The following is a 48,175-nucleotide window of genomic DNA, read 5'->3' on the forward strand; positions in this document are numbered from 1 at the left end:
ACGTCTGGATCAACCAACCCCCAACCCAACTGTCCCAAACAGCTTGATTCATTCCGTGCGACGGCAGGGTGGTGCGTTTCGAACAGGGCAGCGGTGCCACCGACAGGGGGGCGGCCGCAACGACAGGGAGTCGCAGTCTCAGCCAGGGTCGCGGCCGTCCGGGGCAGAGGAGCTCACGGCCCGAGCCGCCGTCGGCGCGCGATGCCGGCCCTCTGCCGACAGGCCATGCACAAGCCCGGCTTCTCGACGCCCCCGCACCCATCTCCGTCGACCACCCAGGCACAAGCACGCCTTCTCGACGCCCCCGCGCCGATCCGCGTCGACAACCCATGCACAAGCCCCCCCTTCTCGAGCCCAGGCCCATCCGCGTCGACAACCCATGCACAAGCCCGCCTTCTCGACGCGGTGGACCCCCGCAACGCCAACGACGCCCCGCTCCTGTGCGGAGCGAGGCGCCGTGGTGCGCGATCAGATCAGACGAACCACCCGATTCGGGCGGCGTCCGTCAGAGGGCACCGATCAGGCGTGCGTGCCGACCGAACCGAGGTTCTGGCAGGCCTCGACGATGCGCTGGGCCATGCCGGCCTCAGCCTGCTTGCCCCAGGCGCGCGGGTCGTACTGCTTCTTGTTGCCGACCTCGCCGTCGATCTTCAGCAGACCGTCGTAGTTGCGGAACATCCAGTCGACCACCGGGCGGCTGAATGCGTACTGGGTGTCGGTGTCGATGTTCATCTTGATGACGCCGTACTTCACCGCGTCCGCGATCTCCTCCGGCGTGGAGCCGGAGCCGCCGTGGAACACCAGGTCGAACGGGCGCTCCTTGCCGTACTCGGCGCCGACGGCGTCCTGGATCTCCTTCAGCACGGCCGGGCGCAGCTTCACGGCGCCGGGCTTGTACACGCCGTGCACGTTGCCGAAGGTCAGGGCCGTGATGTAGCGGCCGTTCTCACCGAGGCCGAGGGCCTTGGCGGTGGCCATGCCGTCCTCGATCGTGGAGTACAGCTTGTCGTTGATCTCGTTGGCGACGCCGTCCTCCTCGCCACCGACGACGCCGACCTCGATCTCGAGGATCTGCTTGTTCGCGGAGGTCTTCGCCAGGAGCTCCTCGGCGATCTGCAGGTTCTCCTCCAGCGGCACGGCCGAGCCGTCCCACATGTGGGACTGGAACAGCGGGTCCTTGCCGGCCTTCACGCGCTCGGCGGACACCTCTAGCAGCGGACGCACGTAGCCGTCCAGCTTGTCCTTCGGGCAGTGGTCGGTGTGCACCGCAATGTTGACGGAGTACTTCGCGGCCACGATGTGGGCGAACTCGGCGAGGGCCACCGCGCCGGTCACCATGTCCTTGACCTTCTGGCCGGACGCGTACTCGGCGCCACCGGTCGACACCTGAATGATGCCGTCGGACTCGGCCTCCGCGAAGCCCTGGATGGCCGCGTTGAGGGTCTGGGACGAGGTGATGTTGATCGCCGGGTAGGCGAAGCCCTTCGACTTCGCGCGGTCGATCATCTCCGCGTAGACGTCGGGAGTTGCAATGGGCATGGTTGTGGTCTCCTGCCTGGAACGTTGATTCTGGCTCCTCCATTCAACCGCATTTCCCCCGGCTCGGCAGCCCGCCCGTCCAAACCGCCCAGGAGCGGTCGCTCAGTCGTCCAGACGGGTCAGGTCGAGCCAGGCCCGTCCTCCCGAGAGGGCGCGGATGGCCCCGTCGATGGACGCCGGCGTGGCGGCCAGGTGGTCCAACGGCAGCGTGTGATTCGCCCCGGACGCCGTGCGCACCACGAGGCGCGCGCTGCCGCCAAGACGGCCGGGGTGGACGTCCAGCCCCGCGAGATCGGGCCAACGGACGAGGGTGTCGTCGAGGTACAGGCCGCCCCGGCCGATGCCGAGCGCGAGCCCCTCGTGCAGGGCGGCGACGGCGCGTTTCGCGCGGCGGAACTGCACCGCGGCCCACACGATCATCAGCACCGACACCCCGACGCTGATCCCCGCGATCCACCACGACAGCGGCCCCCACTGCCAGCCGAGCGCATTGTCCGGCTCGCGGGTGAACCACCACAGGGCCGCCCAGATGACGAGGCTGAGCACCAGCGACACGATGCGGCCACGCAGTGCACCGCGCTGCTTGTGCCACCAGGCGACGGCGGGGGCGGGGTCGAAGAACACCGGGTGGTCCAACGCCTCGCTGGGGATCGGCTCGGGTCGCTCCAAGGTCGCGACGGCTGTGACGGACGCCGCCGGCTCCGGCGCCGCGGCGGCCGGCTCCGGGCCGGGCACCGGCTGGGTGGTCGGCGGCGGCCAGTCACCGACCGGGCCCGACCGCGTGGGCGGGCCAAACTCCAAGGGGGGCCAGGCCTGCTGAACCTGCCCGGGCGGCAGCCAGGCGTGCATGCCCTGCTGCGGCGCCTGGCCGGGCGGCCAGGCCTGCATGCCCTGCTGCGGCGCCGGCCACCCCTGTTGGCCCTGGTGGGGCGGCGGCCATGCGTGCGTCTGCTGGGGCGGGGGCCACCCTTGCTGGGGCGGGGGCCACGCCTGCTGAGCCTGCTGCGGCGGCGGCCAGCCCTGCTGACTTTGCTGAGGCGGCGGCCACCCCTGCTGACTCTGCTGAGGCGCCGGCCACCCCTGCTGCCCCGGGGCGGGCGGCGGCCATCCACCCGGCGGCGGGGCGGGGGGCGGCTGACTCATGGCCGTCATGCTACCCAGCCGCTCCGACGATCCGGACCCGCGAGCCGCTCACCAGCCCGGGCCAGCCGCCACCAGCGCACGACGCCCCCTCCACGCGTCGGACGCCTCAGCGCCGCCAGTCGCCCAGCGCACCCTCCAGGGCACCCAGGGCGGCGTCGACCAGCGGCCAGCGGTGATTCTCCGGACAGCCCTCGTCGCGCCACTGGGCGCAGGCGGCGTCCAGGAACCCTAGGAATCCGACCAAGGCGTAGCCGTCGCGCGCGTCGTCGTTCGGCAGCAGGACGCCGCCCAGCCACACCAACCATTCGGCGCGCGCATCGCGGCGGGCGGCCGCGACGAGGGGCGGGTCGTCGGGGTGGGGGCTGAAGCCGGCGTGTCCCCCGTCCGCGGCCAGCGCGTCGAGCAGCACGACCAGCGCGCCGCGGACGCGATCGCGCGCGCCGGCGTGGTGGGCGGCGGCGTCCGCGGCGTCACGACGCACGGCCAACCCCGCCGCCACGCGGCCCAGGGCGGCGGCGTACAGGGCGGGTTTGGTCGCGAAGTGCTTGAACACCAGGGCCTCCGACACCCCGGCAGCCTCGGCGACCGCAGCGACCGACATCTCCGGGTACGGACGCCGCGCGAGCACCTCTGCGGCGGCCGCGAGGATCGCTTCGCGCCGCTCCGCGCCGGCCAGGCGGGCTCGCGGCACCTCGGGCACAGTCACACCATCACCCTAGCCCACCAGGTGAGCTGGACTCACCACACCCGATGCGCTAGCCTCGACCCGTAGGTGAGTCCGACTCACCTCACCCCTCAGCAGCCCCGCGCACGTTCACCCGAGGAGGATCCCCCATGACCTGGACCGACCACGTGATCTGGTGGCACGTCTACCCGCTGGGATTCACCGGCGCGCCCATCCGGCCGGCCTCCGACGACGAGCGCGCCCTGACCCATCGCCTCGGCCACCTCACCGGCTGGCTCGACCACCTCGTCGGCCTCGGCTGCAACGGGCTGCTCCTCGGGCCGATCTTCACCTCGACGAGCCACGGCTACGACACCCTCGACCACCTGGAGATCGACCCCCGGCTCGGCGACGACGCCGACCTCGACGGACTCATCGCGGCGGCCCACGCCCGCGGCGTCCGGATCGTGCTCGACGGGGTGTTCAACCACGTGGGCGAGCACCACCCCCTCTTCCGCGCGGCGTTGGCCAGCCCGGACGCCCCCGAGAACGCCCTGTTCCGCATCGACTGGAGCTCCGGGGAGCCCCGCCCGGCCGACTTCGAGGGCCACGGCCAGCTCGTCGCGTTCAACCACGACTCCGACGCCGTGGTCGATCTCGTGGCCGACGTGATGCTCCACTGGCTGCGCCGCGGCATCGACGGCTGGCGCCTCGACGCGGCCTACGCGGTGCCCGCGGAGTTCTGGGCCAAGGTGCTGCCCCGCGTCCGGGCGGAATTCCCCGAGGCCTGGATCCTCGGCGAGATGATCCACGGCGACTACGCGGGGTACGCGCGGGCGTCCGGGCTCGATTCGGTGACGCAGTACGAGCTCTGGAAGGCGCTGTGGAGCTCGCTGCTGGACGCCAACTTCTTCGAGCTCGACCATGCACTGGGCCGCCACAACGCCCTGCTCGCCACGTTCGCGCCCAACACGTTCGTGGGCAACCACGACGTGACGCGCATCGCCACGCGCGTGGGCCAGGCGAAGGCCGTCCTCGCGGCCACCGTGCTGTTCACCGTCGGCGGCGTGCCGAGCGTCTACTACGGCGACGAGGAGGGCTTCACGGGCACCAAGCGCGAGGACTGGGGCGGTGACGACGACGTGCGCCCCTACCTGCCGGTGCACCCCGAGGAGCTGTCCGCGCTCGGAGCGCCCGTGCGTCACGCGTACGAGGGCCTCATCGCGCTGCGGCGCCAGCACCCATGGCTCATCCGCGCCCGCGTCGAGCCGGTGGAGCTGAGCAACACCCGATACGTGTACGACGCCGTCGGCGAGGGCGGCGAGCGGCTGCGCGTCGAGCTGGACGCCGACGCGGCGTCCGCGCGGATCACCCGCGACGGCACCGAGCTGTGGCGCACGGCGTCCGACCTGCCCGCCTGACGCGAGACCGCGGCCCCCGGTGCTAGCCGGAGGCGTGCCGCAGGTTCCAGTGGTACATCGCGATGGCCGCGGCGGCACCCGCGTTCAACGAGCGCGTCGAGCCACGCTGGGTGATCGCCACCACCTGCGCGCACACCGCGACGACCTCGGCGGTCAGCCCGGGGCCCTCCGAGCCGAACACCAGGCAGCAGTCGCGGGGCAGGGCGGCGGTCTCGAGGGGCACCGAGCCCGGCAGGTTGTCGACCCCCACCGGCGTGACGCCCCGCGCCGCCAGCCAGCGGGCGAACTCTCCCACGTCGGCGTGGTGGTGCACGTGGAGATAGCGGTCGGTCACCATGGCGCCGCGGCGGTTCCAGCGCCGGCGTCCGAGCAGGTGGACGCCGGCCACGTTGAAGGCGTTCGCGGTGCGCACCACCGAGCCGATGTTGAAGTCGTGCTCGAAGTTCTGGATGGCGACGTGCAGGGGGCTGCGGCGGGTGTCGAGGTCGGCGACGATCGCGTCCGGGCGCCAGTAGCGGTAGGCGTCCACCACGTTGCGGGCGTCGCCGGAGGCCAACAGTTCCGGGTCGAGCCGCGGGTCGGCCGGCCACGGCTCGGGGTGGGGGCCGACGCCGACCGCGGGAGCCGTGGGGTCGTCGGTTGCCATGGGCCCAAGGTAGCGGTTGCCACGCGGCGGCCGCGCGAGGCGGGATTCGTCGGACCCCGGACCTACCATGGTGGGGCTCCACCCCCGTGACGCGAGAGAGAAACCATGAGTACGACGCAGCCGGCGCAGACCCCGTCCGCCCGCCCGGACGCCACCGACCGCCACCTCGACGCCCCCGAGTCCGTCGGCGCCTGGCTCGTCCGGCTGCTCAAGGGCATCGCCGTCGGCATCGGGTTCATCCTGCCCGGGCTCTCCGGGGGGGTGCTGGCCGTGATCTTCAAGATCTACGACCCGATGATCCGCTTCCTCGGCAACATCCGGCACCGGTTCCTCGCGAACGTGCGCTACTTCATCCCCGTCGGCATCGGCGCGGTGATCGGCATCATCTTGTTCTCCATCCTCGTCGCGGCCGCGTTCGGCCGCTACGAGGCGGCGTTCGTGTGCCTGTTCATCGGGTTCGTGATCGGCACGTTCCCGTCGCTGTGGCGTCAGGCCGGCAAGAACGGACGCGCCCCGAAGCACCTCGTGATCCTCGGCGTCTCCGCGGTGCTGATCTTCGCCCTGATGCTGTTCGGCGGCCAGATGGACCTGAACGTGCCCCCGTCGATCCCTGTGTGGTTCGGCTCCGGCGCGCTGATCGGCCTCGGCGTCATCGTGCCCGGCATGAGCCCGTCAAACTTCCTCATCTACTTCGGGCTCTACGACAAGATGGCCGAGGGCATCCGGGATCTCGACCCGACCGTCTTCATTCCGCTGTTCGTGGGCCTCGTCGCCTGCGTCCTGCTGTTCGCGAAAGCCGCAAGCTGGGCCTTCGACACCCACTACGCCGGCATGTACCACTTCATCCTCGGCATGGTCATCGGCTCATCGGTGGCCATCTTCCCGACGGTCGTGTTCACCGCCGAAGCAGTCGAGAAGGCTGGCCTGGGCCTGCCGCTGTTCCTCGTCTTCTGCGCCGCCATGCTGCTGGCGGGCATCGTGGCCTCGTGGTTGTTCAGCAAGGTCGAGGACCGCTACGCCGGCGAGCGGGACGCCATCGACGCGGGCTGACCTGCGCCCGCCGACACGGCGTGACGCCCGCTTCACAGGCGGCACTCAGCTGCGCGGCGTAGCGTCCACCCCATGACGTTGCCCGGCCTGGCGCCCCTGCTCCTGCCCGCGTGGTTGGACCCCGCCACCCTCATCCACGCGCTGGGCAACGGCGCCCTGTGGGGCGTGGCCGCGATCCTCATCATCGAGTGCGCGATCTTCCCCTTCCTGCCGGGGGACTCGCTGCTGTTCACCGTGGGCATGCTGATCGCCATGACGCCGCCCTCCATCACGTTCGGCACCCTGCCCCCGTGGGCCGTCCTGGTGATCTGCCTGCCGGTGCTCAGCGTCGCCGCCGTGCTCGGCAACGTCATCGGCTACAGCGTCGGCGCCCGCGTGGGGCCCCTGCTGTTTCGTCCGCGCCCCGGGTTCTGGGGCCGGGTGTTCGACCCGAAGCACGTGCTCACCACCCGCGCCTTCTTCGACAGCCACGGCCCGCGGGCCCTGCTGCTCGCGCGGTTCGTGCCCGTGCTGCGCACCTTCGTGACCCTCGTCGCCGGGGCGTCCGGCATGGCCCGCGGCACCTTCCTGCGCTGGACGGCGGTCGGTGGCGTCGCGTGGGCGGTGCTGCTGACCCTGGCCGGCTACTTCCTGGGCCAGGTGCCGTTCGTCGGCGACAACATCGAGGTGGTGTTGGTCGCCATCGTGGCCGTCTCGCTGCTGCCCATGGTCATCGAGTGGGCGCTCGGACGCCGCCGCTCGCCCGACCCGCGCGGCTGAGACGGCCCCACACGTCCCGGACGCCCGTGCGGGCCCCGTCCGAATCGGACGAGGCCCGCACGGGCTGGGCGGCTCAGGCGATCAGCGCTGGGCCGGCGGCTCGGTGCCGTCGGGATACTGCGCCGGGCGGTCTGCCTGCTGCGGCTGCTGATCGAACTGGCTCTGCTGATCGAACTGGATCGGCCCACGCTCCTGGCCCTGCGGGTTGGGCAGCTCGTTCGGCGCGCTGGTGCCCAGCTGGCCGGACGCCGGCGTCGCACCACCGCCGGCGGGGGCGTCCCCGCGGTAGCTGATCTCGCCGAAGCTGACGTTGGGGGTGCTGCGGACCTCGGGGTCGTTGACCTCGAAGTACGTCGCCTTCTGGAAGTTGAACTGGTTGGCGATCATGTTGCTGGGCACCGACTCGATGCGCGTGTTGTAGTTGCGCACGTTGGCGTTGTAGTAGCGGCGGCCGGCGGCGATGCGATCCTCCGTCTCGGCCAGCTGGCGCTGGAGCTCGAGGAAGTTCTGGTTGCTCTTGAGCTCCGGGTACGCCTCGACGCTCACCATCAGGCCGCGCACGGCACCGGTCAGCTGCTCCTCCACCTGGGCGCGCTCGGCCGAGGGCACCTCGCCGTGCTCGGACGAGCTCAGCTGCTGCGCCTGCGAGCGCAGCCGGACGATGCCCTCGAGGGTGTTGCGCTCGTGCCCCGCGAACGCGCGGACCGTCTCGACCAGGTTCGGGATGAGTTCGTAGCGGCGGTTCAGCTCCACGTCGACCTGTCGCCAGGACTCCTGGATCAGGTTGCGCTGCCGGATGAAGCCGTTGTAGGCGCTGAGGCCCCAGCCGACGACGCCGACGACGACGAGCAGCAGGACGATCAGGATGATCTCGATCGGACCCATGGTTCTCCTTCGGGTGTGCTGCGACCACCCTAGCCGGTGACCCCCGCGTGGTCGGGGATCAGCCCAGACCGAGGTCGGCGAGCCCCACCGCGAAGCGGTACGGCAGCCCGGCGGCCTCGATGAGCTCCCGGACGCCGGTGTTGCGGTCGACGATCGTCGCGACGCCGACGACGGTGCCGCCCGCCTCCTGCACCGCCTCCACGGCCTGCATCACGGACCCCCCAGTGGTCGAGGTGTCCTCCACCACCAGGACGGGACGGCCCGCCACCTCGGTGCCCTCGATGCGCCGCTGGAGCCCGTGCGCCTTGGACTCCTTGCGCACGACGAACGCGTCCAGCCGTTGGCCGGACGCCGCCGCGGCGTGCAGCATGGCGGTGGCCACCGGGTCGGCGCCGAGGGTCAGCCCACCGGCGGCGTCGAAACTCCAGTCGGCGACCAGCTCGCGCATGACGCGTCCGACCAGCGGGGACGCCACCCCGTCGAGGGTGACACGGCGCAGGTCGACGTAGTAGTCGGCCTCCTTGCCGGACGCCAGCGTCACCTTCCCCCACACCACCGCGGTGTTCTTGATGTGGCCGATGAGTTCGTCGCGATCGCTCATGGCCGTGAGCCTACCGAGGGCGCGGACCGTCGGGTCAGCGACGGAGGTGTCCATGTCGCCACCAGGTGCTGCGCGCGCTGGACGTCTGCTTGGGCGCGGGGGTGGCCGACCACCTCACCGGCTTCACCACCCCCGTCGACTTCACCGCCGGCGTGGGCATCCTGGCCGTGCTCGCTGCTGCGCTCGCCGCGATGCCACCGGCCACGTACGCGGCCCGGTTGGATCTGGTGGCCGCGATGCGCACCCCGTGAGCCATGGGCGGTGGATCCCCGCGACGAAAACGTGACACTCGATGAGAGACCGGGTCGCCCGTTGAGCGTAAACGTCGAATGAGTGCGCACTCACTGTCGCCTTTTCGTCGCATCCGGCCGCGCACGGCGCGGGTCAGGCACTCAACAAGTCGAGCGAGGCGCACAGCGGACAAGCGCAAACCGGGCAGGCGCAGATCGGGGACCGGCCCCTGGCCGGACGCACGGCGGTTGAGGCCGAACCTGCTGCCTACTTCTGCTGCGTCGACACCAGGGTGGCGAACGCGATCGCCCGGTTGTCGGAGCGGAACAGATCGTGGCAGGTGGTGAGCGTCAGGAGCGCTTCGGTGGGGCGCACCTCCGGATGGCCGGGCACCGGCTGCAGCACCCAGGTGTCGGTGTCCTTGACGGTCATCTCGGCCGGGTTGTTGGTGAGCGCATAGGTGAAGATGGCGTCGGCCGTCTCGACGACGACCTCGTCACCGGCCCGGAGATCCAGCAGCGGGGCGAGCGGTCCCCGAGTCCCGCGGTGGCCGGCGACGGCGAAGTTGCCCAGCTGGCCGGGCTCGGCGGTGCCCTCGTACCAGCCCAGCCCGCGCTTGAGGGTGGGCAGGTCGGCACCGACGAGGACGGGCTGTTCGAAGTCGTCGCCGAACGCGGGGATCCGCAGCAGCGCGACGGCGTCCCCCGGCAGCGGACGCCCGGGCTCGGCGTTCGCCTCCCATTGCTCGCGCAGCTCGGCGCGCTCTTGGGCGGCGACCTGTGGGTCGACGAGCGGGTTCCAGAACAGGTCGTAGCTCGACCATCCCAGAACGCCCAGGCCCAGCACGAGGCAGATGACTCCGACCGCGGTGACGACGCGGCCACCACGGCGCGGCTTGGCCGCTCGCTGGGGACGGGTCGTCGTGCTCACCGCCTCAGTATGCCTCGTGCGGATGCCGTGTCCGGCCGGTGTCGAGCTGGTGGGGTGTCCTTCCGGGCGGGCCCCTAGGAGAACCAGGTGCCCCGCTTGGGCACCGGTGATGCCTGGGCATCGGCGTCGGTGAACGGCGAGGCGTCGGAGATCCAGTCGACCACCTCGCGCCCGGCCAGCACCCGGTACGGGAACGCGGCCCGCGCGGCGAGCCGCGAGAGCTCGGTGGCGGGCAGCACGGCGTCGGACGCCACCACCACCAGGTTGCCGAAGCGCCGCCCCTTCCACACCGGCGACTCCGCGCTCACCATCACCTGCCGGAAGCTCCCCCGCACCCCGGCGACGAAGCGGCGGGCCCAGCCGAAGGGGGCGCGGTCGGTGATGTTGGCGCACAGCACCGCGCCGCGACGCCGGCGCAGCGCCAGGTCGTCGAAGAACTCCGCGGTGGTCAGCGAGGCCGGCACCCGAGGGCCGTCGAAGGCGTCCAGCACGAGGGCGTCCAGGAAGTCCGGCGGCATGGCGGCCAGCCCCGAGCGGCCGTCCACCACCCGCACCTTGATGCCCGACTGCTTCGGCAACGGGAGGAGCCGGCGGACGTCGTCGACCAGGTCGGCGTCCGGCTCACACACGATCTGCGCGGTGCCCGGACGCCGCGCCGCCACCCACCGCGGGATCGACAGCCCGCCGCCGCCGAGGTGCACCACACGGACGCGCTCGTCAGCGGGGCGGGCCAGCACCGTCGCGCCGAGCGCCTCGGTGATGCGCTGGACGTACTCGAACTCCAAGTGCAGCGGGTCGTCGGGGTTGACGTAGGACTGGGACGTCTCCCCCGCCACCACGCGGAACGCGCCGGGGTGGAAGGGATCGGCCTCCAGGTGTGCACGCATGGCGTCCGGGTGAGGCTCAGAGGGAGGCGATGAAATCGAGCAGCACCCGATTGAACTCGTCGGCATGGCTGACGTTGATGCCGTGCGGGCCGCCGGCGACCACGTGCAGCCGCGAGCCCTGGATGAGCGCGTGGGCCCGCTGGCCGGACGCCTCGAACGGCACATTGTTGTCGGAGTCGCCGTGGATGACCAGCGTGGGCACGGTGAGCTTCGCCAGGTCGGCGCGGAAGTCGGTGGCCCAGGCGATGATGCTGTCCTGCAGCGCCTGGTCGGAGCCCTGGCCGGCGATCCGCAGGGCCTCGTCGAGCTGGGACTGACTGACGGCGAGGGCGTCCGGATTGCTGAAAAAGTTGGTCATGAACTGGGCCAGGAAGCCCTGACGGTCTCCCCGGCACTGGTTGCGGAGCTCGGCGAACCCCTCGAACGGCATGCCGCCGTCGGGGTTGTCTCCGGTGATGCAGAGGGCGGGCGTGACGGACGCGGCGAGCACGGCCCCGGCGACGCGCCGCTCGCCGTACGTGCCGAGGTAACGAGCCACCTCGCCGCCGCCCATCGAGAAACCGACGAGGACGGCGCCGTCAAGGTCGAGCTGGGTGATGATCTCATCCAGGTCGCGCGCGAAGGTGTCGTAGTCGTAGCCGTTGGGGGCCTTGTCGGAGCGGCCGAACCCGCGGCGGTCGTAGGCGATGACGCGGTGCCCGGCGGCAACGAGGGCATCGGTCTGCGCGCTCCACGCCTCGGCGGACAGCGGCCAGCCGTGAATCAGCACCACGGGGCGTCCCGGGCCCCCGGAATCCTCGACATAGAGCTGGATCGGGGTCATCTCGGTGACCGGTGACTCCTTGGGCACGGTGAGGTACGGCATGAGGGCCTCCTGTGTGTGGCGTTACCCCGACCCTAGCCAGCCCACCCCCTGTTCGGGACCCCCGCCGGGCCGGTGCGGGCGCCCAGAGGCGCGCCGACACGCTCACTTGGGGCTCAAACTCCGGGATTGGTGGCGGAGTTTGAGACAGAAGATGGAGTTTGAGGGCGTCGAGGGAGCTGCGGGGCGTCCGTGCGGCCGCCAGAGGGCATTCAGCATCCGGCATCTCGACGAGGCCGACTTGTGCATGGGTTTCTCGACGCACTCCGGGTGGCTGGCGTCGACGAGGCCGACTTGTGCATGGACTCTCGACGCAATCCGGGCGGCTGGCGTCGACAACGCCGACTTGTGCATGGACTCTCGACGCAATACGGGCGGCTGGCGTCGACAAGGCTGGCTTGTGCATGGGTTCTCGACGCGAGCGGCGCCTGCAGCAGCAGCCCTTACGCGGTGACGCCTCGGCATGGAAGCAGCCGGGCCCGCAAGCCCTGCCCGCACCGCCCGGGGGGCAGCGTGCGAGAGAGTCCCCCTGCCGATGCCCTCGCCGCCCTGCCCAAGGGCTCGCCTCCCTGCCCATCCCTCCGCCGCCCTGTTCGAAGCCAACCTCCCCAGCGTTGCGACGGCAGGGTCGTGCGCGTCGGACAGGGAGGCGGCGGTTGGGGCAGGGACGCGGCAGTACCGGCAGGGAAGACGCGGCAGTACCGGCAGGGGGGAGGCAGTACCGACAGGGGGGCGGCAGTCAGGACAGGAGGCGGCAGTACCGGCAGGGACGCGGCGGTTACCGCAGAGCGCCGGCCACCCCAAAAGAACCCGGCAGGGACCCCCTGGCTGCTGTAGGGATCCGACTGCCCCACGGGGTTCCAGACGGACGCGACCCCTTGGGCAGGGACGCGATCAGGCGTCTGCGGGGGCGGCGTCCGGGGCGATCAGATTCGGGTAGGCGGCATCGAAGGCGTATCGGAACTCCGCGAACGTCAGGACGCGCCCGGCCGGACGTGCGGCGTCCGACACCGTGGCCGCCCACTGCGCGGCACGCGCTCGCTGGTTCGGCGTGCCGTGGTGGCCGCCGCTGTCGAAGGCGCAGTCGCCGACGGTGCGGGCCACGGCCACGAACTGCTCCACCCGCTGCTCGCGCAGGTCCAGCCCGGCGGGGTGTGCGGAGTAGTAGGCGGCGGTCGCATCGGCCATGAGCTCCAGATAGCGGGTCTCCTCCGGCTCGCCGGTGTAGGCGTCGTAGAGCCCCGCCGCCAGCTGGACGGTGTGCCCCACCTCGTGCGCCGTGATGAACGGGCCCGCCACGTCGGCGTACCCGAGGTCGTCATACCCCACCAGCAGGCCGTGCCCAATGATGATGCGGTTGGCCGAGTCGTCACCGGGGTCACCCGACGCGAACGCCCCGAAGCTCAGGATGGGGTGGCGCCCCTGCTGCAGGCCCGGGCTGAGCCGCACGTACGCGGTGACCAGGCGCCCGTAGAGCTGGGCCGTGGCGGCGTCGAACCCGAACACCAGGCCACCGATGCGGGCCACCTTCGCCGCGTCGCGCACCATCTCCGAGCGCATGCCGAGCAACTGCGTCGCGGGAAGGGCGGGCGTCCAGAACGCCCGCGCACCGGTGAAAGCGCCGGCGACGGCAGCGTCCGGGGCGGCGTAGAAGGGGTCGGCCGCATCGCCGAACATCATGGCGTCATACGTCGGGTAGGCGTCCAACGCCGTGAATTGGATCACGAGTCGATCCACGGTCGAGAACGACGCGACCTGCTCCTGAACCCAGGCGTCCAGCTCGGTGGGGCCGCACTCGTAGAGCGTCGGATCGATGACATCGGTCTCCTGCCGCAATGCCGCCACCCGGCGCGCGGCGTCAGCCGGCAGCAACGCCTTGATACGCGCGAGGGCCGCTTTCTGCAGAGCGGCGCGCTGCACGGACGCCGACGGAGCGGCTTGGGCGGTGGGCGCGAAACCCACCGTTCCCAGCGCAAGAACCAAGGCGAGCAGGAGGGCACTCAGGGTGTGACGGAGCGGGCGAGGAATTATGGGGGGCGTCCTTCTTCGAGTCCCCTGGCGCGGGCCTCTGGGGGCTGGGGGTTGGGTGCTGCACAGCGTGCACCCACGTCGGGCAGTCCCGCAGCGAATTCACTCGATCGTCTCGCCCCCCAAGACGCCACCCGGCACTCCCCACCGGACGCCGCTCCGGTTGCTCCCCGAGGCCCGCTCGCCTAGCGTCATCCGGGGCGGCTCCGACCGAGCGCCGGCCCGCAGCCGGCGTCTCAGCGCCTCCCTGCCCGCCCGAACCTCAGGAGATGAGCAGCATGACGCCCCGCCAGACCGCCTGGGCCCGCTTCGCCGGACGCCTGCTCATGGTGGCCCTCGTCGCCGTGCTGGCCACGGTGCTGCTCGCCCTCACCCCCGGCCAAGGCGTGCTGCTGTTCTGTTCCGTCGTGCCGCTGCTCCTGGTGAGCGCCGTCCTGGACGCCCGCGAGGTGCAGACGTGGTGGGTCCGCTTCGTCGCCGTCGCCGTGGCGGGCGCTGCATTCTTCGTTCCGGTCGCGGTGACCACCGGTCTGAACGTCGTCGCCGGCATCGGCATCACGCTCACGGTGGCCGCGGCGTTCGCCTTCAACCAGCTGTTCGACCGCCTCGGACGCCGCCCGCGCCCCGGTGATCTGCAGCCGCCCGCCACGCCGGGGCCGACCACGCGGCGCCCCAGCACCTCCGGAACAACCGCCGCGACAGCCCGGCCCCGCACACAGAAGCGCAAGCGCCCCCGCCGCTGAGCCGGGCCCGGCCGGCGCCCCGCCGGCACCGCGATCAGCCCACCACCGCGTCAGTTGACGACGGTCAGTCCCGCGTCGTCGGCACCCACGTCGAACGTGATCGCGTCCCCCTCGTGCAACTCGCCGGCCAGCAGTCGGCGGGCGAGGGCGTCCTCGACCGAGGTCTGGATCAGCCGCTTGAGCGGACGCGCGCCGTACACCGGGTCAAACCCCGTCGCGGCCAGCCAGGCCTTGGCGGCGTCGGTCAGCTCCAGCGTGATCCGCCGATCGGCCAGCCGCGCGGCCACCCGGGCGAGCTGGATCTCGACGATGTGCGTCAGGTCGTCCTGGGACAGCGGATCGAACATCACGATGTCGTCCAGCCGGTTGAGGAATTCCGGCTTGAACGCCTGCCGCACCACGCCCATCACGGCGTCGCGCTTCGTGGACGCCTGCAGGGCCGGATCGGCGAGGTACTGCGAGCCCAGGTTGCTCGTCATGATGAGGATGACGTTGCGGAAGTCCACCGTGCGGCCCTGGCCGTCGGTGAGGCGTCCGTCGTCGAACACCTGCAGCAGGATGTTGAACACGTCGGGGTGCGCCTTCTCCACCTCGTCGAGCAGCACGACCGAGTACGGACGCCGCCGCACCGCCTCGGTGAGCTGGCCGCCCTCCTCGTACCCGACGTAGCCCGGAGGGGCACCGACGAGCCGCGACACGGAGTGCTTCTCGCCGTACTCGCTCATGTCGATGCGCACCATGGCGCGCTCGTCGTCGAACAGGAACGCCGCCAGCGACTTCGCCAGTTCGGTCTTGCCGACGCCGGTGGGCCCCAGGAACAGGAACGAACCCGTCGGCCGGTTCGGGTCGCTGATGCCCGCCCGGCTGCGGCGCACGGCGTCCGACACCGCGGCCACCGCCTCGCGCTGGCCGATGAGGCGGCGTCCGAGCTGGTCCTCCATCGTGAGGAGCTTCTCGCTCTCGCCCTGCAACATCTTGCCGACCGGGATGCCCGTCCAGCTGCTGACCACCTCGGCGATGTCGGCAGCCGACACCTCCTCGGCCACCATCGGGACGCGGCTGGCCTCCTCCTCGGCGGCCGAATCGAGCTCGGACTCCAGCTGGGGGATGCGGCCGTAGAGAATTTCGGACGCGTGCGTCAGGTCGCCCTCGCGCTGCGACCGCTCGGCCTCGGCGCGCAGGGCGTCGACCTCCGCCTTGATCTCGCCGACCCGGTTGAGGCCCTGCTTCTCGGCCTCCCACCGCGCCTCGAGTCCGCGGAGCTCCTCCTGGGCGTCGGCCAGCTCGGCGCCGAGCCGGTCGCGGCGCTCGGTGCTGGCGGCATCCTCCTCCTTCTCGAGGGCGAACTGCTCCATGGTCATGCGGTCGATCTGGCGGCGGAGCTGGTCGATCTCCTCCGGGCTGGAGTCGATCTCCATGCGCAGCCGCGACGCCGACTCGTCGATCAGGTCGATGGCCTTGTCAGGCAGCTGGCGGCTGGTGATGTAGCGGCTCGAGAGCTGCGCGGCGGCCACGAGCGCGCTGTCGGTGATGCGCACCTTGTGGTGCGCTTCGTAGCGCTCACGCAGCCCGCGCAGGATGGCGATCGTGTCCTCCACGCTCGGCTCGCCGACGAACACCTGCTGGAAGCGGCGCTCCAGCGCCGGATCCTTCTCGATGCGCTCGCGGTACTCGTCCAGCGTGGTGGCGCCGATCATGCGCAGCTCGCCGCGGGCGAGCATCGGCTTGAGCATGTTGCCGGCGTCCATGGCGCCCTCGCCGGACGCCCCCGCGCCGACAACCGTGTGCAGCTCGTCGATGAACGTGACGACCTGGCCCTGCGATTCGGTGATTTCGCTGAGGACGGCCTTGAGCCGCTCCTCGAATTCACCGCGGTACTTGGCGCCGGCCACCATGCTCGCCAGGTCGAGGCTGACGACGCGCCGGCCCTTGAGACTGTCGGGCACGTCGCCGGCCACGACGCGCTGGGCCAGCCCCTCGACGACGGCCGTCTTGCCGACGCCGGGCTCGCCGATGAGGACGGGGTTGTTCTTCGTGCGGCGGCTCAGCACCTGCACGACGCGGCGGATCTCGGCGTCACGGCCGATCACCGGGTCGAGCGACCCGGAGCGGGCGCGCTCGGTGAGGTCGACCGAGTACTTCTCCAGCGCCGACTCGCCCCCCTCGGCCTCGGCGCTGGTGACGCGCTTGCCACCGCGGGCGGCGTTGAAGGCCTCGGTGAGCTTCTCGGGCGTGGTGATGCGCGTGAGGGCGGCCTGCACGTCGGACGCCACCGCCGTCAGTGCGATGAGCAGGTGCTCGGTGGCGACGAAGTCGTCGCCCAGCTGCTGGGCGCGGGTCTCGGCGTCCGCGAGCACACGGGCGAAGCTGCCCGACAGGCTCGGTTGGCTCACCGACGAGCCGGTCGAGCTGGGCAGCTTGGCGATGGCGGCCTGGGCGGCGGCATCAACGGCTGCCGGGTCGCCGCCGACGGCGCTGATCAGGGCGCCGACGGTGTTGTCGGGCACCATCAGCAGCCCGTGCAGCAGGTGGCTCGGCTCGGCCTGCGGGTTGCCGGCGGTCAGGGCGTTGCGGAGCGCGGCGGAGACGGCGTCGCGGCTCTTGGTGGTGAGCTTGGCAGTGTCCATGGGTGCAATCCTCCACGAAGGTGTGATGACGAAGTTGAGTCCACCAGACTCAACCATGGTACCGCCGCTGCTATTCCAGCGTCAGCCGCCCCCACCCCCAGCAGCAATTGGACCCGAGGAAGTGGCGCCATGGCGCCATTTCCTCGGGTCCAAATGCCAAGGCACAACCCAAGGCACTACCCGTTGCACAACCCCAGCACGAGCCACTCACTCCCAACCCGCAGGGCGGGCGGGGTGGGGGTCAGCGGGAGCGGCGGCGTCCGGTGCGGCCGGCCGAGGCCGAGAAGGCCGCCGCTCCGCCGGAGCGGGACGGCGCCCCACCGGACGCCCCCGCGCCTGAGCCGGCTCGCGCGGGCTGGCCGGACGCCTTCGCGCCGCTCCGCGACCCGCCGCGGCGCCCGCCACCGGAACCGCGCCCCGAGGACGCCTGCCCGCCACGGCCACCCGAGCCGCTCGAGCGCCCAACCGAGCGACCCGAGGGCTGCGCAGCCGGGGCCTGCGGCGTCCGCTCCGCCACCTCAGCGGCCGGCAGGAGCTGCCGCTCCCCGGGCGCGAGCTCGCGCAGCACCTCGGGCGTGGCGTCGGTGATGCGCGGGTGGATCTTCGCCGCCCGCATCAGCACCTGGACGTCGCGGCGCTGGTCGGGCGTCGCGATCGTGACGACGGTGCCCGCCGAACCGGCGCGCGCCGTCCGACCCGAGCGGTGCAGGTAGGCCTTGTGTTCGGCCGGCGGATCGGCGTGCACGACAAGCGCGACGTCGTCCACGTGGATGCCCCGGGCCGCAATGTCGGTCGACACCAAGGTCTCGACGCGGCCCGAGCCGAAGGCGTCCAGGTTGCGCGTGCGCGCGTTCTGGCTGAGGTTGCCGTGCAGGTCAACGGCCGGGATGCCCCGCGCCACGAGCTGCTTGGCAAGCTTCTTCGCGCCGTGCTTGGTGCGGGTGAACAGGATCGTCCGGCCGGGCGCGGCGGCGAGGTCGGCGATGACGTCGGAGCGCTCGGCCGCCGACACCGTCAGCACGTGGTGCTCCATGGCCGCCACGGGCGACGCGGCGGAATCCGCCTCGTGCACCACCGGGTCGTGCAGGAACTGGCGCACCAGCACGTCCACCGCATTGTCGAGCGTCGCGGAGAACAGCAGCCGCTGCGAGCGCGCCGGCGTGGCGGCGAGGATGCGCTTCACGGCGGGCAGGAACCCCATGTCGCTCATGTGATCGGCCTCGTCGATGACCGTGACGGTCACGTCGGTCAGGTGCAGGTGGCCCTGATCCCGCAGATCGAGCAGCCGGCCGGGCGTGGCGACGAGCACGTCGACGCCGCCTGCCAGCGAGCGCACCTGCGGGTTCTGGTTGACGCCGCCGAAGATGGTCAGCACCGACAGCCGGGAGGCGTCGGCCAGCGGCTTCAGCGACGCCGCGATCTGGGCGGCGAGCTCCCGGGTGGGGGCCAACACGAGGGCGCGCGGACGCCCCGGCTTGCGCCGACGGTCGTCCGCGGCCAGCCGCGCGACGAGCGGCAGGCAGAACGCGTAGGTCTTGCCCGAGCCGGTGCGCCCGCGGCCGAGCACGTCGCGGCCGGCCAGCGAATCGGGCAGCGTCGCGGCCTGGATCGGGGTGGGAACGGTGATGTCACGCTCGGCGAGGACGTCGGCGAGCTGGGTGGGCACGCCGAGGCGTGCAAAATCTGAAGTCATGAAGTGAGTCCTGGTTCGGTGGGCGTCTCGCCCGGCGCGCCCGGCCGAAGTCTGATCCGGATGATCAGGGCGGCGCGACCAGCGACCCGTACGGGGCCGCATCATCAGGCGGCCCGAGGCAAGACTGGTGCGGACCGCTGGGAGCAGCCTACTCCATCAGCGCAACGGACGCCGTCGGCCCGAGCCCGGCCGGCCGCTAGGGTGACGAGCGCGAACCGCCTCGCCGAGGCGGCCCCCCTCCCCGAACGCAAGGGATCGAGCCCATGAAGCCACGCCTGGGGCTGCTGCCCCGCATCCTCATCGCCATCGCCCTCGGCATCGTCTGCGGGCTGTTCTTCCCCGACTGGCTGGCCCGCGCCTTCGTGACGTTCAACGGCCTGTTCGGCAACTTCTTGTCGTTCATCATCCCGCTGATCATCGTCGCGCTCATCACCCCGGCGATCGCCGAGCTCGGCCGCGGGGCCGGCAAATGGCTCGGCATCACCGCAGCCATCGCGTACGGCTCGACCATTTTCGCGGGTCTGCTGGCCCTGGCGGTCGGCCTCACGGTGTTCCCGATGATCCTGACGCCGGGCTCCCTGCCGATGTCGGTCGACAACCCCGAGGACGCCCTCCTCGGCCCCTACTTCACCGTCGAGATGCCGCCGGTCTTCGGCGTCATGACCGCACTGCTGCTCTCGTTCGTCATCGGCGTAGGGCTGACGCTGCTGCCGACCAACGCCCTGCAGCGCGGCTTCGTCGAGCTCCGCCAAATCGTGGAATGGGTGATCTCCACGATCCTCATCCCGCTGCTGCCGCTCTACATCTTCGGCATCTTCCTCAACATGACCGTCGCCGGGCAGGTGTTCAGCATCATCGTGACGTTCATCGGCGTCATCGCGCTGGTGTTCGCGCTGACGGTCGTCCTGCTGCTCATCCAGTACGGCGTGGCCGGGCTGATCGCGCGCGTCAACCCCCTGCGCGCCCTGGCCACCATGCTGCCGGCGTACGCGACGGCGCTCGGCACCTCGTCCTCGGCCGCCACCATCCCCGTCACGCTGCGCCAGGCGATCAAGGCGGGTGTCTCCGAGCCGGTGGCCGCGTTCACCGTGCCCCTGTGCGCGACGATCCACCTCGCCGGGTCGACGGTGAAGATCACGTCGTTCGCCCTCGCCATCATGGTGCTCGCCGGCGTCCCGATCGATCTGGGGCTGATGGTCGGCTTCGTCATGATGCTCGGCATCACGATGGTCGCGGCCCCCGGCGTCCCCGGTGGCGCGATCATGACGGCGGCCGCCCTGCTGTCGTCCATGCTCGGCTTCACCGAGCCGCAGGTGGGCCTGATGATCGCCACCTACATCGCCATCGACAGCTTCGGCACCGCCACCAACGTCACCGGCGACGGCGCGATCGCGCTCGTCGTCGACCGCCTCAGCCGCGGCCGCGTCGGCATGCCCGCCACCGACGCGGCAATTTCGCAATCTGGACGTGTTGCAAATGAAGGTTAGGGCAACCTAACCTGAACCCATGACCGCGTTGCCCACGACCGCCCTGACCGCCTCCGGGCTCACGTTGGGCTACGGTCCGCTGACCGTGGTGCACGACGCCGACCTGAGCGTCGGCGCCGGCCGCGTCCGGGCGTTGGTGGGGCCGAACGGCTCCGGCAAGTCGACGCTGCTGCGCGCCATGGCCCGCCTCCACGCCACGACGGCCGGCTCCCTGCGCCTCGTCGGTGCGGACGCCGACGGTGGCAGTGACATCGACTGCGCGGCCCTCTCCGCCCGCGAGTTCGCCACCCGGCTGGCCATGCTCACCCAGCAGCGCCCCACCCCGGCCGGCATGAGCGTGCGCGAGGTGGTGGCGCTGGGACGCCACCCCCACCGCTCCCGTTTCCTCGGCACGGACGCCCACGGCCCGGCCGCCATTGAACGCGCCCTGCACCTCACCGGCATCGCCGACCTGGCGGACCGCAAGGTCGACGAGCTGTCCGGCGGCCAGACCCAGCGGGTGTGGCTGGCGTCCTGCCTCGCGCAGGAGACCGGCGTCCTGCTGCTCGACGAGCCGACCAACCACCTCGACCTGCGCTACCAGTCCGAGCTGCTCGACCTGATCCGCGACCTCGCCGACGACCACGGCGTCGCGGTGGGCGTCGTGCTGCACGACCTCAACCAGGCCGCCGCCGTGGCCGACGACGTCACGCTGTTGGTCGACGGCCGCGTCGTCGCCTCCGGCACCCCCGCGGCCGTCCTCACCGAGGCCCGCCTCAGCGCGGCGTACGGCGTCGGCATCGAGGTCCGGCCGCAGGACGGCGTCCTCCAGATCCGCCCCCTGCCCAAGTGCCTCACGCGCCACCGTCTTGAAGCGAGCGCGCTCTCCGCCTGACCCGATCCCGCCTGACCCGATCCCGCCCCACCCGATCCCGCCCGACCAGAACCGATCCGAACCCGAAACCGAACCGAGGAATCACCATGCCCTTCTCCCGTCGCGCCCTCGTGGGCCTCGCCCTGACCGCGCCCGTGCTCGCCGCCTGCGGGGCCAGCGAGGCCCCCACCGTCTCCGGCGGATCGCCGAGCGCCGCGGCCGGCTCACCCACCGCCACCAGTGACGCCGCCGGCATGATCCGGGTGATCGACAGCCGCGGTGTCACCGTCACGCTCGAGCGGCCCGCCACCCGCGTCGTCACGCTCGAGTGGGGGCCCACGGAGGACGTCCTGGCCCTCGGGGTCGAGCCGGTTGCCGTCGCCGACCCGGCCGGCTTCGCGAGCTACGTCAGCTCGGTCACGCTCCCCGAGGGGACGCCGGACGTCGGCCTGCGCACCGAGCCGAGCCTGGAATCCATCGCGGCCGCGGAGCCCGACCTCATTCTCGGCGTCAACGGCTCCATCCCGGAGAACGCCATCGCCCAGGCTGAGCAGATCGCCCCCGTCGTGCTGCTCACGGGCGCCGACGCCACCCGCCAGCTCGAGAACCTGCGCGACAACTTCAACACCGTCGCGCTGCTGCTCGGCCGCGAGGCGGCCGCCCAGGAGGTGCTGAGCCAACTGGACGCCAAGCTGGAGGAGTCCGCGGCGGCCCTCTCCGGCGTCACGGCGCCCTACATCTTCGCGTGGATCAACGTGACCGGCTCGACAGCCGACCTCCGGATGCACAGCTCCCGCTCCGTGCCGGGCGCGATCGCCGAGGAGCTGGGCCTGACCAACGCCTACACCGAGCCGGGCGACGACGCGTGGGGCATCGGCTCGTGGGATCTCGAGGCGCTCACGACACTGCCTGCGGACACGCAGATCCTCTCCTGGGCCAACGACGACGCCGACCCGCTCGCCGCGCTGGCGGGCAACCCGCTGTGGGACGGGTTGGCGCCGGTGCAGGCGGGCAACGTCCACCCGGCCGCGCTGCACATCTGGGTCTACGGCGGCCCGATGTCCATGATGCAGTGGGCCGACGATCTCGTCGCCCAGCTCGCCTGACGCCCGGCTCTCCGACGCCCGACACACCGAAGCCCAGCGCACCCCGATGACCCTGCCCACCCCCACCCGGCCCGCCCCCTCCCGGCACCGCACTCGGCCCGGCACAGCCGCCCGCGCGCACGTGCCGGCGGGGGCGGGGCGGCTGCTGGCCTGGCTCTTCGGCGCCGGGCTGGTGCTGATGGTCGGGCTGTCGGTGGTGCACCTCACCCAGGGGACGGCCAGCGTGGGCCTGGATGACCTGCTCGCCTGGCTGCGCGGGGACGCCTCCGCGACCACCGGCGGCATCGTCGTGGCCTCGCGGCTGCCCCGGCTGGGGGCCGCGCTGGCGGTCGGGGCCGCGCTGGGGGCGTCCGGCGCGGCGTTGCAGGCCGTGGCGAGCAACCCCCTCGCCTCGCCGGACACCCTCGCGGTGAACGCCGGCGCGTACCTCGCGCTGGCGCTCGTGTCGGCGTTCGGGTTGTCGACCGGGGTGATCGGCGGCTCGGTGGTCGCGCTCGTCGGTGGACTGGCGGCGGCCGGTCTCGCGTTCGTGCTCACCGGCGGCGGTGGCTCGACGGTACGGCTCATCCTCGGCGGCTCGGTGCTCACCCTCGCACTCTCGAGCCTCACCTCGGCGCTGCTGATCGTCTTCAGCCAGCAGACCCAGGGTCTGTTCGCCTGGGGTGCGGGCTCGCTCAGCCAGTCCGACCCCGGCTCGGTCGTCCGCGCCGCCGCCCTCATCGCGGTGGGCGTCGTGGCCATGGTGGCACTCGGCGGACGCCTCGACCTCCTCCAGCTCGGCGACGACCAGGCCCGCACCCTCGGCGTCAACGTGGTCGCGAACCGGCTGGTGGTGGTGCTCGTGGCCGTGTTCCTCGCGGCCGTCTCGGTCGCCCTGGCCGGGCCGATCGGGTTCGTCGGCCTGTGTGCCCCCGCGCTCGTGCGGCTGGCGGCCACCCGCGTCCCCGGGTTGCACCGCCACCGGCCGCTCGTCCTTGCCGCCGCGCTCACCGGGGCGCTGCTGGTGCTCGGCTCCGACGTCGTGCTGCGCGCCGCGATCGGCGCCGCCGAGGCCGCCGCGATCCCCACCGGCGTCCTCACCACCCTGCTCGGAGCGGTGTTCCTCGTCATCCTCTCCCAGGGCATGCGGACCGGCCGGGCGGACGCCAACGCCACCCTCGCCGGCGGGGCGCGCCTCGCCCGCTGGGCGGGGTGGCTGACCGGCGGCCTCGCGGCCCTGCTGGTCGTGGGCGCCACCCTCGCCCTGCTCGCCGGCGACGGCTGGCTGCTGCTCGGCGACATCGGTTACTGGCTGCAGGGGCGCGCCTCGCCCCGCATCACCTTCATGCTGGACGCCCGCTGGCCGCGCGTCGCCGCCGCCGTGCTGGCCGGCGCCGCCCTGGCCCTCGCCGGCACCCTCACCCAGGCGGTCACGCGCAACGCGCTGGCCGAACCGGGCCTGCTCGGCGTGTCCGCCGGGGCCGGCGTCGGCGCGCTGGCGGTCATCATTGGGGGCTCCCGGGTCGGCGTCGGCATCCCGACCTGGGCGGTCACGGCGGTGGCGCTCGCCGGGGCCCTGGCCGCCGGGGCACTGCTGTTCGCCCTCGCGGCGCGCGGCGGCTTCAACCCCACCCGGCTGGTGCTCGTCGGTCTGGGCGTCGCGGCCGGCGGCCAGGCGCTGGGCACCCTGCTCGTGGTGAGCACCGACCCCTGGAACCAGTCGCGCGCCATCACGTGGCTGGGCGGCTCGACCTACGGCACCATGGCCGCCAGCCTGCCGCCCGTCGCGGCGCTGGTCGTGCTGCTGGGCGTCGCCGCGCTCGCGCTGCGCCGCGACCTCGACCTCGTGCAGCTCGACGACGACACCCCGCGGCTGCTCGGCGTCCGCCAGGCCCGGGTGCGGGCGTCCGCGCTGCTCGCCGCCGTGCTGCTCACCGGCGCCGCCACCGCCGCCGTCGGCGTCATCGGGTTCGTCGGCCTGATCGCGCCCCACCTGGCCCGGCTGCTCGTCGGGCCGCAACACCGCCGCATGACCGGCCTGGCCGTCGTCCTCGGCGCCCTGCTCGTGCTGGCCGCCGACACCCTCGGCCGCTCTGTGCTCGCCCCCGCCCAACTGCCCGTCGGGCTCGTGTGCGCCCTCGTCGGCGCACCCGTGTTCTGGTGGCTGATGTATGCCCAACGAGGAGATCGATGAACCCCTACCGCACCTTCGCCACCACGCTGGCCGGACGCGAGCGCGTCTCCCCCAGCTTCGTCCGGATCACCCTCGCCGGGGCCGACCTCGGCGACTGCAGCCCCGTGCTGCTCGACCAGCGGGTCAAGCTGCTGTTCGGCGCCCCGGATGTGCTGGCCGGGCTGGCCGGCACCGACGACTGGTACCCGACCTGGCTCGCCGCCCCGGACGCCGACCGCCCCGCCCTGCGCACCTACACGCTGAGCGCGGTGCGCCCCACCGACGACGGCGCGGGCGAGGTGGACATCGACGTCGCGATCCACCCCCTGCACGGCGACGAGCCGGCGCCGGGGCTGCGGTTCGCCCTCGAGGCCGAGCCCGGCACCCCCTGCCTGCTGGTCGCCGGCGACGTCACCCGGCCCGGGCACGACACCGTCGGGGTCGCGTGGCAGCCGGGCGCGGCCCGGGAGGTGCTGCTCGTCGGGGACGAGACGGCCCTGCCCGCCGTGGTCAACATCGCCGCGGCGCTGGCGTCCGACACCACGGGCCGCATCGTCCTGGAGGTGCCCGAGGCCGACGACGTCCGGGCGTTCCCCGCGCCGGGCGGCGTCCGCGTCGAGTGGCGCGTCCGGGCCCGCGGCGAGCAGGCGGTGGGGCTGTTCGGCGCCCCGCGAACCCCGTCCGGGGCGGCGGTCGCGGCCCTCGCCGATGCCGCCGCCACCGACCCCGCCGCCGACGACCCCGCCGCCGACGAGCTGCTGTGGGACGAGGCCGCCGCGGACGGCGTCCGCTACGGCTGGGTCGCCGGTGAGGCCAGCTGGGTGCGTGCCCTGCGCGCCGAGGCGCGCGCCGCCGACGTGCCCAAGGGGCAGGTGGCGTTCATGGGCTACTGGAAGCGCGGGGTCGCCGGCTCCTGACCGGCGACGCGCGGCCGGGTGGCCCGCGGCTAGGGTGGAGCGGTGACTGCACCGACTCCGCTCGACCTGCCCGCGCCCGACGCCGAGGCCTACCTCGCTTGGCTGAAGGACTCCTCCGACGAGGCCCTCGCCGCCGCACGCGCCGGTGTCGCCGCCCTCAAGGAACAGCCGCCCGCCACGGCGCTGGCCACGCTGCAGGCCTGGAACGACGTCGACATCGCGCTCGGCTCCACGATGGCCCGCAGCTCCCTGTTCAGCGAGGTGCACCCCGACGCGGGCGTGCGGGACGCCGCCGACGAGGCCTCGCGCGAAGCCCGGCAGCTCTCCACGGAGTTCGGCCTCGACCCCGACCTCTACGCCGTCTTCGCCCGCTTCGACGACGCTGTTCTGGGCGGTGCGGAGCAGGACGAGGCGGGCCTGGACGAGCAGGGCCGCCGGCTGCTGGAGCGCACGCTGCGCTCGTTCCGCCGCTCCGGGGTGGCCGCCGACCCGGAGACCCGGGCGCGCATCAAGGAGATCCGCGAGCGCCTGACGGTGCTCGGCCAGACGTTCGCCAAGACGATCCGCGAGGGCACGAAGTCGATCCGGGTCACGCCCGAGCAGCTCGCCGGCCTGCCGCAGGACTGGATCGACGCGCACCCCGCGGACGCCGACGGCCTCGTCACGGTGACCACCGACTACCCGGACGCCGTGCCGTTCCGCACGTTCGCCCACGACGCCGACGCCCGCCGGGCGCTCTCGATCGCGTCGCTCACCATCGGCTTCCCGGCCAACGTGCCGGTGCTGCACGAGCTGTTCGGGCTGCGCGCCGAGCTCGCCGGCCTGCTCGGCTACGACTCGTGGCCCGACTTCGACGCCGAAGTCAAGATGATCGGCACCGGCGCGGCCATCGAGGAGTTCATCGACAAGATCGCCGACGCCGCCCTCGCCCCCGCCGAGCGCGACCTCGGCATTCTGCTGGAGCGCCTGCGCCAGGATCGGCCGGACGCCGAGCGCGTCGAGTCCTCCGACGCCGCCTACTACGCCGAGGCGGTGCGCCGCGAGCAGCACGACGTCGACGCCCAACTCGTCCGCACCTATTTCGACTTCGCGCGCGTGCGCGCCGGGCTGCTCGACGTGACCGGACGCCTGTTCGGCCTCACCTACACCCCGCGGCCCGACCTGCCGGTGTGGCACGAGGCCGTGACGGCCCACGACGTCACCCGCACCGCCGACGGCGCGCCGCTGGGTCGCATCTACCTCGACCTGCACCCGCGCGAGGGCAAGTTCAAGCACGCCGCCCAGTTCAACCTGGTCAACGGCGTCGAGGGGCGGTACCTGCCCGAGGGCACGCTGGTCTGCAACTTCCCGATCGGCCTCATGGAGCACTCCGACGTCGTCACCCTGTTCCACGAGTTCGGGCACCTCGTGCACCACCTCGTGGGCGGACACCAGCCCTGGGTCGAGTTCTCCGGCGTCGCCACCGAGTGGGACTTCGTGGAGGCGCCCAGCCAGATGCTCGAGGAGTGGGCGTGGGACGCCGAGGTGCTCGCCACCTTCGCCACGAACACCGACGGCGCGGCCATCCCGGCCGACCTGGTGGCCCGCATGCGCCGCGCCGATGACTTCGGCAAGGGCTACTTCGCGCGCACCCAGATGTTCTACGCGGCCCTGTCGTACCACCTCCACCGCGAGAACCCGGCCGACCTCGTGGGCCGCACCCGGGAGCTGCAGGAGCGCTACTCGATGTTCCCCTACGTGGAGGGCACCTGCATGCCGGCCAGCTTCGGCCACCTCGACGGCTACGGCTCGGGCTACTACACCTACATGTGGAGCCTCGTGATCGCCAAGGACATGTTCAGCGCCTTCGACCCCGACCACCTCTTCGACGCCGAGGTCGCGACCCGCTACCGCGACCGCGTCCTCGCCCCCGGAGGCACGAAGGACGCCGCCGACCTGGTCGCCGAATTCCTGGGCCGCCCCTACAGCTTCGACGCGTACGCCGCCTGGCTGGACGAGTGACGACGGCCTGAGCCCCCCGCGCCACCGGTCACGGACCCGACCGTGGGGCACCAGCCGGGGGGTGGACACCCGGCCGTCCGCCGGGGTGCTCGCCCTAGCCTCGTGCCGTGAGGACGAGGCGGAGCGTGCACCGGGCGTGGTGGGTGGCGGTGGTGACGCTGCTCGCGCTGGTGTCGGCGGCGGCGTTCCGGTCGTCCACCGGAGTGCTGTTCATCCCCATCGAGACCGAGTTCGGCTGGGACCGCACGACCACGTCCGGGGCTGTCTCCCTCAACCTGGTGCTCTACGGCCTCACCGCCCCGTTCGCGGCCGCGATCATGGAGCGCTGGGGCGTCCGGGCCACGGTCGCCGCAGCGCTGACGATCGTGGGGGTCTCCTCTGCGCTCACCACTGTCATGTCCCAGCCCTGGCACCTGTGGGTGCTGTGGGGCGCCTTCATCGGCGTCGGCACCGGTGCGATGGCGCTCGTGCTCGGCGCGATCGTCGCCAACCGGTGGTTCAGCGCGCACCGCGGCCTGGTGACGGGGGTGTTCTCCGCCGCGAACGCGACCGGCCAGCTCAGCTTTCTGCCCGTCATCGCCGCGCTCGCGGACGGCCCCGGGTGGCGGTGGGCGGCCGGATCCGTCGCGCTCGTGTCGCTGGCCCTCGTGCCGCTGGTGCTGGGGCTCATGGCCGACCGGCCGGCCGACCTGGGGTTGCGCCCCTACGGCGAGCCGACCGTCGCGCTCGACACGCCCCTGCCCTCGGCCGCTGCCCAGCACCCGACCCAGCACCCGCGCTCGACCCAGCAGGCGTCCTCGGCGGCGGGCCGCGGGGCCGTCGGCTCCGCCTTCGCCGCGCTGGCCCTCGGCGCGCGTCACTGGTCGTTCTGGGCGCTGGCTGGGTCGTTCTTCGTGTGCGGGTGGTCGACCAACGGCCTCATCCAGACCCACTTCATCTCTGCCGCGGCCGATCACGGCATGTCGTCCATGCTCGCCGCCATGCTGCTCGCGATGATCGGCGCCTTCGACATCATCGGCACGATCGGCTCGGGCTGGCTCACCGACCGCGTCGACTCCCGCATCCTGCTGGCCCTCTACTACGGCGGACGCGGCATCGCGCTGCTGGCCCTGCCGCAGTTCATCGGCCCCGACCTCACCGCCGGCATGTGGTTCTTCATCATCTTCTACGGCCTCGACTGGGTGGCGACCGTGCCGCCCACCGTCGCCCTGTGCCGCCAGCACTTCGGGCTGCAGGCCTCCGGCATCGTCTTCGGTTGGGTGTTCGCGAGCCACATGATCGGCGCCGGCGCGGGCGCCACGCTGGCCGGGGTGCTGCGCCAGGACGCCGGCACCTACGACGCCGCCTGGTTCATCGCGGCCGTGCTGTGCGGCCTGGCCGCGGTCGTCGTACTCACCATTCGCCGGCCCCGCGCGTCCGCCCCCCTGCCGGACGCCGTCGGCGTCAGCTGAGCGTGACGCCGCGACCGTCGGGCCCAGCCGCCCCGGCGGTCAGGGCGGCGGCGTAGTCGGCCGCCAGCTGATGGGGGTCGGCGCGGTACGCGCGCAGCCGGCAGCCACGCCCCGACGCGTCCACCGTGATGCCCTCGGCGTCCCAGAACGGACGCGCCGCGTCCAGCACCGGTGACGTGCCCGACGCCGACAACACCCGCCACCACGGCACCGACGCGCCCTGCTCGCGCTCGTCGTGGTCGCGCAGCACCGCCCCCACCTGACGCGGCCCGACCCCGGCCACACGCCCGATGTCGCCGTAGGTCGCCACCCGTCCCGCCGGGATCACGCTGACGGCCAGCAGCACCCGGGCGATGGCGTCGGCGTGCTCAGGAGGCACCGCTCTACCCCGGATGGGCCGGCTCGTCGGCGTCCGAGGCGGCGGACGCCGGCGTCCGCAGCGCCTGCACCTCGGCCGCTGCGGCCGCAGCCTCCTGCGAGGCGCGGGCGCGGCGCTCAGCCTGCAGCCGGTGCGCCATGCGGGCCTCCTGGGCCTTCTTCGCCGCCTTGGCGACCGCCTTGCGGGCGGCCTCCTTGGCCTTCTCGGCCTCGCGGGCCACCTTGATGGCGTGCGCCTCGGCCTCCTCCGCCTTCTTCTTGGCGCGCTTCTCGGCGGCGATGCGCTTCTTCTCGATCTCGCGGCGTCGTTCCTCGGCCTGCTGGGCCATCTTCGCCCGCTTCTTGCGCAGCTTGGCCTCCTTGCGGACGGCCACGTCCGCGGGGGTCTCCGGCCGCTCACCCTCGGCAACAACTCCCGCCGGACCCTCGGGTACCCCATGCTCCTCGTCCGGCACCGCCTCCTCGGCGGCCCCGGGCATCTCCTCATCGGCCAGGGCGGCGGCGTCCGCCTCGGGCTCGACGACGCTGCCCTCACCGGTGATCGCGTCGGCGTCCAACTCGTCGAACCACCAGTCCCGGTCGCTGCGGTAGCGGAACACCACGGGCTCGGCCGCCGCCACCGTGACGGACGCCTCCAGCCAGCCGTCGGCGGCGTGCTCCATCACCAGCACCCCGGGCGTCCAGTCGTTGAACGTGCCGCACACCGAGATCCGGCCGTGGTCGCCCGGCAGGCGGAAGGTGAGCGTGCGGCGTCCGGCCGTCACCGGTGAGCGCTGAAGCATGGCGTCCTCTCTCGCGGGGGCACCCATTCTCCCACGGCGCACGACGCCGGCCGAAGAAGTGTCGGGGCCGCGGGCTAGGATCGTCGTTCGTGGCGTTCCTCGACCCCGTGACCCTGAGCGGCCGGCTCGTTCGGCTGGAACCGCTCACCCCCGACCATGCGGACGCCGTGCGCGACGCCGTGCGCGACGGCAACGTCGGGGAGCTCTGGTACACCAACGCCCCCACGCCGGACGGCGTCGCGTCCGACATCGCCGCCAAGCTCGAGCAGGCCGGACGCGGCGCGCTGCTGCCCTTCGCCACGCGCCGGCTGGCCGATGACCGGATCATCGGTGTGACCACGTACCTCAACCCGCTCCCCGCGGTCCCCGCCGTGGAGATCGGATCCACCTGGAACGCGGCATCGGCCCGCCGCACCGGTACCAACACGGAGAGCAAGCTGCTCCTGCTGCGGCACGCGTTCGAGGCGTGGGGCTGCCGCCGCGTCGCGTTCCGGGCCACGTGGTTCAACCATGAGTCGCGCCGGGCCATCGAGCGCCTCGGCGCCGTCTTCGAGGGCCGCATCCGCAACGACCGCGTCACCCGCGACGGCACGGTGACCGACACGGCACAGTATGCGATCACCGACGACGCCTGGCCCGCCGTCGAGCGGCATCTCACCCACCTGCTCCGCACCCACGCCTGACGGGAACACCATGGATAGCATCCTGCGCGCGCTCCGCGAGGCCCACCAGCTGACGCCGCGCTACGTCGGCATCGTCATCACGTCCGTCCTCATCGCCGCGACCGCTCTGTTGACGCCCTACCTCACCAAGCTGGCCACCGACGAGGTGGTCGCCCAGGTGGGTGGGGGCGGACGCGGCGTGTCCGCGCTGGTCTGGATCGCCGCCGGATTGTTGGCCGTCGAGCTGGCCAACACGTTGCTCAGCAACATCGGCGGGTATCTCGGCGACACGATGTCGATGCGGCTGCGCGCCATCTTGAGCTCGCGCTACTACAACAAGCTGCTCGGGCTGCCGCAGCGCTACTTCGACACCCAACTCACGGGCACGATCATCAACCGGCTCAACCGGTCCATCATCGAGCTCACCCAGTTTCTCGCGTCGTTCTCGAACAACTTCTTCCCCACGCTCATCACCGTGGTGGCCGTCCTCGTCATCGCCGGCTTCTACTATTGGCCGCTGGCGCTGCTGCTGTTCATCGTCTATCCCCTCTTCACGTGGCTCACGATGCTGACCTCGAAGCGCTGGCAGACCCTCGAGGGCCGCAAGAACCTGCAGCTCGACCTGGCAGGCGGCCGGTTCGCCGAGGCCGTCGGCCAGATCCGCGTCGTGAAGAGCTTCGTCCGCGAGCGCGACGAACTCGACCGGTTCGACGACCACTACCGCAGCACCGTCGCGACGACGCACGAGCAGTCCCGCTGGTGGCACCTGATGGACGTCGCCCGCCGCGGTTCGATCAACGTCATCTTCTTCGGTATCTACGTGATCATCTTCGTCCGCACGGCCGGCGGGGAGTTCACCCTGGGCGACATGGTGATGCTGCTGCAGCTCATGGGCATGGCGCGCACGCCGGTGATGATGATGAGCTATCTCGTGGACGCCTCTCAGCACGCCATCGCCGGCACCCGCAGCTACTTCGAGGTGATGGACGAGCTGCCCGAGCCGCGCGCCGCCATCGGCGACGTGCGCTCCCCCGACCTGGACGCCGCGCCGGGCTCCCCCGCGGCTGTGCTGGCGCCGCCGGCCCCGCAGGTGATGGCCGATCCGGACGCCGCAGCGTTCGCCTTCGAGCACGTGCGGTTCGGCTACGACGACACGGAGGTGCTGCGCGACATCACCTTCGCGGCGGCACCCGGGGAGCGCATCGCGCTGGTGAGCGAGTCCGGCGGCGGCAAGACCACGCTGGTGAACCTGCTGCTCGGGCTGTACGCGCCGGACGCCGGCACGGTGCGTCTGGGCGGGGTGGACGCCAGCACGATGCCCTTGGCCGAGGTGCGCGCCCGGACCGGCGTGGTGTTCCAGGACGCCTCGCTGTTCTCCGGCACGATCGCGGAGAACATCACCTACGGACGCCCCGGTGCGAGCCGCGACGCGATCGTCGAGGCGGCCCGTCGCGCCCACGCGCACGACTTCATCGCTCGACTGGCGAACGGCTACGACGCCGAGATCGGCGAACGCGGCATCAAGCTCTCCGGTGGCCAGAAGCAACGGATCGCCGTGGCCCGCGCCATGCTCAAGGACGCCCCCCTGCTGGTGCTGGACGAGGCGACGAGCTCGCTGGATTCCCGCGCCGAGCGGCTCGTCCAGGCCGGCCTGGAGGAGCTCATGGCCGAGCGCACGAGCCTCATCATCGCGCATCGGCTCTCGACGATCTCGACGGTCGACCGCATCATCACGCTCCGCGACGGTCGCATCGACGAGGTCGGCTCGCCCGAGGAGCTGGCCGACAGCGGCGGCATCTACGCCGAGTTGCTGGCGCTGCAGGCGTCCAACACCAAGCGCGACCGCAAGCGACTCCAGCGCTACGACATCACGGGCTGAACCCGGCCGCCGTCCGGCGCCGCGGTCAGTCGGCGCCGGAGCCCTCGGGCGCGACGGCCAGGAGGGCGTCCACGCTGATGCCGGAGACCAGGCAGCGGTCCTTGCGGTTGCGCGTGAGCGCCTGCGTCCACGGGACGAGGCCACCGTCGCCGAGCTCGAGGCCGTCCGGCCCGAGGATGCGGAACGCGGCGGCGGTGTAGGGGTTCCGGTAGGCGCCCGGGGCGTCCACGGTCACCACAATCAGGCCGTCCGCGCTGCCGCGGTCCGCGACGCGCTCGGCGATGGCCGCCTCGGGCGTGTGCAGCTCGATGCGCCCGCCGGGCACCAGCGTGCCGACGATCTCGCGCCAGTAGTCGAGGTGCAGGTCGAGCAGGTCGGCCTCGGTGAGGAAGGCTCCGCTGTCAGGTGCGCTCGAGACGAGGCCGAAGCGGGTCTCGTGCTGCGCCTGGGGGCCGTTGTCCCACGCATGGGCGGCGCGGATGGCGGCGGCCAGGTGGACGCGGCTGTGACCGCTGCGACGAAGACGGGACGCCTCGAGGGCCAGCGGGTGCACCGGGTCGAGCACACTCTCGTTGCCCCGCACGGTGGTGATGACCCGGTTCTGGCTGACGCCGCTCAGGTGCGACACCGAGCCCAAGGTGGTCAGCGGCGAGAGCTCCAGCCCACTGAATTCCTCGGGCAGGGCGCGCCACAGGGCGCCCTGCAGCGCCAGCAGCGCGCGCGGATCGACGGGCGCGGGGGTGAGGTAGCGATCCTCACGCCACCGCTTCATCAGGTCGACGTCGGTCAGCGCGCCGGCGCGGACGCGCGCCACATCGGCCAGGATCGAACGCAGCTCCGCCGGGGGCAGGCCGCGCAGCAGGGCGTCGCGCGCCAGAACGCCAAGGCGTCGCCACACGCGGGAGGACGCGGCAGTGGGGCCGCTCATCATTGGTCTCCGTCACACTCGGAAGCTGTCACCAAACGATTCAATCACACCCACCCAAGGGGCCCCGCACGAGCCGGCCACACCCCCGACATGCGAGACGACCCCCGACCCGCCAGACGACGCCGACGGCCGTGCCCGCTGGCGTCCTCCACGTATTCCCCCGTGCCCAGCGACGCGCAGGTCGGGCCGGAAAACGTCGGACGCCGCTCCTACGCTGGCGTCATGGCGAAGCGGACCAGTCCCGGCATTCCCGGCATCGGCCTTCCGGTGCGGCGCGTCGAGGCCCGCAGCGGCATCGAGGGGGAGCGGCGGGGCTGGCCCTACGACATCGCGGCGGTCCGGACGCTGCTCACCGACGGCATCGACCTTGGGCGGGCGACGATCGTGGTCGGGGAGAACGGCACCGGCAAGTCCACCCTCGTGGAGGCGATCGCCGAGCAGTTCGGCCTCAGCCCGGAGGGCGGCTCGACGGGCGCGATGCACCACACCCGGCGCACGGAATCCTCCCTCGCGGCCGATCTGCAGCTCGTCCGCGGTGTCGGCGGGGGGCGGGGCGGCTACTTCCTCCGCGCCGAGACGATGCATGGGTTCTTCACCTACCTGGAGGAGTCCGGCATGGGGTCCTTCCATGAACGCAGCCACGGCGAGTCGTTCCTGGATCTGATCGGGGACCGCTTCTTCGACCACCGCGGCATCGCCCACCCGGGGCTCTACGTGCTCGACGAACCCGAGTCGGCCCTGTCGTTCAGCTCCAGCCTGAAGGTGCTCGCCCTGCTGCTGGAGGTGCTGGACGCCCCCGGCACGCAGATCCTCATGGCCACCCACTCCCCCGTGCTGGCGGCGCTGCCGGGTGCGACGATCTGGGAGGTGTCGGACGCCGGCCTGACCCCCACGGCGTGGGAGGACCTTGCCCTCGTCGTCGACCTGAAGCGGTTTGTCGCGGGGCCCGAACGCGTCCTCCACCACCTGCTGTCGGGCTGACCCAGTGTCACAGGGTCAGCGGCCCGAGGTCAGCGCGCGCGGCGTCCGGGAGCGATACGTCCGCCCCAGGTGCACCTGGCCGGTGGAGGCGGCGGTGAACAACCGGGCACCCGGCGTCGTGGCACGCTCGGCCACGAGCCCCAGCAGGTGCGTGACCTGCTGCTGGGCGTCGTCCAACTGGGCCTCCAGGTCGAGGATTCGCCGGATGCCCTCCAGGTTGATCCCCTCGTCCTGCGAGAGGTGCTGGATGTGGCGCAGCTTGGCGATGTCCCGCAGCGAGTAGCGGCGGCCCCGCCCACGCGAGCGCTGGGGCACGACCAGCCCGAGCCGGTCGTAGCCGCGCAGCGTCTGCGGGTGCATGTCGGCGAGCCGGGCGGCGACGGTCACGGTGAACACCGGAGCGTCCACGTCCATCGTCGCGGGCAGGTGCTCGGTCATCGTCGCCCCCGAACCCTCAGCCGGCGAACAGGGACGCCCGCGGGTCGCCGGCACCCGCGGCGTCCGCGTACGCCTTGAGCGCGTCGCTGGCCTCGGAACTCAGCTGCGTGGGCACCTGGACGGCGACGGACACCAGCAGGTCGCCGTGCTGCCCGTTGCTCTTGCGGATGCCCTTGCCCCGGACGCGGAACGTGCGGCCATTCGGCGTCCCCGCGGGGATGCGCAGGCGCACCCGCGGGCCTCCGAGGGTGGGCACCTCGATCTGCGCGCCAAGCGCGGCCTCGGCGAACGTGACCGGCGCATCGAGGGTCAGGTTGTCGCCCTTGCGGCCGAACACCGGGTGGGCCCGGACGTTGACGAGCACGTAGAGATCGCCCGCCGCGCCGCCGTTCTCGCCGGCGCCGCCCTTGCCCTTGATGCGGATCCGCTGCCCGTCGTTGACGCCGGCGGGGACGCGGACCTGCATGGTGTTCGTCGAGCGCCCACGGCCGGAGCCACCGCATTCGGGGCAGGGATCCTCGACCACCAGGCCACGGCCGCGGCAGTCGGGGCAGGGCTCCGCGATGCTGAACCCGCCGGCCGACTGGGCCGACTTCATGCCGGAGCCCTGGCAGGTCGGGCACACCTTCGGCATCGTGCCCGAGCGGGCGCCGGTGCCCCGGCAGGCCGCGCAGGGGGCGTCCGAGACGGTCTGCATCTGCACCGTGGTGCCCTCGACCGCCTGGTTGAAGTCGATCGTGACCTCACCCTCGATGTCGGTGCCGCGGCGCGGGTTGCGGACGCCGCCGGTGCGCCGGGTCGTGGTGCCGCCGAACAGGTTGCCGAACAGGTCGGAGATGTTGGCGTCCCCGCCCGAGGCGTTGCGGAACAGGTCCTCCATGTTGACGCCGCCGGCGCCGCCGAAGTTGCCGGGACGTCCGGCCGCTCCTCCCCCGCCGGGGAAGCGGAAGCCGCCTGCGCCACCGAACAGGCTGCGCTGCTCGTCGTACTCCTTGCGCTTCGTGGCGTCCGACAACACGGAGTTCGCCTCGGAGATCTCCTTGAACCGCTTCTCGGCGGAGGCGTTGCCGGGGTTGGCGTCCGGGTGGTTCTCCCGCGCCAACTTCCGGAACGCCTTCTTGATCTCCTCGGGCTTGGCGTCCTTGGAGACGCCCAGGATCTTGTAGTAGTCCTTCTCGAGCCAGTCCTTGGTACTCATGGCGCCTCCTCTCGTTGGGTCAGGACGGGTCGGCCACGCCGACGCGGGCCGGGCGGATCACACGGTCGTTCAGCCTGGCGCCCTTCTGCATGACCGCCGACACCACGGTGACGTCGGTCTCCTCGGGGTAGGGCACGTGCATGAGCGCCTCGTGCAGGTTCGGGTCGAACGGCTCGCCGACCTCGCCGAACGTGGTCAGGCCGTACTTGTTGGTGACCTTCTCCAGCTCGTCGACGATCATCTTGAACCCGCCCCCGACCTCGTCGTGCTGCTTGGCCGCGGCGATGCCGTCCAACACGGGCAGCAGATCGGTGACGACCGCCTCAATGCCGCGCTGCTTGGCCACGTCACGGTCGCGGTCGACGCGTCGCTTGTAGTTGACATACTCGGCGTGCAGGCGCTGGAGGTCCGCGGTGCGCTCGGACGCCACCCGCTCCCAGTCGCTGGCACCCTCGGCCGGTGCGTCGGACGCCGCGGCGCGCTCCTGAGCACTGCCCTCGGTGGGGGCATCGGCGGACGCCTCGGCGTCCAGCGCCGACGCGTCGTCGGGCACCTCGTAGGACGGGGTCTCCGCTCCGTCGCCGACGGCCTCGCCGTCGGGCACCAGGTCGGGGTTCTCGTCGTGGTTGTCGCTCACGTCTCTCCTCATCGTCGCAGCCGTCGTCGCGCAGGGCTGCTGCCAGCGTAGGCCAGCGAGTGTGCCGGGGCCGGAGCCCCGACACACTCACCGGCGGGTGTCACACGGCCGGTGGCCGCGTCACTTGTTGTCGGTGTCCTCGTCGACGATCTCGGCGTCCACCACGTCGTCGTCGCCGGACGCCGGGGCGTCCTGGCCGTCCTCGGTGGTGTAGGCCTGGTCGTCGCCGGACGCCTGCTGGGACGCCTGGGCGGCCGCGTACATGGCCTGGCCCATCGCCGACGCCTTCTCGTTCAGGTCGGTCATCGCGGCCTTCACGTCGTCGTCGTTGTCGGTGCCCTTCAGCGCCTCCTGCAGCTTCTCGAGCGACTCCTGCACCGGGGCCTTGATGTCGTCGGTCAGCGTCTCCTCGTTGTCCTTCAGGAGCTTCTCGGTGCGGAACGCCAGGGCGTCCGCCTCGTTGCGCATCTCGACGGCCTCGCGGCGCTGACGGTCCTCGTCCGCGTGCGCCTCAGCGTCCTTCATCATGCGGTCGATGTCGTCCTTGCCGAGGGCCGAGCCGCCGGTGACGGTCATGGACTGCGCCTTGCCGGTCGCCATGTCCTTCGCGTTCACGTGGACGATGCCGTTGGCGTCGATGTCGAAGCCGACCTCGATCTGCGGCACGCCGCGCGGGGCGGGCATCAGGCCGGTCAGCTCGAAGTTGCCGAGCGACTTGTTGTCGCGGGCGAAGTCACGCTCGCCCTGGTAGACCTGGATCATCACGGAGGGCTGGTTGTCCTCCGCCGTGGTGAAGATCTCGGACCGCTTGGTCGGGATCGTCGTGTTGCGCTCGATGATCTTGGTCATGACGCCGCCCTTGGTCTCGATGCCGAGGCTCAGGGGGGTGACATCGAGCAGGAGCACGTCCTTGACCTCACCCTTCAGGACGCCTGCCTGCAGGCTCGCGCCCAGGGCCACGACCTCGTCGGGGTTCACGCCCTTGTTGGGCTCCTTGCCGCCGGTCAGCTCCTTCACCAGGTCGGCGACGGCCGGCATGCGGGTCGAGCCGCCGACGAGCAGCACGTGGTCGATCTTGTCGACGCTTGTGTTGGCGTCCTTGATGACGTTGTTGAACGGCGCGCGGCAGCGGTCGAGCAGATCCTGCGTCAGGCGCTGGAACTCGGCGCGCGTCAGCTTGAGGTCGAGGTGCAGCGGGCCCTCGGCGCCGGCCGTGATGTACGGCAGGTTGATGGAGGTCTCCTGCGCGGAGCTCAGCTCAATCTTGGCGCGCTCGGCGGCCTCCTGGAGGCGCTGGCGGGCCATCTTGTCCTTGGACAGGTCGACGCCGTTGGCGTTCTTGAACTGCGTGACCATCCAGTCGACGACCCGCTGGTCCCAGTCGTCGCCACCGAGGCGGTTGTCGCCCTTGGTGGCCTTGACCTCGAAGACGCCGTCGGCGATGTCGAGCAGCGACACGTCGAACGTGCCACCACCGAGGTCGAACACGAGCACGGTCTGTTCGATGTCACCCTTGTCGAGGCCGTAGGCCAGGGCGGCGGCGGTGGGCTCGTTGATGATGCGATCGACCTTCAGGCCCGCGATCTCGCCGGCCTCCTTGGTGGCCTGACGCTCGGCGTCGCCGAAGTACGCCGGCACGGTGATGACCGCGTTGGTGACAGACTCACCGAGGTAGGCCTCGGCGTCCCGCTTGAGCTTCATGAGCACGCGCGCGCTGATCTCCTGCGGCGTGTACTTCTTGCCGTCGATGTCGACGGACCAGTTGGTGCCCATGTGGCGCTTGACCGAACGGATCGTGCGGTCGACGTTGGTGACGGCCTGCCGCTTGGCGACCTCACCGACGAGGACCTCGCCGTTCTTGCTGAACGCGACGACGGACGGCGTCGTGCGGGCGCCCTCGGCGTTCGGGATGACGGTGGGCTCGCCGCCCTCGAGAACGGCGACGACAGAGTTGGTGGTGCCGAGGTCGATACCGACTGCACGGGCCATGGTGTGTTACCTCCGGTGTTCGTGGGAACTTCGTGGTTGAGCCTAGCAGACTCACCTGCGAAGTTGAGTTCACCAGACTCAACCTCGGGGCGGGTCAGGGTATTCCCGCCCCGGGCACTCCCGCAGCGTGGGTCACCCGGCGGTGCCGGCGACGTCCGGGTAGAACAGGGCTCGGCGCACCTCCGGGCGTACCCGGGCACCGACGACCGGACGCCCGTCGCTCTCGGCGCGCAGCCGAAGGCCGTGCCAGTCCACGATCACGTCGGAGGCGGTGCGTCCGTACAGGGAGCTGACGACCTCGGCCCTGCCCTCCTCCCCGCCGGGGGCGCCTTCGTGCAGCACGACGTCCCCGGGCAGCACGGCCAGGGTGCCGCTCCCCCGGCCTGGCCCCACCACGACGTCCCGCGCGAGGCGCAGCGGGTGCTCGTCGGCGACGAACCCGCTGTCGGTCAGCTCACCGGGCAGCAGCGTCGCGTCGGAGAGGAAGCCCGCGACGAACGGAGTGGCGGGTTCGTGCAGGAGCCGCTCGGGCGTGTCGACCTGGACGATCGCGCCGGCGTCCAGCACCGCGATGCGGTCGGCCAGGGCGAGCGCCTCGTCCCGGTCGTGGGTGACGTGGATCACCGTGAGGCCCAATTGCCGCGTGAGCGAGCGCAGCTCCACCCGCAGCTGGTCGCGCAGCGGTTCGTCGAGGGCGGAGAGCGCCTCGTCGAGCAGGAGCACCCGGGGCGTCGGCGCGAGGGCGCGGGCGAGCGCGACCCGTTGCCGTTGCCCGCCCGACAGCGTCGCCGGGTTGCGGTCGGCGTAGCCGTCGAGCCCCACCAGGGCCAGCACCTCGGTCACCCGCTCGCCGATCTCGGCGCGCGGACGGCGGGCCCGCCGGAGCGGGTAGGCGACGTTGGCGCCGACGCTCATGTGGGGCCAGATGGCGTGCTGCTGGAAGACCATGCCGAGCCGGCGCCCCTCGGGCGGGACTCCCGCGCCCGGCGAGGCGACGGGCTCGCCCCCGATGGCCACGGTGCCCCGGCTGGGCGCCAGGAACCCCGCGACGGTGCGCAGCAGCGTCGTCTTGCCCGACCCCGACGGGCCGACGAGGGCGACGAACTCGCCGTCGGCCACCTCGAGATCCACCCCCGTCAGGGCCGTGTGGCCGTCCGGGTAGGTGAGCCCCACTTCCGCGAGCGTGACGCCTGCCATGTCAGTTCCTCTCCCTCCCGGCCAGCAGGGCGATGCCCAGCAGCCCGACGATGGTGACCAGCAGCGAGAGCGCCGAGCTGGCGTTGTAGTTGCCCGCCTGCTGCAGGTCGAAGATGGCGACGCCCAGCGTCTGGGTGCCCGGGCTGCGCAGCAGGGCCGAGATCGTGAGCTCGCGCACGGCCGTGAGGAACACCATCGCACCGCCCGTGACGGCCGCGGGGATGGCCAGCCGCAACGCGATGTCGAACAGGGCCCGGGTCTGCGTCGCGCCCGAGGCCCGGGCCGCCTCCTCGAGCGTGACGGGGATGCCGCGCAGCGGCGCGGACACGGCCTGGACGACCAGGGCGAGGAACGCCATGACGTAGGCGACCAGGATCAGCCAGGGGGTGTTGAACAGCCCCAGCGTCGGGGCGACGATCAGCCAGCCGACCGCGATCACGGTGCCCGGGATCGCCTGGGGCAGGATGGCCAGGCCGTTGAGCAGGGCGTTGCCCCGTGCCCGCGTGCGCGTCGTGACGAGCCCCACCAGCAGGCCCAGGACGGCACAGATGGCCGCGGCGAGCCCGGCCAGCATCAGCGAGTTGCGCACCCCCACCTGCGTCGAGCGCAGCCCCAGGGCGCGGCCGAAGTTGTCCAACGTGAGGTGCTCCCAGGCCAGCGGCACCCCAGGGGCGGGCAGAACGGCCTGGGTGGCGAGCGCCACGATGGGCAGCACGGTGATCGCCAGGGCTGCGAGCCACGTGAGGGCCGACAGCGGAAGCCTAGCGCCCGCCAGATCCAGCCGGTGGCGCACCACGGCGGTGGAGTCCAGCTCCGTGTGCTGGCGGTTGACGCGGGCGTCCAGCAGCGCGGCCACGACGGCCATGGCCAGCAGGGCGACGCCGATGGTGGAGACCACGCTGAGCGGCGCGGCCACGGTGCCGGACTGGATGGAGCGGTAGATGAGGGTGGCGAGCGTGTAGTAGCGCTCGGGCAGGCCGATGATGGCCGGGATGCCGAAGTCGGCGAGGTTCGAGACGAACGTCAGGGTGAAGGACGCCACGAGGGCCGGGCGCAGCAGCGGGATCGTCACGTCACGCAGCGCCCCGACGCCGCTGGCGCCGGCGATCCTGGCCGCCTGCTCAAGATCGGACGGGATCCGCCGCAGAGCCGCACCGATGATCAGGTACGCCAGCGGGTAGGAGTGGACGGTGAGGAGGAAGATGATGCCGTCGGCGCCGTAGATGTTCCACAGCGGCGCCCCGAACCCATCGCTCCAGACGCGGTTGACCCCCATGGTCGGGCCGAAGACCCCCAGCCAGGCGATGGCGCCCACGAACGGGGGGATGAACATCGGGGAGAGGGCGAACAGGCGCAGCGCCGCGCGGCCGCGTAGGTCGGTGTGGTCCAGCACGATCGCGAGGTACGTGCCGACCGCGACGGCGCCGATCGCGGAGGCCAGCGACGTGACCACCGAGTTGCGGGCCGCAACGACGACGTCCTCGCTGCCGAGCAGGGCGAACTGGTCACCCTGGACCGCCAGGGCAACCATGGCCGCCAGCGGCGTCAGGACCACCCCTGCCGTCACCAACCACACGATCACGCGCACCCCGGTGAAGGAGTCGGCCCGCCACCCCCGTCGCGGGGCGGGCCGCACCGTCACGGCCGAACTCATGGGCGCGTCCTACTGGAACAGGCGGTTGAAGAGCTCGACGGCCTCCGTCCGCCGCTGCTGCACCTCGGCCAGGTCGAACTCCATCAGTTCCAGGTCGGCCATCGCCGGCGCGCCCTCGGGCGAGTCGACGTCGGTGCGGACCGGCAGGTAGTTCTGCTCGACGGCCAGCTGCTGCCCCTCCGAGGAGACCAGCCAGTCGGCGAAGGCCATGGCCGCGGCCTCGGCGTCCGTGTTCGCGAACACGCCCACCGGCTGGTAGACGTACGGGACGCCCTCGCTCGGGTAGGAGACGGCGATGGGGGAACCCGCGTCTGCGAGGTCGCGCACGAGATAGTCGACGACGATGCCCACCGGCTGCGCCCCCGACGCCACGGCCTGCGACACCGGCCCGTTGGAGTCGGCGATGACGGGCTGGTTCGCCGCCAGAGCCGTGAGCCAGGGCTCGCCCAGGTCGTCGTTGAGCAGCCACACGGCGGCGTTGAACGCGGCGGCACCGGAGACGTCCGGGTTCGGCATGACGATCTGGTCGCGGTACTGCGGGTCGGTGAGATCCTGCCACGACGCGGGTGCGGTGGTGATGGCCGTGGTGTTGTGGGCGATGACCGTCGGGATCACCCGGGTGCCGACGTAGAAACCCTCGGGGTCGACGACCTCCTCCAACAGCCCAGCGGTGTCGACATCCAGTTCCATGAGGAGGTCCTGGTCCTTGTAGTTCTCGAACGTGGGGGCGTCGGCGGCCAGCAGCACGTCGGCCTGCACCTCGCCCGTGGCCAGCTCCGACTCGATGCGCGCCGTGAGGTCGCCGGTTCCGGCCCGGAAGACGTCCACCGTCACGTCGGGATGGGTCTCGTTGAACGCGGCGATGAGTTCCTCGACCTTCGCCTGGGGCTCCGAGGTGTACAGGGTGATCGTGCCGGAGACGGCGTCCCCCGCCCCGTCGGTTGCCGCCGGGGACGCGGCGGGGGCGTCCCCACCCGCACAGGCGGACAGGCCGACCAGGGCCAGCCCGGCGAGGGAAACTGCGAACCTGCGCGACATGGAAGTCCTTTCGACACGGTGGGCGAGCCGCCCGGAGCGGATGCGTCTTGTTGACCGTAGGCACCCTGTGTGAACAGAAGATAACGCATCCCCGACGCCGACTAGGCTCCAGGGACCACCCCGGGCCGGGCGCCCCTGCCCCCAGACGGTCGGCCCCGGTGACCACCCGTGAGGAGAAGAGCATGGCTGAGCACGACCAGTTCCGGATCAGCACCGTCGAGGGCACCAACATCATCGATGTCGCCTACGCCGGCGGTCTGACCCGCGAGGACGAGGAGCAGCTCCACACCGTCCTCGACGCCCTCATCGCCGAGCACGGCTCGGTGCGCGTCCTGGCGCGCATCGGTCACATCGCGTGGTCGCGCATCGAGCCGGCCGCGGCCTGGCTGGACGCCAAGGGAGCCAAGTTCCTGCCCGACGTCGAGAAGGCCGCGCTGGTCAGCGAACCCGGGGCGCTCCAGGCACTGACGGGCCTCTCGGCCCAGGCGGCACCGGGCATCGCGTGGCGCTCCTTCGGCCCCGACGACGAAGAAGCCGCGCTCGCGTGGCTCCGTTCGTGAACCCGGCCATGACCGACACCTATGACGTCATCGTCATCGGCGGCGGGTCCGCCGGTGAGAACGCCGCCCAGTACGCCGTCGAGAAGACCGGCCTCACGTGCGCGCTCATCGAGGCCGAGCGGGTGGGCGGCGAGTGCTCCTTCTGGGCCTGCATGCCGAGCAAGGCGCTGCTGCGCCCGCTCGACGTGGCCGGCGCGGCCAACCACCTGGACGGCATCTCGTCGGTCACGGTGCAGCGTGACGCCCTCCTCGCGCGACGCGACACCTGGCGCAGCGATCTCGACGACTCCGGCCAGGTCGAGTGGGCCGAATCCCTCGGCATCGAGGTCGTCCGCGGCCGCGGTCGCTTGGCGGGCCAGCTTCGCGTCGACGTGGAGTCCGACGCCGGCGTCCGCCACCTGCGCGCGCGGCACGCGGTGGTGCTCGCCACCGGCAGCGAGCCGGTGATCCCGGACGACTGGGCAGCCGTCGACCCCTGGACGTCTCGGGACGCCACCGGCGTCACCGAGGTGCCGGGCAGCATCGCGATCATCGGCGGCGGCGTCGTGGCGTGCGAGGCTGCGACGTGGCTGAACGCCCTGGGCGCCGACGTCACGCTGCTCGTCCGCGGCGACCGGCTGCTCCAGCGCTTCGAGGAGTGTGCGTCGGACGCCGTCGCAGCCAGCCTCACCGAGGCCGGCGTCCGCCTCCGCTTCGGGGTGACCGCGTCGGAGCCCGAGCGCGACGCGCCGGACGCCGACCGCGCGGTGGGGCGTCCGCACGGTGGCCCGGTGAGCGTCACGATCGAGGGCGAGCGGGTGTCGTTCGACGAGGTGCTGGTGGCCACCGGACGCCGCCCCGCCGCCGGCGACCTGGGCCTGGCCGGCGTGGGCCTGGATCCCGACGACCTGGACGGCCGCACCCGGCTCGCCGACGGGCTGTACGCCGTGGGGGACGTGACCGGCGGCCCGCCGCTCACGCACTGGGGCAAGTACCAGGCGCGCCGCGTGGGCGAGGCGATCGCGGCGCGGGCGTCCGGCAAAGATCCGGGGCCGGTCGAGCCCGACGACGCCGTTCCGGTGCCGCAGGTCGTGTTCACCGACCCGCAGGTGGCCCAGGTGGGTGCGACCGCGGCGGAGGCTGCGGACGCGGGCCGGGAGGTGCGCGTCGTCGATGAGGAGATGAGCGCCGCGGCCGGCTTCGGCCTGCTGCGCGACGACGCGTCCGGCCACGCCCGGTTGGTGATCGAGGGCGACCGGATCATCGGGGCCACGTTCGTCGGCGCCGAGGTCGGGGAGCTGCTGCACGCCGCGACGATCGCGATCGTGGGCCGGGTGCCGCTGGCGACGCTGCGCGATGCCGTGCCCGCCTACCCCACCGCGAGCGAGATCTGGCTGCGCCTGGTCGAATCCGCCGTGCGGAGCTGATGCTGCGCCCCTCCCCCCGGGAGACTCACGCCGAATGGGCGTACAGGTCACGGAGCAGGGCGATCTCGGCGCCGTGGTGGATCAGCTCGCGGTTGATGTGGAGCACCAGCGTGATCCGGGGGGACTCGGCGTACTGGGGCGGCTCGGCGTCGCCGACCGGAACGGCCAGGTCGGCGTCGGACCAGGAGGCGATGCCGTCGCGCCAGCGGGCGTAGAGGTCGTCGAGCCGGGCGAGGGCGTCCGCGGCGGTCGAGGGGTAGTCGTAGCTGTCGTAGTCGCAGGGCTCACCGCCGAAGTGCCCGGCCAGCCGGGCGCCGAGCACGCCGACGAGGAGGTGGTTGAGCCGCCAGGCGATGGTCGTGACCGGGGCCGGATCCGGCTCGGGCCACGCCCAGTCGATGGTCCAGTCACCCGCGCCGGGCTGCATCTCCATCGTTGACTCCGCCTTGGGGCGCACGTTCCAGGCGCCGGCGACCGGCTCCCAGAGATACTCGTCGTCCGTCAGCCCGTCCAGCCGCGAACGCAGCTGACCGCGCCAGTGCCAGTCGATTTGCTCGACGAGTTCGTGGGTGAGATCGATCGAGGCCATGGCCCACCCTCGCACAGCAGCGCAGCGATGGGTATCCTGATGCGGTGATGATGTGATGCTATGCTGCGACGCCATGAGAACGACCTTGGAACTGTCCGACGACGTGATGGCCGTCGCGCGGGCCCTCGCCGCGGCGAAGGGGGTCTCCTTGGGCACGGCAGTCAGCGACCTCGCGCGCCAAGGCATCCAGCAGCGAACGGCCCCGACCGCAGACGTCTCGTACAGTCCGTTCCCCATCCTCATCGGCCCTCCTGGCCACGTGGTCACCGACGACCTCGTTGCCGAGCACCGGGATGACTAGAGCCACCCCCAGCTACCTGCTCGATGCCAATGTCCTCGTGGCCCTCTGCCTGAGCAACCACGTGCATCACCGCGATGCCCACGCCTTCCTGACCGGGGTGGAGGGCTGGGCCACGACGCCGCTCACCGAGGTCGCTCTCTACCGCCTCCTGCTCAATCCAGCGGTCGCAGGGAGACCCACGGCCGTGAGGGAGGTGGATGACGCCGTCCGGGGGTTCCGGAAGGACCCTCGATGGTCGTTCGTCCCGGACGCCTCCAGCCTCGCGTTCGCCGGCGTGGACGCCAGTGTGCTCGTAGGACACCGGCAGGCACCCGACCTCCATCTGCTCAACCTGGCGCGCAGCAACGACCTGATCCTTGCCACCTTCGACCGCGCGATGTCGGGCTGGCTGGTACCTGCCGACCGCCACCTCGTCCACCCCATCCCCGTGACGGTTTGAGTCAGAGGCGAAGGATCAGATCGCGTCGAGGTCGGCCAGGAACGTCTCGGCCCAGTGGTCGATGTCGTGCGTCGCGACCTGCTTGCGCAGGGCCCGCATGCGGCGCCGGGTCTCCTGCTTGCCCGCACGGCCGGCGGCCAGGATCGCCTCCTTCATGCCGTCGATGTCGTACGGGTTCACCTGCCAGGCCTGCTTGAGCTCGCGCGCCGCGCCGGCGAACTCGCTCAGCACCAGAGCGCCGTCGTTGTCGCTGCGGCAGGCCACGTACTCCTTGGCCACCAGGTTCATCCCGTCGCGCAGCGGCGTCACCACCATCACGTCCGCCGCCCGGTAGAGCGCCGCCATCTCATCGCGCGGGAAGCTCTGGTGCAGGTAGTGGATCGGGGGGCGTCCGAGCTGGCCGGAGTCGCCGTTGATGCGGCCCACGAGCAACTCGATGTCGTCGCGCAACCGCTTGTACTCCTCGACGCGCTCGCGCGAGGGCGTCGCCACCTGGACGAACACGACCTTCTCCGGGTCCAGCTCCCCGGAGGTGAACAGCTCGCCGAAGGCCCGCACCCGCTGGCGCAACCCCTTGGTGTAGTCGAGCCGATCGACACCGAGGAAGACGGTCTCGGCGGCCAGGTCCTCACGGATCTGCGCAGCCCGCTCCACCACCTCCGGGGAGTTCGCCAGGTCCTCGAACGCCTGCGTCGCGATCGAGATCGGGTAGGCGGCGGCCCGGCCCCGGCTGCCGTCCGGCCGGACGAACTCCTGCCGGTGGGTGTCCCAGCCGAGCCGGCGGCGGAGCAGGTTCAGGAAGTTGGTCGCGGCACCGGGCACCTGGAAGCCGACGAGATCGGCACCCGCCAGCCCCTCGAGCACGGCGCGGCGCCACGGAAGCTGCTGGAACAACTCCGAGGGGGGGAACGGAATGTGGAGGAAGAAGCCGATCCGCAGGTCGGGACGCATCTCGCGCAGCATCGAGGGCACCAACTGCAACTGGTAGTCCTGCACCCAGACCGTGCCGTTGTCGTCCGCTGCGGACGCGGCCGCCTCCGCGAAGCGGCGGTTGACGGCCACGTAGGCGTCCCACCACTCGCGATGGAACTCGGGGAACGCGACCGAGTCGTGGTACAGCGGCCAGAAGGTCGCGTTCGACATGCCCTCGTAGTACTCCTCCACCTCGCCGGCGGACAGGGCCACGGGGATCATGTCGATGCCGTCGTGGTGGAAGGGCTCCAGCTCCTCATCGGGTGCGCCATGCCAGCCGACCCACGCGCCGTCCTTGGCCTGCATGATCGGTACCAACGCCGTGACGAGCCCGCCCGGTGAAGTCTGCCAACCTGCCGAGCCGTCCGCGGCGGTGGTGCGTTCGACGGCCAGACGGTTGGCCACGACCACGAGGGCCGCCCGGGGGGTGTCGGTTCCGGCTTCGTTGCTCGTTGTCATCAGTGAACCTCCTGACGTCCAACCTAGCCCGTCCGGCCTCCGGCGTGACAGGGTGGAGAACATGCACATCACCTCCGACGCCGGCCGCGCCGCCTGGTCCGCCATCGTCGCCGACCCCGCCTCGACCCTCGTGTGCAGCGACTTCGACGGCGTCCTGTCCCCCATCGTCCCCAACCCCGACGAGGCCTGGGCATCCGAGGCCACCCTCGGTGCCCTCGAACGGCTCGGGGGGCGCGTGGCCAAGGTCGCCGTCGTCACCGGACGCCCCGCGCGGCAGGCCGTCCGCCTCGGCCGCCTGGACGCCCGCGACGGCCTCGGGTCGGCGTCCGTGCTGGGGTTGTACGGATTCGAGCGTTGGGACGCCGGGACGGGCGCCTTCGACGAGCCCGAGGCGCCGGCTGGGGTTGCGGAGGCGGCCGCCGAACTGCCGGCGCTCTTGGCCGGGCTGGATCTGTCGGGCGCTCGCATCGAGTACAAGCGGCTCAGCGTCGGCGTCCACACCCGCGAGTTGCCCGACCCGGCGGGCGCGTTCGAGCGCCTCACCGCGCCGTTGGCGGAGCTGGCCGGACGCCACGGCCTGCAGACCGAGCCCGGCCGCCTCGTGATGGAGTTGCGCGCCCGGGGCCTCGACAAGGGCTACGCGATCCACCGCCTCGTCGACGAGGTGGAGCCCACCACGATCATGTACGCCGGCGACGATCTCGGCGACCTGCCCGCGTTCCGCGCCGTCCGCGATCTGCGCGACTCCGGCCGCGTCAAGGCCCTGCTGATCTGCTCCGGTTCCGATGAGCAGGACGCCCTCGTGGCGGTGTCCGACGTGGTCGTCGACGGCCCGGACGGCGTCGCCGCGTTGTGGAACGCCCTGGCAGACGAACTGGCCGGCTGATCGGAACACGCGACCGACGCCTCGGCCCGCTCGGACGGTCGCCGTCACGGGTGCCCAGCAGAACGCTGGCCCTCGAGCGGCCAACGCGCCCTAGGAGCCTGCTGAACAAGGCGTCTATCTGACGGC

At 72.0% G+C, this 48,175-nt stretch carries 44 protein-coding genes; 20 read left to right on the forward strand and 24 right to left on the reverse strand.

Going from position 1 to position 48,175, the window contains the following annotated elements:
- Positions 1–519 precede the first annotated feature (519 nt).
- The 3 genes from fbaA to IFY26_RS16465 form a co-directional block, all read right to left on the reverse strand.
- Positions 520–1,539, reverse strand: coding sequence for a class II fructose-bisphosphate aldolase (gene fbaA / locus IFY26_RS16455; protein ID WP_232550092.1), 1,020 nt, complete (start codon positions 1,537–1,539; stop codon positions 520–522).
- Between the two features lie 102 nt (positions 1,540–1,641).
- Positions 1,642–2,427, reverse strand: a complete 786-nt coding sequence (locus tag IFY26_RS16460; RefSeq protein WP_232550093.1) for a hypothetical protein — start codon at positions 2,425–2,427, stop codon at positions 1,642–1,644.
- 361 nt (positions 2,428–2,788) lie between these two features.
- Complete coding sequence (locus IFY26_RS16465) at positions 2,789–3,388, reverse strand: TetR family transcriptional regulator (protein WP_232550094.1); 600 nt, start codon at positions 3,386–3,388, stop codon at positions 2,789–2,791.
- A gap of 128 nt (positions 3,389–3,516) precedes the next feature.
- Here IFY26_RS16465 and IFY26_RS16470 point away from each other — a divergent pair, with 128 nt between their 5' ends.
- Positions 3,517–4,767: an alpha-amylase family protein gene (locus IFY26_RS16470; protein ID WP_232550095.1), complete on the forward strand. Its 1,251-nt coding sequence runs from the start codon at positions 3,517–3,519 to the stop codon at positions 4,765–4,767.
- A gap of 22 nt (positions 4,768–4,789) precedes the next feature.
- Here the strand turns inward: IFY26_RS16470 and IFY26_RS16475 are convergent, their stop codons facing one another.
- Positions 4,790–5,413, reverse strand: a complete 624-nt coding sequence (locus IFY26_RS16475; protein ID WP_232550096.1) for a TrmH family RNA methyltransferase — start codon at positions 5,411–5,413, stop codon at positions 4,790–4,792.
- A gap of 105 nt (positions 5,414–5,518) precedes the next feature.
- Here IFY26_RS16475 and IFY26_RS16480 point away from each other — a divergent pair, with 105 nt between their 5' ends.
- Together IFY26_RS16480 and IFY26_RS16485 are read left to right on the forward strand one after the other, a co-directional pair.
- Entirely contained in the window at positions 5,519–6,463 is a 945-nt protein-coding gene (locus IFY26_RS16480; RefSeq protein ID WP_232550097.1) for a DUF368 domain-containing protein, read from the forward strand.
- A gap of 72 nt (positions 6,464–6,535) precedes the next feature.
- Positions 6,536–7,222, forward strand: coding sequence for a DedA family protein (locus IFY26_RS16485; protein ID WP_232550098.1), 687 nt, complete (start codon positions 6,536–6,538; stop codon positions 7,220–7,222).
- Between the two features lie 81 nt (positions 7,223–7,303).
- Here IFY26_RS16485 and IFY26_RS16490 read toward each other — a convergent pair whose 3' ends face one another.
- Entirely contained in the window at positions 7,304–8,107 is an 804-nt protein-coding gene (locus IFY26_RS16490) for a LemA family protein (RefSeq protein ID WP_232550099.1), read from the reverse strand.
- Positions 8,108–8,165: 58 nt separating this feature from the next.
- The gene (pyrE, locus tag IFY26_RS16495; RefSeq protein WP_232550100.1) at positions 8,166–8,708 is read right to left on the reverse strand and encodes an orotate phosphoribosyltransferase; all 543 of its coding nucleotides are present in this window, start codon (positions 8,706–8,708) and stop codon (positions 8,166–8,168) included.
- Between the two features lie 65 nt (positions 8,709–8,773).
- On the opposite strand from pyrE, the gene IFY26_RS16500 reads away from it, so the two are divergent.
- Complete coding sequence (locus IFY26_RS16500; protein WP_232550101.1) at positions 8,774–8,959, forward strand: hypothetical protein; 186 nt, start codon at positions 8,774–8,776, stop codon at positions 8,957–8,959.
- Positions 8,960–9,206: 247 nt separating this feature from the next.
- On the opposite strand, the gene IFY26_RS16505 is transcribed toward IFY26_RS16500, so the two are convergent.
- From IFY26_RS16505 to IFY26_RS16520, 4 genes are all read right to left on the reverse strand, one after another.
- Positions 9,207–9,869 carry a class E sortase gene (locus IFY26_RS16505; protein WP_232550102.1) on the reverse strand — a complete coding sequence of 221 codons (663 nt, stop codon included), beginning with the start codon at positions 9,867–9,869 and terminating at the stop codon, positions 9,207–9,209.
- Positions 9,870–9,943: 74 nt separating this feature from the next.
- Positions 9,944–10,756: a spermidine synthase gene (locus IFY26_RS16510; protein WP_232550103.1), complete on the reverse strand. Its 813-nt coding sequence runs from the start codon at positions 10,754–10,756 to the stop codon at positions 9,944–9,946.
- Between the two features lie 16 nt (positions 10,757–10,772).
- A complete protein-coding gene (locus tag IFY26_RS16515; RefSeq protein ID WP_232550104.1) occupies positions 10,773–11,621 on the reverse strand; it encodes an alpha/beta fold hydrolase in 849 nt (282 codons plus the stop codon).
- 891 nt (positions 11,622–12,512) lie between these two features.
- Positions 12,513–13,580: a hypothetical protein gene (locus IFY26_RS16520; protein WP_232550105.1), complete on the reverse strand. Its 1,068-nt coding sequence runs from the start codon at positions 13,578–13,580 to the stop codon at positions 12,513–12,515.
- Positions 13,581–13,915: 335 nt separating this feature from the next.
- On the opposite strand from IFY26_RS16520, the gene IFY26_RS16525 reads away from it, so the two are divergent.
- A complete protein-coding gene (locus IFY26_RS16525) occupies positions 13,916–14,389 on the forward strand; it encodes a hypothetical protein (RefSeq protein ID WP_232550106.1) in 474 nt (157 codons plus the stop codon).
- Positions 14,390–14,439: 50 nt separating this feature from the next.
- Here IFY26_RS16525 and clpB read toward each other — a convergent pair whose 3' ends face one another.
- Together clpB and IFY26_RS16535 are read right to left on the reverse strand one after the other, a co-directional pair.
- Positions 14,440–17,016 (reverse strand): ATP-dependent chaperone ClpB, encoded by a 2,577-nt coding sequence (clpB, locus tag IFY26_RS16530; RefSeq protein WP_232550107.1) that lies wholly within the window; start codon positions 17,014–17,016, stop codon positions 14,440–14,442.
- A gap of 241 nt (positions 17,017–17,257) precedes the next feature.
- On the reverse strand, positions 17,258–18,709 hold the full coding sequence (locus IFY26_RS16535; RefSeq protein WP_232550108.1) for a DEAD/DEAH box helicase: 1,452 nt from the start codon (positions 18,707–18,709) through the stop codon (positions 17,258–17,260).
- A gap of 263 nt (positions 18,710–18,972) precedes the next feature.
- Between IFY26_RS16535 and IFY26_RS16540 the strand changes: the two genes are divergently transcribed.
- From IFY26_RS16540 to IFY26_RS16570, 7 genes are all read left to right on the forward strand, one after another.
- Positions 18,973–20,196, forward strand: a complete 1,224-nt coding sequence (locus tag IFY26_RS16540) for a dicarboxylate/amino acid:cation symporter (RefSeq protein WP_232550109.1) — start codon at positions 18,973–18,975, stop codon at positions 20,194–20,196.
- 19 nt (positions 20,197–20,215) lie between these two features.
- Positions 20,216–21,070, forward strand: a complete 855-nt coding sequence (locus IFY26_RS16545) for an ABC transporter ATP-binding protein (protein WP_232550110.1) — start codon at positions 20,216–20,218, stop codon at positions 21,068–21,070.
- An 86-nt stretch (positions 21,071–21,156) separates the two neighbouring features.
- The gene (locus IFY26_RS16550) at positions 21,157–22,155 is read left to right on the forward strand and encodes an ABC transporter substrate-binding protein (RefSeq protein ID WP_232550111.1); all 999 of its coding nucleotides are present in this window, start codon (positions 21,157–21,159) and stop codon (positions 22,153–22,155) included.
- 46 nt (positions 22,156–22,201) lie between these two features.
- Positions 22,202–24,328, forward strand: a complete 2,127-nt coding sequence (locus IFY26_RS16555; RefSeq protein WP_232550112.1) for an iron ABC transporter permease — start codon at positions 22,202–22,204, stop codon at positions 24,326–24,328.
- Positions 24,325–25,224 (forward strand): siderophore-interacting protein, encoded by a 900-nt coding sequence (locus tag IFY26_RS16560; RefSeq protein WP_232550113.1) that lies wholly within the window; start codon positions 24,325–24,327, stop codon positions 25,222–25,224. The genes IFY26_RS16555 and IFY26_RS16560 overlap by 4 nt, the downstream gene beginning before the upstream one ends.
- A gap of 42 nt (positions 25,225–25,266) precedes the next feature.
- Positions 25,267–27,225, forward strand: a complete 1,959-nt coding sequence (locus IFY26_RS16565; protein ID WP_232550114.1) for a M3 family metallopeptidase — start codon at positions 25,267–25,269, stop codon at positions 27,223–27,225.
- Between the two features lie 107 nt (positions 27,226–27,332).
- Positions 27,333–28,676: an MFS transporter gene (locus IFY26_RS16570; protein WP_232550115.1), complete on the forward strand. Its 1,344-nt coding sequence runs from the start codon at positions 27,333–27,335 to the stop codon at positions 28,674–28,676.
- On the opposite strand, the gene IFY26_RS16575 is transcribed toward IFY26_RS16570, so the two are convergent.
- Entirely contained in the window at positions 28,669–29,055 is a 387-nt protein-coding gene (locus IFY26_RS16575) for an MGMT family protein (protein ID WP_232550116.1), read from the reverse strand. The two genes, IFY26_RS16570 and IFY26_RS16575, sit on opposite strands and share 8 nt — an antisense overlap.
- 4 nt (positions 29,056–29,059) lie before the next feature.
- Positions 29,060–29,836, reverse strand: a complete 777-nt coding sequence (locus IFY26_RS16580) for an early set domain-containing protein (RefSeq protein ID WP_232550117.1) — start codon at positions 29,834–29,836, stop codon at positions 29,060–29,062.
- Between the two features lie 89 nt (positions 29,837–29,925).
- Here IFY26_RS16580 and IFY26_RS16585 point away from each other — a divergent pair, with 89 nt between their 5' ends.
- Together IFY26_RS16585 and IFY26_RS16590 are read left to right on the forward strand one after the other, a co-directional pair.
- Entirely contained in the window at positions 29,926–30,519 is a 594-nt protein-coding gene (locus tag IFY26_RS16585; protein ID WP_232550118.1) for a GNAT family N-acetyltransferase, read from the forward strand.
- Positions 30,520–30,529: 10 nt separating this feature from the next.
- Positions 30,530–32,377, forward strand: coding sequence for an ABC transporter ATP-binding protein (locus IFY26_RS16590; protein WP_232550119.1), 1,848 nt, complete (start codon positions 30,530–30,532; stop codon positions 32,375–32,377).
- 25 nt (positions 32,378–32,402) lie between these two features.
- On the opposite strand, the gene IFY26_RS16595 is transcribed toward IFY26_RS16590, so the two are convergent.
- A complete protein-coding gene (locus IFY26_RS16595) occupies positions 32,403–33,305 on the reverse strand; it encodes a hypothetical protein (RefSeq protein ID WP_232550120.1) in 903 nt (300 codons plus the stop codon).
- A gap of 222 nt (positions 33,306–33,527) precedes the next feature.
- On the opposite strand from IFY26_RS16595, the gene IFY26_RS16600 reads away from it, so the two are divergent.
- Entirely contained in the window at positions 33,528–34,286 is a 759-nt protein-coding gene (locus IFY26_RS16600) for an AAA family ATPase (RefSeq protein WP_232550121.1), read from the forward strand.
- A 15-nt stretch (positions 34,287–34,301) separates the two neighbouring features.
- Here the strand turns inward: IFY26_RS16600 and IFY26_RS16605 are convergent, their stop codons facing one another.
- The 7 genes from IFY26_RS16605 to IFY26_RS16635 all read right to left on the reverse strand — a co-directional run bounded on the left by IFY26_RS16605 (position 34,302) and on the right by IFY26_RS16635 (position 42,437).
- Positions 34,302–34,724, reverse strand: a complete 423-nt coding sequence (locus tag IFY26_RS16605) for a heat shock protein transcriptional repressor HspR (protein ID WP_232550122.1) — start codon at positions 34,722–34,724, stop codon at positions 34,302–34,304.
- 16 nt (positions 34,725–34,740) lie between these two features.
- The gene (gene dnaJ, locus IFY26_RS16610) at positions 34,741–35,922 is read right to left on the reverse strand and encodes a molecular chaperone DnaJ (RefSeq protein ID WP_232550123.1); all 1,182 of its coding nucleotides are present in this window, start codon (positions 35,920–35,922) and stop codon (positions 34,741–34,743) included.
- A gap of 19 nt (positions 35,923–35,941) precedes the next feature.
- The gene (grpE, locus tag IFY26_RS16615; protein ID WP_416046589.1) at positions 35,942–36,454 is read right to left on the reverse strand and encodes a nucleotide exchange factor GrpE; all 513 of its coding nucleotides are present in this window, start codon (positions 36,452–36,454) and stop codon (positions 35,942–35,944) included.
- 225 nt (positions 36,455–36,679) lie between these two features.
- Complete coding sequence (gene dnaK / locus IFY26_RS16620) at positions 36,680–38,548, reverse strand: molecular chaperone DnaK (protein WP_232550124.1); 1,869 nt, start codon at positions 38,546–38,548, stop codon at positions 36,680–36,682.
- A 132-nt stretch (positions 38,549–38,680) separates the two neighbouring features.
- On the reverse strand, positions 38,681–39,745 hold the full coding sequence (locus tag IFY26_RS16625) for an ABC transporter ATP-binding protein (protein ID WP_232550125.1): 1,065 nt from the start codon (positions 39,743–39,745) through the stop codon (positions 38,681–38,683).
- A 1-nt stretch (position 39,746) separates the two neighbouring features.
- Positions 39,747–41,399: an ABC transporter permease gene (locus IFY26_RS16630; RefSeq protein WP_232550126.1), complete on the reverse strand. Its 1,653-nt coding sequence runs from the start codon at positions 41,397–41,399 to the stop codon at positions 39,747–39,749.
- 9 nt (positions 41,400–41,408) lie between these two features.
- On the reverse strand, positions 41,409–42,437 hold the full coding sequence (locus IFY26_RS16635) for an extracellular solute-binding protein (protein WP_232550127.1): 1,029 nt from the start codon (positions 42,435–42,437) through the stop codon (positions 41,409–41,411).
- 182 nt (positions 42,438–42,619) lie between these two features.
- Between IFY26_RS16635 and IFY26_RS16640 the strand changes: the two genes are divergently transcribed.
- Both IFY26_RS16640 and IFY26_RS16645 read left to right on the forward strand, forming a co-directional pair.
- A complete protein-coding gene (locus IFY26_RS16640) occupies positions 42,620–42,997 on the forward strand; it encodes a SpoIIAA family protein (RefSeq protein ID WP_232550128.1) in 378 nt (125 codons plus the stop codon).
- Positions 42,982–44,403 carry a dihydrolipoyl dehydrogenase family protein gene (locus IFY26_RS16645; protein ID WP_232550129.1) on the forward strand — a complete coding sequence of 474 codons (1,422 nt, stop codon included), beginning with the start codon at positions 42,982–42,984 and terminating at the stop codon, positions 44,401–44,403. Before IFY26_RS16640 ends, IFY26_RS16645 begins: the two co-directional genes overlap by 16 nt.
- A gap of 25 nt (positions 44,404–44,428) precedes the next feature.
- On the opposite strand, the gene IFY26_RS16650 is transcribed toward IFY26_RS16645, so the two are convergent.
- On the reverse strand, positions 44,429–44,992 hold the full coding sequence (locus tag IFY26_RS16650; protein WP_232550130.1) for a DinB family protein: 564 nt from the start codon (positions 44,990–44,992) through the stop codon (positions 44,429–44,431).
- Between the two features lie 73 nt (positions 44,993–45,065).
- Between IFY26_RS16650 and IFY26_RS16655 the strand changes: the two genes are divergently transcribed.
- Positions 45,066–45,293, forward strand: a complete 228-nt coding sequence (locus tag IFY26_RS16655) for a DUF2191 domain-containing protein (RefSeq protein WP_232550131.1) — start codon at positions 45,066–45,068, stop codon at positions 45,291–45,293.
- Entirely contained in the window at positions 45,286–45,732 is a 447-nt protein-coding gene (locus IFY26_RS16660) for a TA system VapC family ribonuclease toxin (protein ID WP_232550132.1), read from the forward strand. The genes IFY26_RS16655 and IFY26_RS16660 overlap by 8 nt, the downstream gene beginning before the upstream one ends.
- A 15-nt stretch (positions 45,733–45,747) precedes the next feature.
- On the opposite strand, the gene IFY26_RS16665 is transcribed toward IFY26_RS16660, so the two are convergent.
- Positions 45,748–47,163: an alpha,alpha-trehalose-phosphate synthase (UDP-forming) gene (locus IFY26_RS16665; protein WP_232550133.1), complete on the reverse strand. Its 1,416-nt coding sequence runs from the start codon at positions 47,161–47,163 to the stop codon at positions 45,748–45,750.
- Positions 47,164–47,224: 61 nt separating this feature from the next.
- Between IFY26_RS16665 and otsB the strand changes: the two genes are divergently transcribed.
- Positions 47,225–48,049, forward strand: a complete 825-nt coding sequence (otsB, locus tag IFY26_RS16670; protein ID WP_232550134.1) for a trehalose-phosphatase — start codon at positions 47,225–47,227, stop codon at positions 48,047–48,049.
- Positions 48,050–48,175: the final 126 nt, after the last annotated feature.

Origin of the sequence: Propioniciclava soli (genome assembly GCF_014858005.1) — a bacterium.
Lineage (GTDB): Bacteria > Actinomycetota > Actinomycetes > Propionibacteriales > Propionibacteriaceae > Propioniciclava > Propioniciclava soli.

Excerpts from the sequence above, each read along its gene's own strand:
- fbaA (WP_232550092.1), bottom strand. The coding sequence starts at position 1,539 with ATGCCCATTGCAACTCCCGACGTCTACGCGGAGATGATCGACCGCGCG.
- IFY26_RS16460 (WP_232550093.1), bottom strand. The coding sequence starts at position 2,427 with ATGCAGGCCTGGCCGCCCGGCCAGGCGCCGCAGCAGGGCATGCACGCC.
- IFY26_RS16470 (WP_232550095.1), top strand. The coding sequence starts at position 3,517 with ATGACCTGGACCGACCACGTGATCTGGTGGCACGTCTACCCGCTGGGA.
- IFY26_RS16475 (WP_232550096.1), bottom strand. The coding sequence starts at position 5,413 with ATGGCAACCGACGACCCCACGGCTCCCGCGGTCGGCGTCGGCCCCCAC.
- IFY26_RS16480 (WP_232550097.1), top strand. The coding sequence starts at position 5,519 with ATGAGTACGACGCAGCCGGCGCAGACCCCGTCCGCCCGCCCGGACGCC.
- IFY26_RS16485 (WP_232550098.1), top strand. The coding sequence starts at position 6,536 with ATGACGTTGCCCGGCCTGGCGCCCCTGCTCCTGCCCGCGTGGTTGGAC.
- IFY26_RS16490 (WP_232550099.1), bottom strand. The coding sequence starts at position 8,107 with ATGGGTCCGATCGAGATCATCCTGATCGTCCTGCTGCTCGTCGTCGTC.
- pyrE (WP_232550100.1), bottom strand. The coding sequence starts at position 8,708 with ATGAGCGATCGCGACGAACTCATCGGCCACATCAAGAACACCGCGGTG.
- IFY26_RS16510 (WP_232550103.1), bottom strand. The coding sequence starts at position 10,756 with ATGCGTGCACACCTGGAGGCCGATCCCTTCCACCCCGGCGCGTTCCGC.
- IFY26_RS16515 (WP_232550104.1), bottom strand. The coding sequence starts at position 11,621 with ATGCCGTACCTCACCGTGCCCAAGGAGTCACCGGTCACCGAGATGACC.
- IFY26_RS16525 (WP_232550106.1), top strand. The coding sequence starts at position 13,916 with ATGAGCAGCATGACGCCCCGCCAGACCGCCTGGGCCCGCTTCGCCGGA.
- clpB (WP_232550107.1), bottom strand. The coding sequence starts at position 17,016 with ATGGACACTGCCAAGCTCACCACCAAGAGCCGCGACGCCGTCTCCGCC.
- IFY26_RS16535 (WP_232550108.1), bottom strand. The coding sequence starts at position 18,709 with ATGACTTCAGATTTTGCACGCCTCGGCGTGCCCACCCAGCTCGCCGAC.
- IFY26_RS16540 (WP_232550109.1), top strand. The coding sequence starts at position 18,973 with ATGAAGCCACGCCTGGGGCTGCTGCCCCGCATCCTCATCGCCATCGCC.
- IFY26_RS16545 (WP_232550110.1), top strand. The coding sequence starts at position 20,216 with ATGACCGCGTTGCCCACGACCGCCCTGACCGCCTCCGGGCTCACGTTG.
- IFY26_RS16550 (WP_232550111.1), top strand. The coding sequence starts at position 21,157 with ATGCCCTTCTCCCGTCGCGCCCTCGTGGGCCTCGCCCTGACCGCGCCC.
- IFY26_RS16555 (WP_232550112.1), top strand. The coding sequence starts at position 22,202 with ATGACCCTGCCCACCCCCACCCGGCCCGCCCCCTCCCGGCACCGCACT.
- IFY26_RS16560 (WP_232550113.1), top strand. The coding sequence starts at position 24,325 with ATGAACCCCTACCGCACCTTCGCCACCACGCTGGCCGGACGCGAGCGC.
- IFY26_RS16580 (WP_232550117.1), bottom strand. The coding sequence starts at position 29,836 with ATGCTTCAGCGCTCACCGGTGACGGCCGGACGCCGCACGCTCACCTTC.
- IFY26_RS16590 (WP_232550119.1), top strand. The coding sequence starts at position 30,530 with ATGGATAGCATCCTGCGCGCGCTCCGCGAGGCCCACCAGCTGACGCCG.
- IFY26_RS16595 (WP_232550120.1), bottom strand. The coding sequence starts at position 33,305 with ATGAGCGGCCCCACTGCCGCGTCCTCCCGCGTGTGGCGACGCCTTGGC.
- IFY26_RS16600 (WP_232550121.1), top strand. The coding sequence starts at position 33,528 with ATGGCGAAGCGGACCAGTCCCGGCATTCCCGGCATCGGCCTTCCGGTG.
- IFY26_RS16605 (WP_232550122.1), bottom strand. The coding sequence starts at position 34,724 with ATGACCGAGCACCTGCCCGCGACGATGGACGTGGACGCTCCGGTGTTC.
- dnaJ (WP_232550123.1), bottom strand. The coding sequence starts at position 35,922 with ATGAGTACCAAGGACTGGCTCGAGAAGGACTACTACAAGATCCTGGGC.
- dnaK (WP_232550124.1), bottom strand. The coding sequence starts at position 38,548 with ATGGCCCGTGCAGTCGGTATCGACCTCGGCACCACCAACTCTGTCGTC.
- IFY26_RS16625 (WP_232550125.1), bottom strand. The coding sequence starts at position 39,745 with ATGGCAGGCGTCACGCTCGCGGAAGTGGGGCTCACCTACCCGGACGGC.
- IFY26_RS16630 (WP_232550126.1), bottom strand. The coding sequence starts at position 41,399 with ATGAGTTCGGCCGTGACGGTGCGGCCCGCCCCGCGACGGGGGTGGCGG.
- IFY26_RS16635 (WP_232550127.1), bottom strand. The coding sequence starts at position 42,437 with ATGTCGCGCAGGTTCGCAGTTTCCCTCGCCGGGCTGGCCCTGGTCGGC.
- IFY26_RS16640 (WP_232550128.1), top strand. The coding sequence starts at position 42,620 with ATGGCTGAGCACGACCAGTTCCGGATCAGCACCGTCGAGGGCACCAAC.
- IFY26_RS16650 (WP_232550130.1), bottom strand. The coding sequence starts at position 44,992 with ATGGCCTCGATCGATCTCACCCACGAACTCGTCGAGCAAATCGACTGG.
- IFY26_RS16655 (WP_232550131.1), top strand. The coding sequence starts at position 45,066 with ATGAGAACGACCTTGGAACTGTCCGACGACGTGATGGCCGTCGCGCGG.
- IFY26_RS16660 (WP_232550132.1), top strand. The coding sequence starts at position 45,286 with ATGACTAGAGCCACCCCCAGCTACCTGCTCGATGCCAATGTCCTCGTG.
- IFY26_RS16665 (WP_232550133.1), bottom strand. The coding sequence starts at position 47,163 with ATGACAACGAGCAACGAAGCCGGAACCGACACCCCCCGGGCGGCCCTC.
- otsB (WP_232550134.1), top strand. The coding sequence starts at position 47,225 with ATGCACATCACCTCCGACGCCGGCCGCGCCGCCTGGTCCGCCATCGTC.